The following is a 55,088-nucleotide window of genomic DNA, read 5'->3' as shown; positions in this document are numbered from 1 at the left end:
CTCCGCCAATACCTACGAATAAATCAATACCCGTTCCAGGTAGTGCTGTTGCGATTGACGCACCAACATCACCATCACCAAATAATTTTACGCGTGCACCTTTTGCACGAACACGGTCAATAATATCTTGATGACGTTCACGTTCTTGCACGATAACTGTTAGATCGCGAATCTTTTTATTGTTAGCTTCTGCTACAATTTCAATTGTTTTTTCAATTGGATCATCTAAGCTAATTTTACCAGCTGCTTTTGGACCAACCGCGATTTTTTCCATGTACATATCAGGAGCATGAAGGAGGTTTCCTTTATCTGCGATTGCGATAACTGCCATTGCATTTGCAAGACCTTTTGCAACGATGTTTGTACCTTCTAATGGATCAACGGCAATGTCTACTTCTGGACCGTTACCTGTTCCTAGTTCTTCACCAATATACAACATCGGTGCTTCATCAAGTTCTCCTTCACCAATTACAACTGTACCTGCCATGTTTACTGAATCAAACATATCACGCATTGCTGTAGTTGCTGCATCATCTGCTTCGTTTTTCTTTCCGCGGCCCATCCACTGTGCGGATGCTAATGCTGCTGCTTCTGTTACACGGACAATTTCTAGTGCGAGTTCACGTTCCAAGATTCCATTCCTCCAATTTCAAAAATCATACAAATATAACTATAACAAATAACGGAGAAAAGGTGAATTCGAAAAATTGTCGATTTTTTCAGAAGAAAGCGTTACAATTAAAATGTAAATGCTTTAATTTCCAGGTAGGTGACATTCATGTATTTTGTAGACAGAAAGAAAATAGAACAAATGCTAGTATGTTTAGAACGAGCAACAAGTACATTTCAAGAGAAAAAGATATATGAAACCGAGTTTGAATTTTACGCATTAGAACGTATAGCTCATCTAATTATTGATTGTGTATTAGATGTAGGGAATGCGATGATTGATGGATTTATTATGCGCGATCCAGGAAGTTATGAAGATATTATCGATATTTTGATGGACGAGCGAGTGATAAGTGCAGAAGAAGGACAAGGAATGAAAGAAATTATCCTTCTTCGAAAAATGCTTACGCAAGATTATATTCAAATGAATCATGATGAATTATATAAGACGATTCAAAAACATATTGCAGTGGTAGAGAAATACCCAGCAAATATTCGCAGTTATTTAGAGAAGGAATTAGGACCTGTATCTGCATTTGTACCAGAATAATTATGCTTATAAGATCCCCGGGACTGCCTTTTGGGGATCTTATATTGTATGTGAGAAAGTAAAGGGAAAAGGGAGAAGGGGTAAGCATGGGGGAAGCACGTACGACGAAAGATGAAATTGTACAATTGTTGAAAGTTAAGGGAGAGCATACAGTAGCGGAACTAGCTGACGTTTTAGAGATTACAGAAATGGCGATCCGAAGACATTTAAGTAATCTTGAGAAAGATGGTTTCATTTATTCTAAGATGGTAAGACAACATGTCGGAAGACCAACTTATTTATATGGATTAAGTGAAAAGGGAGAAGATACATTCCCGAAGGAGTATAAGCAATTTGCGATTGATATGCTAGAAGATTTAGCTCGAATGGGTGATGAAAAAATACTTCGTTACGTTTTAACAGAGAGAACGAAGCGAATGGAAGAACAGTTGCAAAAACGAGTGAGTAATCAAAAGAATTTAGCATTTAAAGTGCAAGAGATAGCGGCCATGCAAGAGAAAAATGGTTATATGGTTCAAATAAAGAGAGATGGGGAGAACTCTTTCGTAATTGAAAAACAAAACTGTCCGTTAAAAGAAATTGCAGAGAGATTCCCGCAAGTATGCGAAGATGAAAAAGAGATGTATAATCGTTTATTTGCAGGAGCAGATGTAAAGACGTTAGCAAACATGTGTGAGGGCGATTGTAGTTGTTCTTACCAAGTAAAAGAGAAAAAATGAACGTTATGGGGCGCTTTTAGGTAAAGCGTTTTTTTCTTTGGAAAAAGCGGGTAATATAAGAGTGGTATGATAAGGTGAGAACGTTAGCATAGAAGGAGAGACATAATGATGTATAAAGGTTACTTAATTGACTTAGACGGTACGATGTATCGCGGAGAAGAACAAATTGAAGAAGCGAGCGACTTCGTAAAAGCATTAGGAGAGCGCGGCATTCCTTATTTATTCGTTACGAATAATTCAACGCGTAAACCAGAACAAGTGGCAGAAAAACTTGTTCGTTTCGATATTCCAGCGGAAGCAGAGCAAGTATTCACAACGAGTATGGCGACAGCGAACTTCATTTATGAACGTAAACAAGACGCAACTGTATATATGATTGGTGAAGAAGGCTTACATGATGCACTTGTGGAAAAAGGATTTGAACTTGTGGATGAAAATCCTGATTTCGTTGTTGTTGGTTTAGATCGTGACATCACATATGAAAAATTAGCAAAAGCTTGTCTTGCTGTGCGTAACGGCGCAACGTTTATTTCTACAAATGGAGATATCGCCATTCCGACTGAGCGCGGATTATTACCAGGTAACGGTTCATTAACATCAGTTGTAACAGTATCAACAGGCGTGGATCCAATCTTTATTGGAAAACCAGAATCAATCATTATGGAACAAGCGTTAAAAGTGCTTGGTATAGGAAAAGATGAAGCATTAATGGTTGGGGATAACTACGATACAGACATTTTAGCGGGAGTAAATGCTGGCATGCATACCCTTCTTGTCCACACTGGAGTCACAACTGTGGAGAAGTTAACAGAATATGAAGTACAACCAACGCAAGTTGTGCATAACTTGACGGAGTGGATTGAGAAGATGTAATGAAATGCAGGTAACCGGAATAGGTTACCTGTTTTTTATGCATAATTGCATATTCGCCGTTGTTATATAAAATGTAAAATTTATATGTAATGATACAAGGGGGAATCAGAGTGTACTGGATGTCATGTATTATGTTTGTTTTTACATTATGTGTTTTGTTTTTTGTTCTATGGAAGATATATAAAATAAATGAAATGAAAAAAAGCTCAGGAAAACTCATTGCAATGTATCCTCGGGTGAAAAGACGTTGGATTGCATTACTTGGACCAGCATATTTCATTGGGCAATGTATGTATATATATGCTCAGTACGTAAGTGGCGATATTGATACAGTTGAACAGTTTCTCATTCAGCTAGGTATTCATGCTGTAGCAAGTTGTTTTATGACTTTAATAGCTATCCATCTTATTAAAAGTGTACAAATATATGAAAAAGGTGTAGTAGACGGATTAAACTTTTATTCATACGAAGAATTAAAAGGCTATAAAACATCAACATGGGAAAATCCAAAAGAAAATATATTTTTATATCGCGGGCGAGAAAAAATGAATGACAATGTAAATTTACTTATTAGACAGGAAGATATGAATGAATTAGAAAGCATTCTTCAAAGATATATTCCGAAATTAATGATGAAATAAAAAAACTCCGGTTTTAACAACCGGAGTTTTTTATTAGAATGCACGATTCACAACATCTTTAACTTCTTCAAGATATTGCTTACGCACACTGTTATCCACAGAAGGAACACTCGTATAGAATGTATGCTCAATTGTTTCAATACCTGTAAATTCAAAAATACCAACATCTGCTGTTTTCTTCATTGCTTCAAACATACCGCCTGCTGTGTATGCTTCTTTCGTATTTCCCATTGTAGATAATAGTAAGCCTTTTTTACCGCTTAATAACTTTTCAATACCATTTTCACCGTAAGCATAAGCGAAGCCGTGGCTAAATACACGGTCAACGTATCCTTTTAAAATAGCAGGAAGTCCCGCCCACCAAACTGGATAAATGAATGTAATGCTATCCGCCCAAGAGATATGCTCTTGCTCTTCTTTAATATCTTCTGGTGTGTTTCCTTGAGAAAATGAGATGAAATCGGAAGCGCCTAATACTGGATTGAAGTTTAATTCGTATAGATCGCGAACGCGTACTTCATGACCTTTTTCTTCTAATTCACTTTTTACCGTTTCTAAAATCGCATGGTTGAAGCTTTCTGTATTTGGGTGTGCATAAACGATTACATGTTTCATTGCTCTTCCTCCTATTTGTGGATAGTTTTTTATTTATGTAACTATTATGGTTACTGCTTTTATAGAAGTCAAGTAATACATATGTATGTATAAAAAGACGCTCGAAAATCGCCTTTTTATACCCCGCTCATACAAAGTACAAAGAAGACAAATAAAATAATGACAAGACCAATGCCGAAGTTAAATACGAGAGTGCTATCCATATATGTAGCCTCCTTGTTTGAAAGTAAAAAGCACTCTAGTTAAGAGTGCCTTTTTTATTTTGAATCTACTTTATAACTTTTAGAAAGTGATTCATGCGTGTAATGATTTACATTATTTTATGTATTTATACTTTGAAATGAGTAAGTCCTTGTTGGATATAGAAAAAAAGACACTCGTTCGAGTGTCTTTTAAGATGACAAAATGTGCCAATTGCTTGAGGTTGATAAGACGCTAATTTCCGTGTTAACGCCTTTTCTCTAATCAAGAAGTGTAGCAACAGCGATTCAAATAAATTGTACCATCTGTTTAATCGCGGTGCGTATGCAATTGTGCATATTATGATCATGAGGTAGGTAATGAACTGTGAATAATTTGAAGTGATTTATTTACGATTTCTTCTGCGGCATATATGCCGATTGCGTCTGTTTTTAAAATATGGGGTTGTAAGTTATCATGCATTGCCTCTAACTCACCATGAAGTGGTGCGAAGGCATGGTTCGCCTTTTCAAGCATGCATAAATCAAGTAAAGAATCCCCAGCTGTAATAATCGTATCTATTTGCAAAATTTCTTTTATATATTGCACGGCGTCCCATTTATTAATTGGTTTTGGGACAAAGTATAGCTTTCTACCTTGAAGTGAATGATTCCAGCCTTGTTTGTCTAACCAGGAAGTGAAGGATGATAATTCATCATAAGGAATGTTCTCCCGTTTAATAATGCAATAATGGAATAGATCATCAGCTGTTTTTTGTGATATAACCCAATCTTTATGAGCTATTTGTCCAAATTCCTTTAGTATGTCGTTTCTCTCTATACATTCAACCGATAGTCTTTCTTTTACTGTCCTGTTCCAAGTACCATCTTGTTTACCGTTATGAAGGATATTGCCGCCGTTACTTGTAATGGCGTATTCGGGAATGATTTCGTTTTGGAATAAAGCAATACGCTGAAACTGCTCAATAGTTCTTGTTGTAACTGGGATGAAATGTGAGTGCAGTTGTAATTTTTTTAGTAGTGAAATGGTTTTATGTGATATGAAAGAAATTTCTTTTCCATCTAAAGTTTCAATGAGTTGAATTGATTCATCTTCTATAGGGGCACGAAACGATTTCCGGGAATAAATAAGCGTTTGATCAAGATCACTGGCGAAAATCATATTGTTTCCTTCCTAAGAGGCTTAATGAGCCCGCAACATGAATAAGCCATATTCTCATAGGTTTCAATTGGGACATTCTTTTCTTTAGCGAGAAGTAAAATATGCTTTAAACCGGGATTGTTTTGCTTACGTATTAAAATTTTCCACGGTATTCTCCGGAGTAATACACGAGTTGTTTCACCGACTCCTGGTTTAATTAAGTTAATATCGTCAATTTCAAAGTGATTTTGGATAGACTGTATATCTTTTAATCCTTGCCAAGATGGATCAGTGTAAGTTGAAGCAATATAACGTAATTGATTATCTATATGAGAATGAACAGAAGGGAATAAATCTGTTACCTCATCAATGAAGAAATTTGATAAATCTTCGTGTTCTAGCTCTTTATAATATTTAACACCATGAAAATCATTTGGACCGATATAGGTGTCATTTAGTACAGTGCGGCTAATTAGTCCAGAGACTGTTGCATTTAAGCAAGCGCTAGGAATAAGAAAATCTTCACGTGTACCGTAAATTGAAGTACAGTAACCGGGATCAGCAAGCACAGCCATACAATGAGAAATGTGTGTATTATTTCGTTCGTTAAATGTGTGTACTGCATATTCTAATTCTTTTTTTATTGCACCTTTTCCAGTCCACCCATCAATGAATTGAATTGTTTCTTTAGGGTGATGTTCCAAAATATAATGGAGTGCATTTTCATCAATACCGCGTCCGCGAACAATAGAAATACAATAGTGAGGTACATCAAGGTTGTATTGATAGCGTATGTAGCGTTTGATAAGAATGCCAATAGGTGTACCAGCACGAGCTAATGAAACGAGGACAAGGTTAGTTCCTTTAGTTTGTATAATCTGTTCGGCGACAACTCCAACAGCGATGGCTAGCTTGTGTTTATATTGTTGCAGGGAAGAAAAGAATAAATCCATATACGCTTTAGATGGTTTATATTCCATTGGTAACATTTCAGAATAATGTGTGCCAGCTTGAATTGCTTGTTCTCTAGTTTCTGTGGAACTTTCTTTCATTAAATCACTAATATCTTTTAATAGAAAAATAGCATCATTTGGATTGTAACTACTAATATGAGAATTTACTTTTACCATAATTATCAACCTTCCTTTTCTATGCCATTTGAAAATGAGACGATATGAATAAAAGGAATAACTGTTTGTAACTGCTGTAGAAGAGGAAACAGGGCTTCTTCTCCTAAATCACGCTCAATAAAAACAAATACTTCATCGTAATCATGAGGTGAAATATTATAAAAGTAATTTGTAATAGTAGAATCTTCAGGACTTGGATATGAGAAATGATTATGAATGGCATAGTTCACATCATTTGAAACAGGATGGATAGGGCTTCTTGTTGTAGATTGATATAAAATATTTTCACCCATTTCAGCAGCAATTTTCATTGGGATATACATAAATTCACACGTTCCGAGACAGAGTGTTCGTTTTCCAATTCTTTCTCTTTTTAAAGCTTTTCCTGCTTCTTGAGCGAAAGAATGAATGTGCTTTTGTTCATATGCTAAAGTGCCAAATCGCCCAGTATATTTTATATAATTTGATGTATAGGGTGATTTTGGGCAGGTAAGGGTATGCTTTTTGAAATCAGGTTTTGTTTCTTTAATTTGAATATCTGTTTTTGCAATATTTAATGGTTGACCAGTTGTATGAATACTGCCTTCTAATAAAGAAATAACATGAATCTTAATTTGAAGTTCTTCTTCTAATTGTTTAAATTGTTTTCTATTAGTATGAGAACGCCAGTCTAATAAAGAAGCAATTATATATTCTTCTCGTGGGAATTTATTTTGAATAGATCTAATAATATTTAATGCTGTTTTTCCTGTTGTCATCTCATCATCTACGAGAACAATTGGATTGTTGTTTTGAAAAAAGCTTTCATCTACATAACAACGGTGCGATGTTGCGTGAGAATGTTCTTCCTCAAATGTAATGACAGATTCTAGGTGGGGTATCGATTCCCTAGTTGTATGTACATACTTTGCATTTTGAAAGCATTGAAACATAGAATGACCAAGTGATGTCGCTGTTTCAGCGAATCCGATGAACAAAACTTCTTCTTGCAGAGGATATTGATAACGAAATACTTCCTCTGGGATTTCATCAATTTCTAATGAAATGAGATTTAAAATTTCTTTTTGAAATGGATGAGAAATATTATGTAGTATTTCCATATATCTTGCAGCGAGAGCAACTCCACTTGATAGGGAGACTGCAGGTTTAATAGGAAGATGCTTTCCAAGGATTGTACTCACAAATAAAAAACTACGTTTCTTATTTATTCTCGCAGCCATTTGAAAAAGACTGTCTAGCGCTAAATTATATGGATTATCACGTACTTCTACATGAACTTGTATATTATTTAAAACGTTATACGTGTTGCTTTGCGTTTGTAATAAGGAGATCGGTGAATTGTTTGTTTTCATGTAGCACCCCGTAAATATTAGATTTTAAAATGGTTTTGCGAGCCCAGCCATAATGAGGTTTTACTTCATTCATTTTGTTAGAAAAACTGCTTTTTAGCACTCCATTATACGTATCTGCATTTTGTAAAATTGATCTCGCATCTAAATAATCTTCCATTGTGACAATGTGCATTGCCTGTACAACTTTAATATGAGATGGGTGAATAACTGTCTTTCCGATTAAGCCATTTGCATGGTCAAGTGATACCTCTTGAATAAGCCCTTCTTCATGATCATTAGAAAAATATTCCCATACACATCCTGAAATAATATATTCATTTGTTGCCCTTGAGAAAACGTTAATAATGTCTGAAATACAATCACGGACAACGGTAATATGATAGATAGGTGTGTATTTATTGCGTCGAATACTAAATATACTTGAAAAATCAGTAGCACCAATACGTACATTTAAGATGTAATCGTGATAAGAATCTAGTAAATCCTTTATTTGTAATAATGATTCTGCCCGTGTTTCCTTATACATAATTTCGGGGGATTCTAAAATCGGCATGCCATATAGCGATAATGAGTATACCTCGTTTATATATGCAAGCTGATTGATATAAGTCTTTCCGTTAATCGGTGTGAATTTTGGAAAGACAAAACCACATAAACAATGAACAGCACTACCTAATTCAGTAACAATTGTCTTCAGTTGACTTGGCTGTCGAACTCTAATAAAAAGAAGCGGGATGTCTGCTTGATTTAGTATGTTGGCACTGACTAAGTTAGCGATTTGCTGTATTTGAACGACGATGTTTTGCTCTGCAAGTTTTACTTCCTCATCGCTGATAGCGTCCTCTAGACAAAGAATAATTGAGGTAGCATCCACATGTTTCTTTCTAATTATATCTTCCGCAATCGTTTCTTTCGTGCCAGGAGTATATAGTGTGGCGCCTAGTGCGTAAGCTAGTTGTTCTTTCCCTATATTTTTTGAAAAACTAAGAGGTTCTTTATAGAAAAAATTTTGCCGTTCTTCCGAGGAGAGATAAGAAAAGTAATTCAAATTGTCACCACCTTATTTGTAATGATTCTGTTTAATCGTAACATAATAAGAAAAATCTTCCATAAAAATGAAGCGATAAATTAAAAAAATATATTGAGAAAGATGAATTATAAGATGAATATCGAATATTGTTAATAGAAATATAATAGGGGGAAAGAGAAAGTGGATATACATAAGTTAACGATAGAAGAAGCAAAGGAGATAAATACGTGGACGTACGAGGAACCATATAGTTTATATAGTTTTTCAGGCGAGAAAGAAGTAATAGAAGAACTATTAGATGGAACGTATTATGGCTGTTGTGACGATCAAGGAGAGTTCATCGGCTATTTTTGTTTTGGAGAAAATGCACAAGTACCAGGTGGAAGAGATGCTAATTTATATGGTGGAGAAGATGTGATTGATATCGGACTTGGTATGAAGCCGGCGTTAACTGGGAATGGAATGGGGAAAGAATTTTTCCAAGCTGGAATAGCGTTTGCTACGAAAGAGTTTAATGCAAAAATGTTTCGATTAAGCGTAGCGACATTTAATACAAGAGCAATTACGTTATATAAAAATATCGGATTTAAACAAGGACCTACTTTTTTGAGCCGCGGGAGAGAATTTATGCTCATGGAATACAAAAGACCGTCAGTATGAAACTGACGGTCTTTCATATTTTATTCCGAATGCTCAGCTCTATGCGCTAAACGACTTGAAGCAGCGGCAGCAATTCCGCCAACGATATCATCAAGGAATGTGTGCACCTGTCCAGTTGATTTATCATTTAAGTATTCTAAAATACCAGGTTTTAATTTATCGATATATCCAAAGTTCGTGAAACCGATAGAGCCGTACACATTAACGATAGAAAGTGCGATCACTTCATCAATTCCGTATAAGCCTTCATCACGTTTTACGATATCTTGTAACGGCTCACTTAACATTCCTTTTTCAGCAAGGACATCGAGTTCGATACCAGTAATTAGTGCGTTTTGTACTTCACGTTTTGATAATACACGTTCAACGTTATAACGGCATTCTGACATCTCTAAATTTGGATGATATTTTTTTTGAAGAAAATGAACAAGCTCAGCAATATCGTCAATTGTTACACCACGTTCTTGTAATAGTTGTAATGCTCTTTCTTGTAGTTGATTTGATTCTTTCATGTTTATCACCTTTTTTTCTTTTTAGTATTTGTATACGTTTCGTTGCTTTATCATGTGCATAGGAATGAAAGGCGAGCACAAGCTCATATATATAAAGAAAAACCATAGGTGGCGACTGCGATGATTCATCATATTTATGAGCATTATCATATGCATGTTAAAGAATTAATCCCCCTTGGCCCCTATAAAAGCTTTTGGATTCGCAACAAAATTTATGTACTTGTTCCAATTGGAGAAATGGAGGAAGAAGTACTTGTAGAGATGAAAAAGCTCAGTGATTATATGAACCAGCAAGGGGATATAACTGTAGCGACTTTCGTTCCGACTATACACGGCTACTATGTAAGTGAGATAGAAGAACAAAATTACTGCTTATTAAAAGGTATGCGTGCGTTAGAACGACATGCTACATCATTAGGAAGTGAGCTTTCTATATTCCATAAACGAGGTGCATTCTTTCCAGAAGAAATCGAGCAATTAAGCCGCATAGGCGAATGGAAAGCGTTATGGGAAAAAAGGCTCGATCAATTAGAAAAGTTTTGGCAATCACAAGTGATGAACCACCCTACAGACGTATTCGATCAATTGTTTATTGAATCCTTCCCGTATTACTTAGGAGTTGCAGAAAATGCAATTCAGTATGTTGTCGATACAGAGATGGATGATACGCCGCAAATGACTGATGCAGCAACAATTTGCCAAGAACGATTCACACCTTTATTATGGCATCAAACGAAGCGTCTCAAACTTCCTTTCGATTGGGTGTATGATCACCCAACTCGAGATATGGCAGAATTAATCCGCTATATGATGATAGAAAAAAAGAAAGACTGGGAGCAAACAATCGTTCAATTTGTTACAGATTATGAACGGAATTATTCGCTATCCTCATTTGGTTGGCGCCTATTATTTGCAAGGCTCCTGTTCCCACTTCACTACTTTGAAACAGTCGAACGATATTACCAAACAGGAAATGAAGAACAAAAGAGCATATATAGAGATCGCTTAGAAGCCATTTTACACGATGTGAACCGCTCTGAGCAATTTATGAAGCACTTTTATGGCTCACTTCGTTTACCAGTCGATAAGTTAGGGATTAGGAAATTAGATTGGCTATCTTAAAATATAAAAAAGAGACCGATTGAGGTCTCTTTTTTATATATCACAATTGTATGTAATACATTATGCCCCTATCTGTTGATCTGCACATATATTTAAAATGAATTGATGTCTTTCGATTTTTTCATTTACTTTACTCAATAATTCTTGCTGAATTTCTTTAAATAAAAATTGATAGCTCGCATTCCATGTTGGTATAACGGATGAAAGATCTAATAAATACTCTTTTTTCTTTTCTAGTTCTTGAATTGTTAAGAAAGTGTTCCCCATTTTTGGCATGTGTCGTCCCCCTATGTTTTTTACTTTTATATGTGTGAACGATTCTATAGTATTAATTATCTCACTTTTTGAGAAGGATTTCCAATTTTGTTTTATGATGTTAAAGGAGAAGTGTTTTTTGAATAAAAAAAGAGACCCATATGGGTCTCTTTCTAGGAAGCGATTCTGAACGAGCCGCTTCCGCTTTTAATTAATATCTAGCTCCAGCGGCTAAAATGTTCGGTGGCTTCGCTTCTTCCGCCGAGGCAAAAAGCGCCTCTATGTCAGAAGCTCCATCCTCCTCACATTTTGAACAAGCCGCTTCCGCTTTTAGATTAATATCCAGCTCCAGCGGCTAGAACAGGAGGTCATTTCGCGCCTTCCTGTGAGGCAAAAAGCGCCTCTTCGTCAGGAGCTCCAATGACCTCCTGTTCTGAACGAGCCGCTTCCGCTTTTAGATTAAAATACTTGTTCTACTTCAATAACGCCTGGTACTTCTTCTAGTAATGCGCGTTCGATACCAGCTTTTAGTGTGATTGTAGAACTTGGGCAGCTTCCGCAAGCACCCATAAGACGTAATTTTACGATACCTTCTTCAATGTCTACTAATTCAACGTCTCCGCCATCGCGAAGTAAGAATGGACGTAATTTATCTAATACTTCTAGTACTTGTTCTTCCATATGTGGGTTTTCCATTTTTATCGACTCCTTTCATCAGTTTTATTATAATCAAGATAGAGGGGAAAATCTATTTTTTCTGTTCTTGTTTTAATGTCGAAATTTTTTATCATGTTTACAACGTGTTTTTTCAGTATAGGGGTATGGAATAAGTTTGTAAAATGATGTGCTTATGTACTAAGACATCTGAATATACTGTTGAAACAAGAAGCGGGGGAGAAGAAATGGTTAATGTGCAAGTGTATGGGACGAAAGTAATTTGTGCGAGCTGCGTTGGAATGCCATCTTCAACAGAAACATTTGAGTGGCTACAAGCGGCGATTGGTCGTAAATATGAAGGACAAGAAAATAAATTTAATTTCGAGTATATTGATTTTCAAGAAGAACAAGAAGATGAAGATAAAAAAGCATTCGCAGAGCGCGTAGTGGAAGAAGATCTATTTTATCCGGTCGTTCTTGTAAATGGAGAAATTGTTGGAGAAGGAAATCCTCGTTTGAAGGATGTTTACGAAGAAATCGAGAAATATTTATAAAACAGGAAGCCTTTGCGAATTTGCGAAGGCTTTTTTAATGGAGGGATAGATGTGAAAAATGGAGTGAAGCATGCGTTACCAACAGAAGTACGACAGTTAATGGAGCGGTACACAGTAGAATTAAAAGAAATTTTTTTAGATGAAAAAATAGTCGGGGTATATATTTACGGCTCCATTGCACTCGGTGCATTTCATGCAGAAACGAGCGATGTTGATTTTATTATAGTAATAAGTGATTCCGTGAATGAAGCTGAAAAACAGCAACTTGTCGAACTTCATAAGAAAATTAGTGGTAGTACGTTAGGTAAGAGAATGGATGGTATGTATATTCCGCTTGCTGATTTAGGGAAATACAATGATGAAATGAATGAGTACGTGTATTGTGCAGATGGTAAAGCGAATGTAGGTCATTGGGATATTAATGCGGTCACATGGTGGACATTGAAAAATCAAGGTATTACAGTTACCGGGAAAGAAGCGGAAGATCTTCCGTTTCAAATAAGGTGGGACGATGTAGTCAATACGATGAAATACAACGTAGAACAGTACTGGAGTGAAAAAGCGAAGCAGCCGTATTTATTTTTCATAGAAGAGTGGGTAGAATCAGCTGTCGTTACGATGGGCCGTATTTTATATACACTAGATCATAAAACAATCGTTTCAAAAGATAGTGGATTGCAATACTTGTTAGAACGTTCAGGGGAAGAATGGGAGCTTTTATTAAAAGAAGTAGCGAGAATACGGCAGAATCCAAAAGAAAAGCGAATGCTCTCAAGGTGGAGAAGGGCAGATATGACGAGGAAGTACTTATTGCATTTAATTGAAACATGTAGAGAGAAATGGTAGGGGAAAAACCGACGATACAGTAAATTGTATCGTCGGTTTTTGTGTTGAGAATGGTATATGATGGATTAAAAGGTTTAATTATACTGGAGGGGATAGGATGAATACAGAATTAGCTACTTATGAAGAAAAGAATGTAGCAATAAGTATGCGCGAAGTAATTAGCATTATAATAATTATTTTTGGGGTAATGTATGGAATTGGTTTTTTGAACATTATATATGACTCTTCCTTATATCCATGGTATGTAGATCATCTTATTCCACCTTTAACATTTCTTACTATTATTTTAATATATGCACCAGCAAGAAATTGCTGTGTGCAGTTAGTAAAATCAATGCAGTTTAATAATTTCAAACATTATGTAACAATAGTAATGATGATGATTGTACTACTTATATATCTTGCAGTATTAAATTTAGTTTTACCACATGGGCTTCGTGTGAATGAATCTAATATAGTAATAAAGCCTACTAAAAGTGAAATCATTTTATACGTAGTTGTACTCACCACTTTTGCACCGATTTGGGAAGAACTTTTATTTCGGGGGATGTTTTTCACGAAATTATCTCAGCGCTTTTCTACACTTAGTAGTGCCGTTATAAGTGCTGTTATCTTTACTTTAGGTCATCCCCTTACAGTAGGGAGTGTTTTATATATTTTTGGTGGTGGTATATGTTTAGCTTATACGTATAAGAAAACAAATAACTTACTCGTCCCATGGGGGATTCATTTATTAAATAATGCATTTTTTATATTAGTAAATTTTCAACTGTAAAAAGACGCCTTTTGAAAAGGGCGTCTTTCGTATTTTGTAGAAATGGATTTACATGTACTGTGTAGAGGAAAGGTAATACGAAATATAGATAGTTTCATGTGAAACATTTTTATTATCAAATATACAAAATGATTAACTTAGTGTATTAAACGTATCATTCATAAGTATTCTAATATATTTAAAAGTAAAATGAAATAATAAACGGATAATTGTCGGAATATATTCGATTTCCGTTCATTTTTATGAAATATATGTACTTTTTGTTAGATTCCTTCTTTTTATTTCTATAAAATACACGTATGTAGAAATGAGAAAAGGATGATGTACGTGAGGGACACTGTTTTACAAGAAACAATTTTTCCGCAACAGTTACATACAGTCGTTCAAAAGAATACGGCGTATTATGACTTTAAGTGGGGGAAAGTAGAAAATCCAGCGCAAGGGAATACGTGGAATTGGGTAGCCTTTTTCTTCCCACCTTTTTGGCTAGTTTACCGTAAAATGTATAAGTTGTTTAGTATACTTATGTTATTATCGGTTCCTAGTATACTTATACCCCCTTTTATAGACATTCCAGATGGGATTTTTTTATCAATTGGTCTAGTTTTTCAATTAGGAATGATGATATTTACTGGATGGCAAGGAAACCGTTTATATTATAAGCATGCTGTCCGTATTTTACATAAGGAAGAAAATATGCCAGATCATGAGAAGGCGTATTATTTACAATCAAAGGGTGGCGCTAGTTTTGCTAGTATGGTTGGTTTACACATCATAGTAGGGTTAGTATTTGGCGGAGCCACGTTCGGACTCTCCTTTTTACCAACTGAACCAAATATAAAAAACGTTGTTCGTGCAAGTGATGAAGGATTTACTTTAGAGATTATGACGGATAATCCAACGTGGAAGCTTGTGAAGAAAGAAAAAGATTATGACGTAGTAGAATTTACTGGGTATGATTACGAAGAGAAGAAAAATATAAAAATTAAATTTGCTGTTTATTTCAGTGAAGACTATTTTGAATGGCAAGAAGTATATGAGAATAATAAGAAATTAAGTGAAGAAGAGTTAGAAGAGTATCAATTTTACATTGAAGAAAATAGTTGGAGTTTCTAGTGAGAGCTCGTTCATTTTGAGAAGAAGAATCTTGTGAAGGTTCTTCTTTTTTATTGGAAACACCATACGAATTGAAAATTTGTAAAATACAATAAAAAATGAGAATTTGAGGTAGGCTTGTCAATAACGTAAGACTATGGCACTATAAAGAAATGCTATACAAATTTTATTTATCGAGATGTAAACATCAATTTTGATTTTTACGTATAAATAATGAACGGAGGAAATGAATTTATGGCTACTTTACCTAATTGTCCAAAATGTAATTCAGAATATACGTATGAGGATGGCGTTCTTTTCGTATGTCCAGAATGTGCTCATGAGTGGGGCCAAGAAGCAGAAACTGAAAATAATGATGGTGCAAAAGTTGTAAAAGATGCGAACGGAAACGTTCTTCAAGACGGCGATGCTGTTACTGTTATTAAAGATTTAAAAGTAAAAGGAACTTCTTCAGTTGTGAAGATCGGTACGAAAGTAAAGAGTATTCGTCTAGTTGATGGCGATCACGATATTGATTGCAAAATCGACGGTTTCGGAGCTATGAAATTAAAATCACAGTTCGTTAAGAAGGCGTAAATAAAAAGAGGAGGCGATTAGCCTCCTCTTTTTTATTGTCATTTTTTATCGGTAAGTCGATATAATTTTATTTACCATGAACAGTGCAACATTTACTGTGCACCATAGTCAATCTCTTTCAACTGACACCGCTTATTAAAGAATGTTTTATATCCAAGCTGTAAGAAGATAATAACAGCAAAGGCAGCGCTTCCTGAAATACCAAGTATAATGGCGATTTGATATTGAATGGCTGTAAATGGTGATACACCAGATAAGATTTGACCAGTCATCATGCCTGGTAAGCTTATAATCCCCATTCCGACCATAGAATTGATCGTTGGTAAAATAGCAGAGTCAAAAGCGTCTCGTATGAGCGGCGCAGCGGCTTCTTTCGGTGTTGCGCCGAGCATAAGTGCGCCTTCAATTTGACCTCTTTGCGATTTCATATTATTTAAGAACGTATTTGCACCAAGGGAAACACCTGTCATCGCATTCCCAACTAACATTCCCGTAATCGGAACGATATATTGCGGTGCATACCAAGGGTCGTGCCCGATAATAACAAAGATAAATAGTAGAAGTGGGCCAATTGATCCGGCACCCATGGAAAGCGCGGCTACTCGTTTTAATTCTTTAGACATCGGGATATTGACTCGTTTATAAATATTAAAAATTGCAAAGGTAGTAATAGAAGTAATAAGAGCAATTGTATAAAATGGATTACTATTTTCAAATACGTATGTAAGGACATATGCAACAAGTACGAGCTGAATCGTCATACGGAATGTTGCGAGCGCAATTTGTTTTTCACGCGGAATCCCTTTTAATTTTACAAGTCCAATTAAAATAAGAATAAAAATATATGCAGCGGCAAGTTGCCAAATTTGGAGTTCAATAACGCCCTTCAACTGAGAGCACTTCCTTTCTAGTTGCACCGTTTGTTTTACTAATTTCAATAATATCGTCTGCAATTTCTTCTGGAAGTTGTTGTGAGTGTGTAATGAAGATAACTGTTTTTTTCTTTTCTCTTGCTAGCATAGTAAATTGTTTCATAACGCGGCGTTCTGTATCGCTATCTAGTGCCGAGGTTGGTTCATCTAATAAATAAACAGGTGGATCCATAAGTACGATACGTGCAAAAGCAAGGCGTTGTTTTTCTCCGCCTGATAATGAATCAGCGTTGTCTTCTAAATTTTTTTCTAAGCTAACAGTCGTTAATGCGCTTCGCAAGGCATCATCATTTGGAAATGGTTTTTCAGAAAAACGAAGTCCCATTAATAGATTGTCTTTAATCGTTCCATCAAAAATAGGTGGCGTTTGCCCAAGCATGACTACGTCACGTCGTAATTGAATTGGAGGATAATCGGAAATTTGTTTTCCGTTATATTCAATTGTACCGGATGTTGGAGATTGCAAATCATTTAGCATGCGGAGCAATGTACTTTTTCCGCTCCCACTCTCACCGATAATACATGTGATTTTTTCTTTTTGAATCTGTAAATAAGGAATGTGTAGTATATCTTTATATGTAACGTCTTTTAATATAAACATAGATGGCTCCTTTCTGATTCTAGTTCTATCGTATCAAAAAAGAGAGGATAACGGTTATAAAGAACAACGTTTTTTCTTCGTCTTGAGTTCTATTAATAAGTTAAGTAAACGATCTAATTCTTGGCTGAAAGAAATCACTTTATCATGAGTGAATCCGTACTTTTCAACGAGATAGATCAATTCTATCTTCTTCGCTTCTATTCGATCGTTTAGTTTCGTTAAGTTCATAAGTGAAATGGAATACCTCCTGTAAAAGTATTTACAACATAAAAAATAAGACCGAATGACTTCGGTCTTAAAGGAAATAATAAAACAACTTATAAATAGCATACACTGTTTATCAATAGTTTTTAATATAAAAATGAAAAATAAATCATCATCTATATTGAGAAAGATGTGTCTGATAATTATATTTTAACTCATAAAAGAGACTGCCTATTTAGTAGACAGCCTGTAAAGTATTAACCTTTATGATATTTGTACATCCAAAGAAGACCGGATTTTAATAATCTCGGTACACGTCCCATTAATGGTTGGTTTGCTAGTAAACCGAAGCCGTGCTTCTTACCAAGAGAGCCGAGAACACCTTTTAATTTAATTACAGGTAGTTCGTCAGGAAGTGGTTCATTATTCCAACGTTTTAATAATATTTGGACAATTTGTTCTCCTTGACCTTCAGCAAGTTGTGCAGATGGAGCGTGTGGAAGTGCTGCGCAATCTCCTACAACATACACGTGCTCGTTATTTGGAATATTGTGATATTTTGTTAAAACAACCCGTCCGCTACCATCTTGTTCAACTGGAAGGTTTCGAACAACTTCATTTGCTTGAATACCAGCTGTCCAGACGATTGCATCACATTCAAGTGGTTCATCGTGGTTGTACACAATATTTGGTTCTACTTTTGTAATGTTAGAGTTTCGTATAATAGTAACCTTATGTTTTACGAACCATTCTTCTACGTATCTACTTAATTTCTCTGGATATGGGAATAGAATTCTATCTTTTCGATCAAATAAGTGAATTTTTAAATCAGAACGGCTTTCGCGAAGTTCACTTGCAACTTCAACGCCACTTAATCCAGCACCAACGACAGCTACTGTTGCGTTTGGTTCTAGACTATTTAATTGTTCATATGTCTTACGTGTTTGTTCAATCGATTGTAGGCTATGTGTATATTCTTTCGCCCCAGGAACGTTATGATATTTATCCTCACAGCCAAGACCGATAATTAAATCATCATATGGGATTGCTTCGCCGCCATCGAGATGAACAGCTTTTTCTTCGAGATCAATATTTGTTATTGTGCCGTATTGAATATTGAGGCGTGGGTGCTCGGGAAACGGTATACGAATATGTGTTTCTGAAATAGTACCCGCAACTAATGCATAATATTCAGTTTTGAAGCAATGGTATGGTACTTTGTCGATTAATGTCACTTGTACATCATCTGGAAGTTGGTTGCTTGGAAGTAGCCGCTGCAGAATTCTCATTCCACCGTAGCCGCCACCTAGTATCACGAGGTGTTTCATGATGGATTACCCCTTTTCTGTTGAAATATCCCCTAATCATACAATTTTATATTAATAAAATATTTTGACTTTACTCAATCAAATTATATCGAATTTGTGAACAAATAACAATGCATGAATGAATACTCTGTTGTACAATAAGAAGAAAAGTAAAGTAAACTGTTTTTCCTTTTTAATTACTATTTCATTGCGAGTAGCATGTTATATAAAATAAGTCCATCTACTTTGAAGTGAAATAGTGAAGTAACTAAATAGTTTAGAATGTATAACGAAAACAACAAGAGACAGCTTAGTTTTCTTCTTATAGATAGTCAGAAGGTAATTTGTTTTGTAGTACAGGGGGGAGAATTTTGATTAAACCATTAATTGAATTTTGTGTAGGTAACCTTGCGAGTGGTTCACAAGCAGCTTTAGAGAAATTAGAAAAAGATCCGAATTTAGATGTAATGGAATATGGTTGTTTAGGATATTGTGGTATTTGTTTTGAAGGGCCGTTTGCACTTGTAAATGGTGAAGTCGTACAAGGTGCTACAGTAGAAGAACTTGTCCATAATGTATATGAGTATTTGGATGAAAATCCAATGTTTTAAGGTGTTGCAATCAGCAGCACCTTTTTCTATTAGATAAAATCTTCTTTCGCGGGGGAGGATAATATTGTATATAAATAAAAAAGGCCCTTGTAGAAGGGCTTTTTTTCTTACACAATTTGTGCAAGAATGGCTCATCGCCAAATGTTGTCAAATATGAGAAACGGGGGACATTCATATTGTGTTCTAAAAGCGTGCATTTTATACTTAAAATAACAAACTATTTTTGGAGTGAATACAAATGAGCCAATTTTCTTTTACAAAAATGCATGGTCTTGGCAATAGTTATATATATGTAAATATGTTTGAAGAACAAATTCCTGAAGAAGATTTAGTTCTTGTGGCGGAAAAGGTTTCAAATATTAATACTGGTATTGGAGCAGATGGAATGATTTTAATTTGTCCATCTGACGTAGCTCCGGTGAAAATGCGCATGTTTAATAATGATGGTTCAGAAGGAAAGAGCTGTGGTAACGGTTTACGCTGCGTAGCGAAATATGCGTATGAGCATAAACTAGTAGAAGAAACAGTTTTCAAAATTGAAACGTTAGCTGGTATTGTAACAGCGGAAGTAACGGTAGAAGAAGGGAAAGTTACATTAGCGAAAATCGATATGGGAGCACCGCGTTTAACACGTGCAGAAATACCGATGCTTGGTGAAGGTGAAACACCATTTATTCGTGAAAACTTCTTATACAATAATCATCGTTATGCATTTACAGCTGTTTCAATGGGGAATCCGCATGCGGTTATTTTTGTTGATGATGTAGAGCAAGCACCTCTTACAACACTTGGTCCAGTCCTGGAGACACATGAAATGTTCCCAGAGCGAGTAAATGTTGAATTCGTCGAAATTTTGAATGATGCAGAGATGAACTTCCGTGTTTGGGAACGTGGATCTGGTGTAACACAAGCTTGCGGAACAGGGGCGTGTGCTGCAGTTGTAGCCTCTATTTTAAATGGGAAAATGGAACGTGGTAAGGAAATTATAGTTCATTTAGCTGGTGGCGATTTAATGATTGCATGGACAGAAGAAGGTAATGTGTTAATGAAAGGACCAGCGGAAGTAATTTGCCGCGGAGTGTATGAGTACAAGATAGAAGCGTAAAGATGTATAATAGAATGAGAACAGAAAGGATGGTGTATTTCATGATTGAAGTAACAGAACAAGCAGCTTTTCAAATTAAAGATATGTTAAAAGATGCTGAAGATGGAGAGAAGTACGTGCGCCTTGCTGTACATGGCGGCGGATGTACTGGCCTTTCTTACGGCTTAGGATTTGAAGTAGAACCAAAAGAAGACGACACAGTTCTTGAATTTTTCGGTGTTGAATTTGTTATCGATACAGAAAGTGCTCCAATTGTTAAAGGAGTAAAAATTGATTATAAACAATCTATGCTTGGCGGTGGATTCACAATTGATAATCCAAACGCAATCGCATCATGCGGATGTGGATCATCTTTCCGTACGGCGACGAATGCTGGTAAGCCAGAAGAGTGCTAAGCTTTTAGCAGAAATAGAAAAAGACCTTTTTAGCGATGGAGGAAAATCGTTAAGGAGGTCTTTTCTTTTGTCGCAAAAAATCAAAAACGTCGCCTTCCCAATTTAGAAACCGATCTTAAGATATGTTGCACAACGAATTTTACAATCTAATTTATCTTTGCATAGATGCAAGTATCAATTAGTTGTTTACCGTCAGCTGAAAGATCTTCATTACGTAATATCCCTTCAAGTTCAAAACCTAGTTTTTCAGGGATTGTACGACTTTTCGTGTTATTACGTTCGCATCGTATTTCAATCCTTCTAAATTTGAATAACTGAAATCCAAGGTTTATTAACGCACTTACTACTTCTGTCATATATCCATTGCCACCAAATTGCGTATTAATCCAGTATCCAATTGCACATTTAGAAACCTTCCAATCAATTGCGTGAAGGCTAGCCGTTCCAATAAAATCATTCGTCTCCTTATGGTAGATAAGATAGCGAAAGCTTTCTCTTTTCAAAAAATCTAAATGCGCATTTCTCAGGAGAATTTCCGTTTCTTCAACAGTAGGAATTGACTGGAATAAAAGCAGCCATTGCTTTAATTCACTAATGGAATCTTTAATAGCTTCGTGTACTATATCCCCTTCACCAGCTTGAAGTGGAGCTCGAAGAATGAGTCTGTCTGTTTCTATTTGTAACGGAACATCCAATAAAATAGGATTCATATTATTTCTCCCCTCAAAAGCTAGAAAACAATAAATATATATTCAATTCATCATTTAGAAATCCCTTTTCACATATTGAAAACGAAACTGCTAGTTGGTTGAGTAAGGAATTATTATTTTTCATCTATTTTCTTACGATTGTTGTCTTTTGCATAATTAGAGGTTGGTTTATGTGTATGAAGAATTTTAATGAAGTAATAGCAACTCATCCAAGTTTAGAATCCGTACTCATTCCAATTGGTGATGGGATGACGGTTTCTAAAGTGAAGAAATAATTATTATCTTACAAAAGTGTAATGTTCATGTCATGTTTTTGAATTTCTTCTTTAAAGCTTAGGCTTTAAGATAACAATATAAGAAAAACACATGAGGTGAAGGAAATGAAAAGATATATTGCACTTTTTAGCATTTTAGTTGTATTTGCAAGCCTATTAGTTGGTTGTGATTTAAATCGTATGGGTAAAGATGAGTATTATGTTCAAATTACAGTAGATGGAAAAGAGTATAATGGTAAATCTGATAATGGTGAGCCGTATAAAAATTACGAATATAAGTTAACTGGATTTGATAAAGAAGGTAAAGAGAAAGAATTAGAATTTACTGCACAAAAAAACTTACGTAAAGATGCATTCTTACGTGTATATCACTCAGATAAAAAAGGTGTAACAGCTTGGGAAGAAGTAAAGAAAGATGAGCTTCCTGCGAAAGTGAAAGAAAAACTAGGCGTGAAATAAGACAGAAAAAAGGAATTGACGAATAGGGTCAATTCCTTTTTATATTCTCAAAATCCTCTTCTGAAATGACTTTAAATCCATGTCTTTTGAATAAAGCAGTTGTTACCCCGTAACCAGTTTGTTTATTCCCGTTAAATTCTCCAGTGTAAATCGTAGAACTACCACAAGATGGACTGCGTTCTTTCAAAATAATATATTCTGGGTGTAAACCTTTCATTTGTTCTAGAGCTTTATAAGCACCGCTCACGAAAGCTGCTGTGACATCTTCACCGTCTTTTGTCACCACTTTTGCTTTTCCATCTAAAACGTCATCGCCATTCCCCCCAATAATTTCAGCTGAAGGACGAGGCGTTGGTAATCCTCCTAATACTTCAGGACAAATGAGGACTGTATCTTCTTGTTGCAGTAGCTCCTCTATTTTTGAAACGAGATTGTCATTTCCATCATACCGACAAGCGATACCACCTAAACAAGCGCTAATTACGATCATATTGTCACCTCCAAAAAAATTTAAAATATCCCGCCAATTTTTCTTCCTGACTCTTACCTATAAATGAGGTGATAAAAATGGGAAGCTTATATAATTTAATGAAACCATATAGTGAATTTCGAAGTAAAGAAGAGTTTAATACATATCAAAAACAAGTTTTGAAGTGCTATCGATTTGAATTAAATAAAACGGATACAACCATCATTCATTTTTTAGGGAAGTATGCGGTGAATGAGAAACAAAAAACAGTGGGAGTTGCTTGTCCGTTAATGGAGACGATTGCTACGAAAGTTGGAAAGAGCATTCGTACAGTACGCCGTTCAATTGCAAAGTTAGAGGAACTAGGAATTATAAAGCGTGTTGCGACAAAAGAAAGACATAAGCGCGGCGGATATAGTGCGAACTTATATGTATTTCTTACATCTGCAATTGACCGCATGGATGACCGTATGAAACTGTCCGCATGTGAAAGTGAGGATCGTGTAGATGGCTGTAGTAAAAATGAGCAAAAAAGTGAAGGGGAAACAATTTTTTCTAAAAACATTCCACAAATAAAAGAGAATAGAAAAGAAACGTACGAACTTGATGAGACGTATTGCCGTCATGATATACCGAAGCCTTTTATATACGCACTTGTGCCAATGACGCGTAATCCGAAAAAGATTAATATATTTTGGAGTAAGGTGGAACTTGCATATAAAAAGAGCGGGTTACTAGAGCAAGGTGTTTTACTGGAGCAAATATTAGCTGATGAAGAAGTGTATGGAAATTTCATTTGGCGAGTAAAGAGTGTTGTGAGAGCGTATAAATACGGGGAAATCCGTAAAAATGTGAAGGCTCTTTTATATAGTACAGTGCGGGATTTATTTTTAGAAATTGGATTAGAATGGGGAGCAGCCGTGAGAAGAAGTAAGGGGATACCGTTATTTGATCCGTTTAAAAAAGAGCCATGCGTATAACACATGACTCCAAGTAGTTAATCAAACTTTCTTACAACTGGAACACGAATCGCTACAAATAGTACGAAGACGATAACGGCGATTGCACCGCTTTTCATAACGGTTACGATTGGAATTCCTATTGCAAGTGCGATTGATGTGAATGCATAAGAAAGCGGGATAAAGCCCATTGATGAGAGCATAAGTAAACTCATTACGCGTCCCATCATTTCTTCTTTTACTGTCGATTGAATCATCGCCATAAGCGGAACGATAGCCATTGCAATTGTAATACCGTAAAACATGCCAGCTAATAATGCTTGCCACAGTACGGTGCTAAAGTTGATGGATAAGAAGAATACACCAGATAGTAGCATCATGATAATGCAAAATAGACCGCGTCTACGATTAATATTTTTTAAACCGACAATGACAGCGCCTATCGCCATTCCGCCTCCTACAGATGCTTCTAAGTAACTAAACTGAAGCGAGTCACCGTGCAGAACATTTTTAACGAAAAGCGGGAAACCGACTTGCATTGGACCGATTAAAAATAAGTTTAAAAAGGCACTACAAATAAGGAAGGTTGAAAGGAATGGTGATTCCTTTACATATAAGATTCCTTCTTTAATAGAAGTGAACATGCCTTTGTCTGTATTTTGCTGTTCTGGCATCGTAAATTGTATTTTTTGAACGAGTATGGCTGCAACGATTAGTAATAAAATCGTGATCGAAAAGATCGTTTCATAGTTCGTAAATTTGATAAGAATTCCGCCAAGTACAGGGCCTAAGATGACCGATGCTTGATTTGACATTTGTGTAAGTGAGTTTGCTTGTGTTAAACGGCTTTTTTCTACAAGTTCAGGCAAGATAGATCCATCAGCTGACCAGAAAAAAGCATCAGCAAGCCCAAAGAATAAAGCGAATAAAGCAAATGTATATAGTGTTACATCACCTACGATGAACCATGTAAGGATGGTTGCGACGAGAATAGCACGAATAATATTAGAATAAAACATAATGTTTTTTTTCGGGAATTTATCAGCTACAGCACCGCCGATAATCATAAAAATAAGCCTTGGAACACTAAGAGCTACGAAAACAACACCGAGTGAAGCCTCAAGGTTTAATGTTTTTGCTATGTACCACGTTTGTGAAAAAGTAAAAAAGGCTAAAGCAAAACTTGAAAAAAGAGTAGCTGCCCAAAGAAAAAGGAAATTCGTATTTTTTAATAACGGTTTCGCATTTTCTTTTAAAGCAGATTTATTTTGTTGTAGTTCCTCCATATTGCTTCCTTTCTATGTGACAAATTTAAACTGAAAAACCTATTAACAATCGTTTTATACAGTTTCTAATATTTCTATACTGCACTTTCTCATTGTAGACAATAATGTTGGGTTTGCACAGTGGCTATTTAACGACAAAAAAGAAGATACCAAATGGTATCTTCTTTTTTGTCGTTCAGGCTAATGCAATATAAATATCCAATTGTACGTTGGTTGGATCTGTTGCTTTTTCATCATAAAGCTCAAAGTCTGTTGTAAAAGCACGTTTGTTTTCTTTTGACCATTGCCAAATATATTCCCAAGCCTCACAAACGACTTCAGCAACTGGCCCCTTTCTCGTTGTAAATACCGCATACGTAGCAGCAGGTATTGTTAAAGTTGTCATATTTTCAGGTGCGTCTTCTAATGAAGAAACGGGCATACCGATCGTAAATTGATATGTACCAGTTTCATCTGATTCATAATTTGAGTAGAACGCGAATGTTTCTTTCGTTTGTTGATTTGGGATGTGATGCATCATTTGTTCTTGGAAGTATTGGTTCCAAAGCCCTGGAATTTTTCCTTCAGTAGATGCCTCTATTTCATTTGTCGTCGTAATCGAAATACCGATTGCTTGGAAAGCTTCTTTTTTTACGATAATAGGTTCTTTCATTTTAAAATATCCCCCTTATTGATAAGAACGTTTGTTCTTATTGATTGTAACATATTTTGGAAGGATACGGTAGCACAATAACAAAAGAACTCCTTCGCATAAAAGGAGCTCTTTTCATTTCTATATTAAAACATACTAGAGCTGTGCATCGGTTGAAGTTTTGCGTTTGGATCGAAGTAAGCTTTTGCATTGTTTACTGCTGTTGGTGCTTCACCGAAGCCGCAAGCAATGAGTTTTACTTTTCCTTCATATGTACAAATGTCACCAGCAGCGTAAATGCCAGGAATATTTGTTTCCATTTTCGAATTCACGAGAATGCTGTTTTTTTGTATATCTAAGCCCCAATTTTTAATTGGGCCAAGAGAGGAAACGAAGCCGTAGTTTACGATGACATCATCCACATCGATGATAATTTTTTCTTCCGTTTTTATATGCTGAAGAACGACTTGTTCAATGTTGTCATCACCAATGAGTTCTACTGGTATGTACGGTGTGCTTACTTCTGCACGAGAATTCATTAAGCTTTCTACGCTATGTTCATGTGCACGGAACTTATCACGGCGATGAACGATTGTAACTTTTTCAGCGATCGGCTCTAACATCATTGTCCAATCAACAGCTGAGTCGCCGCCGCCAAATACTACGACGCGCTTACCAGCAAATTTATTCATATCATCAACGAAATAATGTAAGTTTTTCTTTTCATACTTTGCTGTACCTTCTAATTCTAAGCGGCGTGGTTGGAAAGCACCATTGCCAGCAGTAATAATAACTGATTTAGAATAGTGAGTTTGCTTATTCGTAACAAGTTTAAATATACCGTCAGCTTGTTTCTCAAGCGTATCAACAGCTTCTTCTAAACAAACGGTTGGATCAAATTTCTTCATTTGCTCTTTTAAGTTATCAACTAGTTCTTGTGCGCGCACTTTTGGAAATCCAGCTACATCATAAATGTATTTTTCAGGGTAGAGTGCGGATAATTGTCCTCCAAGTTGAGGTAAGCTTTCAATGATTTTTACACTTGCTTGTCTCATACCGCCATAAAATGCTGTGAACAGCCCTGTTGGACCACCACCAATAATCGTTATGTCGTAAACTTTTTGATTTTCTGCCACTTTCATTCCCCCTATAGATGGAATTTTGATATTGATTTCATATATTGTTCATATGTACACGAAAATCCTGCAAATGATGACACTTTCAAATAAATGATAGCATATTTGAGTTCATAATACTTCTGAAAACGACTGAATTGTGTGTAAGTTTTCGCATAGATGCTTTTTTAATTGTATAAAATATGGTGAAAGGAAAATACATGAAAAAAAGGCTGAAAAACCCTTGAAAACGCTATGTTATTTTAAAATATTGATAATTCTCCAGACGCTTGAATTCTGGAATAAAACCGACTAATATAGGGAAGTATTATGTTAAATTTCTATGACAAAATTCGTACGATTTTTTGACTGCGTTTTGTTATGATATAGAATGTGATAAATTCCACATTCTTGACAAATATAGTTTTTAGTACTTGGTATTATTTTTCATTACTATTATATAAAGAAAAGGGTTGTGATTTGGTGAAGACTCCAAAAATCGTAGTTTTAGGTGCAGGTTATGGCGGGATGATTACGACTGTTCGTCTGCAAAAAGCATTATCTGTAAATGAAGCTGAAATTACGTTAGTAAACAACAACAGCTATCACTACCAAGCGACTTGGTTACATGAGAGCGCAGCTGGTACATTACAAGATGAAAAAATCTGTCTAGATATTCAAGACGTTATTGATACAAATAAAGTGAACTTTGTACAAGACACAGTAGTAGAAATTAAAGCTGCTGAAAAACGCATCATCTTAAAAGACGGCGAGCTAGAGTATGACTATTTAGTAATCGGTCTTGGTTTCGAATCAGAAACATTCGGAATTACAGGATTAAAAGAGCATGCATTCTCAATTGCTAACATTAATGCAACTCGTGAAATTCGTGAGCATATGGAAGCTAGTTTCGCTAAATATGCAACTGAAAAGCGCGATGAGTTAGTAACAATCGTTGTTGGTGGTGCTGGATTTACTGGTATCGAGTACGTAGGTGAGCTTGCAAACCGTGTTCCTGAACTTTGCAAAGAGTACAATGTACCACGTGAAAAAGCACGTATTATCTGTGTAGAAGCTGCTCCGACAGCACTTCCAGGTTTCGATCCGGCATTAGTAGAATACGCTGTAAAACAACTTGAGAAAAAAGGTGTAGAATTCCGCATCGGTACAGCAATTAAAGAAGCAACTGAAGAAGGTATTATCGTTGCAAACGGCGATGATACTGAATTAATTAAGTCTGAAACAGTAGTTTGGGCTGCGGGTGTTCGTGGTAACGGTATTGTAGAAGAGTCTGGCTTTGAAGCAATGCGCGGACGTGTAAAAGTTGATGAGTACATGCACGCTCCAGGATACGAAGATGTATTTATGGTTGGTGACGCAGCGTTAATCATTAACGAAGAAATTAATCGTCCATACCCACCAACGGCACAAATCGCAATTCAAGAAGGTTACAACATTGCACACAACTTAACTGTGTTAGTTCGTGGTAAAGGCGAAATGAAAAAATTCGCATTCGACAATAAAGGATCTGTATGTTCTTTAGGTCATGACGATGCAATGGGCGTTGTTATGGGCAAAAAGTTAACAGGTTGGAAAGCTTCCTTCATGAAGAAAGTTATCGATAACCGTTACCTATTCTTATTAGGTGGACCTTTATTAGTTCTTAAAAAAGGTAAATTAAAGTTCTTTTAATATATAGTAGAAAAAGCAGAAACGGCTAAGAGCTGTTTCTGCTTTTTTCATTTAAAAAATATAGTATAATATATAAAAAAAGAAAGAATATTCTGTCCGTTCTGATAGAGGAGGGTATTACATCATGGAGAAGCGAGGGAAAGTATGGCTAGCTGTTGGTGGCTTAGTAGCTACAAAAGATGGCAGGTGGCTGTTCGTTAAGAAAAAATATAGTGGATTAAAGGGGAAATGGTCTTTGCCGGCTGGTTTTGTAAATGAAGGTGAGACGGTTGATGAAGCTGTGAAACGTGAAGTGTTAGAAGAGACAGGTATCGTCGCTCATGTGAAGGGGATCATTGGTGTTCGATCGGGCGTGATTCGCAATGAGATTAGTGATAATATGATTATTTTCCTTTTGGAGCCTGAAGGAGAAAACATTATTGTACAGGAGAAGGAATTGTCTGAAGTAGCATTTTTACATCCAGATACGATTGCGGACGATCCAAATACGTCTCTACTTATCAAATATTTGTTTGAAGGAAGATCAGAACTACATCTTGAGATGAACAAAACATTAGATCCAGGAGAGCAATTTGGTTATACAGCCTATCATGTATTTACGGCGCATGCGAAGGAGAGGGAGAAAGAGTGAGTATACCAGTACTACTTATTTCAATGATGTTATTTTTTATTTTGTTTTTTGGAATTGGATTTTTACTCAACATGATATTGCGAGCGACATGGGTAATGGTTATTGTGTATCCGATTGTTTGTATACTTATTATTAATAAGGCGAGTGTGTGGGATTATTTTTCAAAGCCGAAAGAAACATTCTCTTCATTTGGGACAAGTGTATCGCATTTAGGGCAGGCAGATGTGTTTATTCTATCTACTGGATTAGTAGGTGCTGCTTTAGCCGGAATTGTCATTAAGAAACTTCGGAAAAGCGGATATCAAATGTTTTAATCTCCAATTCATTTGGGGATTATTTTTTTGCATATTCCTTCATCGTATAGGGAATGATTAACGATGAAGGAGTGTGGAATATAAAAATGTTAAAACGATATTGTATTCGCATTATGATGACTTGTTTACTTGTATCCGCATTATGCGTAACATGGAATGCTTTCACAGGAGTTTCTTTATTAGAGATTGTAAAGAAATATGAGGGAACGAGTGCAAAAGAAGTACATGCAGCAGAAGTTAAGAGAAATGTTGCTCCGAGTAAAGAAGTGATAAATGCTTTAGAGCAGGCAAACGACTGGTCTAAATATCGTTCAATTGAAATGACTGCAACAGGTTATACGTCGGGAATTGAGTCAACTGGTAAGAGACCGGGACATCCGGAGTATGGTATTACATATTCAGGAGTTAAGGTGAAAAGGGATTTATATTCCACAATCGCTGCGGACTTACGCGTATTCCCAATTGGAACGATTCTATTCGTACCAGGTTATGGGTACGGTGTAGTAGCTGATAAGGGCGGTGCAATAAAAGGAAACCGTCTTGATCTGTATTATGATACGGTGAAAGATGTTTATAGCCAATGGGGTAAGAAAAAAGTGAATGTGTATGTAGTGAAAGTTGGAAATGGTAAGTTTTCAGAAGAAGAGTTAACGATGTTAAATCAAGACGAAACGATGCAAGTGTTTCGTGGTCAATATTTAAAACAAAGATAGTCTAGTGGTAATTACGCTAGACTTTTTTATTTTATAAATAGAAGAAATATGGATTATATAGGATGTAACAGAAGTTAGAATTGTCGCATTTTATCGAAAATAAAGTTATAATAAAGGCAGAGTAGAGAAATTTAGGGGGTCTGAACATGTTTCAAGTACAAAAAGAATTAGCAAGCCATGAAGCGGTAATCGTTGCCTTATTTGAAGAAGAGAAAACGAGTAGTTTTGTACAAGAACTGGACAAAGCGTTTGAAGGACAACTACAAGTTTTATTAGAAGAGAAAGAACTTTCTACGAAGAAGAAAGCTATTTCAAAAGTACATAGTTTAGGAAAAACAAATGTGAAACGTTATTATTTCGTTGGTTTAGGTAAGAAAGAGTCTTACACGACAGAAACGTTGCGTGCTGCTCTTGGTAAGGCATTTAAAACGTTACAAGCAGCAAAAGTACAAGATGCAGCAATCTTACTTGATTCTTTCGTAACAGAGAAATTAGATGCAATTGATGTAGCTCATATTGCAGCAGAAGTACAAGGTCTTGGTACATATGAGTTACAAACGTATAAATCAGATAAAAAGGATCGTGTGGAACTAGAGAAGTTCACGGCTATTACAGCAGAAGATGCACAAGAAATTGAAGCTGCATTAACAGTTGGCTACGTACATGGACGTGCAACAAATTCAGCTCGTACACTTGTAAATATGCCGCCAAACGTATTAACAGCAACAAAGCTTGCTGAGTATGCTGTTGAGTTAGCGGAAAAGTATGATATGGATTATAAAGTTCTTGAGAAAGAAGAGATGGAAGATCTTGGTATGGGTGCGTTACTTGCAGTAAACCAAGGTAGTACAGAGCCACCAAAAATGATTGCTCTTATTTATAAAGGAAAAGAAGAGTGGACAGATGTCATTGGATTCGTTGGAAAAGGGATTACATACGATACAGGTGGTTATTCTTTAAAACCACGTGAAGGCATGGTCGGTATGAAAGGTGATATGGGCGGTGCTGCGTCTGTATTAGGTGCGATGGAAATTATCGGTGAACTTCGCCCAGAGCAAAATGTGATCGCTGTTATTCCATCAACTGATAACGTTGTAAGTGGTACAGCATTTAAGCCAGACGATGTAATCACATCTATGAGCGGAAAAACAATTGAAGTATTAAATACAGATGCAGAAGGTCGCCTAGCGTTAGCTGACGGTATTACGTATGCGAAAAAACTAGGTGCAAACTATCTTATTGATGTTGCGACATTAACAGGTGGTGTAATTGTTGCACTTGGAAATCAGACGACAGGCGCAATGACAAACAATGAAGAGTTGTTTGAGCAAGTGCTAGAGGCGTCTATGGAAACAGATGAATCAATTTGGCAATTACCGATTTTTGATCGTGATAAAGAACGCGTTCGAAACAGTAAGTTTGCCGATTTAAATAACTCACCAGGCCGCGAAGGACATGCGGTTATGGCAGGTACATTCTTAGGTGAATTTGCTGAAGATACACCTTGGGTACACTTAGACATCGCTGGAACATCTGAAACGTCAGGAGCGCATGATTTAGGGCCAGCTGGAGCAACAGGTGCAATGGTACGTACACTTGCAACACTTGTTGAACGTTTCGGAGAAGAGTAAGATCCATAAGAGAAGGCTGTTCCGATATTTTGGAACAGCCTTTTTTATTGGTATGATTATTGTCATTTTTTGTCGTTAAGTCGATATAATTTCATTTCCTATTGTACTGTTCTATAGGAAAAGATGGATCCTATAAAGAAATCGTATATAACGTTCCATTTAAAGCGAATGAAGTGCGACCTGTTTCTTCAGAGACAACTAAAATAAGTGCGTCGCTTTTTTCTGATAAGCCAATCGCAGCTCTGTGACGTGTTCCTAGTTCAGGATCAACTTCTGTGCTTTTCGTTAACGGAAGAATATTGGCAGCTGAAACAATATGATCATTTTTAACGAGAACGGCTCCGTCATGAAGAGGGTTACCTGGATAGAAAATGGATTCAAGTAACGGTGAGGTTAAATGAGCATGTAATGTTGTTCCAGTTTGAATGAGAGAGTCAAGTGGTTCGTTTCTTTCCACAACAATAAGAGCCCCGTGTTTTCGGGCGCTTAAATGTTGGACAGTTGCTGTAATAGAATGTGAGCTTTCAGTATAAGGTGATAAATACGCTTGAATATAGTATGTAGCTGCCAATGTTTGTACGTTTGCTAACATATGATGAATATCTTCCATTTTGCACAAAATACATTCATCTTCTTTATCAATTGCTTGTCTCATAATTGATAATTCTTTCTCAGCAATTTCAATCATTTGCTTTGTTTGTATTTTGAGCTCTTCTGACAAGCCCCATTCTTGCATAATCCTCATTCCCTTTAGTGGAGTATTTAACCATAGTGTATACAAATATTCCTAGTAAAATCCTGTTAGATTGTAAAAAATATTGAGATACAGGTTGTTTTTTTCATATAATAAAGGTATGACAAGCGAGAGGAGATAGAAATATGAGCTGGAAACAAGAATTTAGTCGCTGGCTTTCCTATGCAGAGTTAGACGCAGAACTAAAAGAACAGTTAGAAAACATGAAGCAAGATGAGAAGAAAATTGAGGACAGCTTTTATAAAAATCTAGAATTCGGCACAGGTGGTATGCGTGGTGAACTTGGTGCTGGTACGAACCGTTTGAACGTATATACAGTTCGTAAAGCAACACAAGGATTAGCGAAGTTTATTGAAAAATTAGGTGAAGAAGCGAAAAAACGCGGTGTTGTTGTAGCGTACGATTCTCGTCATAAATCACCTGAATTTGCAATGGAAGTAGCTGCTACACTTGGTGCACACGGTATCACAACATATGTGTTTGAAAGCTTACGTCCAACGCCAGTGCTTTCTTTCGCAGTTCGTCATTTACATACAGTAAGTGGAATCGTTCTTACGGCAAGCCATAATCCGCCGGAATATAACGGTTATAAAGTATATGGTGAAGATGGTGGGCAGTTGCCTCCAAAAGAAGCTGATGAGTTAATTAGCTATGTAAATGCAGTAGAGGATGAGTTAACAGTTGAGGTTGCTAATGTGGAGCAATTAAAAGCTGACGGTTTATTACATATTGTTGGACAAGAAGTAGATGATGCATATGCAACAGAATTGAACAATGTCATCATTAATAAAGAAATGGTACAAAATGTTGGAAAAGACTTAAAAATCGTCTTTACACCATTACATGGAACATCAAATATTTCTGTGCGCCGTGGTTTAGAAGAAGTTGGATTTACAGATGTAACAGTTGTAAAAGAGCAAGAGTTACCAGATCCGAACTTCTCTACAGTAAAATCACCGAACCCAGAAGAGCATGCAGCGTTTGAGTATGCAATTCGTGACGGTGAGAAGGTAGGAGCAGATGTGTTAATCGCAACGGATCCTGACGCAGACCGTCTAGGCGTTGCAGTTCGTAATCACGATGGTGAGTTCCAAGTATTAACGGGTAACCAAACAGGTGCATTAATGCTTGATTACTTATTATCTCAAAAGAAAGAAAACGGAACGCTTCCAGAGAACGGTGTTGTATTAAAAACAATCGTAACGTCTGAAATTGGCCGTACAATCGCGAAAGCATACGGTTTAGATACAGTTGATACGTTAACTGGATTTAAATTTATCGGTGAGAAAATTAAACAGTATGAAGAAAGCGGACAATACGAATTCCAATTCGGTTATGAGGAAAGCTATGGTTATTTAATCCGTCCATTCTGTCGTGATAAAGATGCAGTACAATCTGTTCTATTTGCATGTGAAGTAGCTGCATACTACAAATCACAAGGTAAAACGTTATACGATGGTTTATTAGAAGTATTTGAGAAGTACGGTTTCTTCCGTGAAGATCTTGTATCGTTAACGTTAAAAGGAAAAGATGGAGCGGAACAAATTCAAGAAATGATGGCAACATTCCGTGAAAATCCTCCGAAAGAAGTAGCGGGCTTAACAGTTGTAGCTGTTGAAGACTATAAAGCGAGCATCGTTACATCTTTACAAGATGGACATAAAGAAGAGATTCACTTACCGAAATCAAATGTGTTAAAATATCAATTAGAAGATGGTTCTTGGTTCTGCCTACGCCCATCTGGAACTGAACCGAAGATTAAGTTCTACTTCGGTGTTCAAGATAATTCTTTACAAAATAGTGAACAAAAGTTACTTACTATTAAAGAAGATATTATGAATCGTTTATAATATAAAGTAATTTTAAGTAGTAAGGAACGAAAGGGAGTGAAACCTCCCTTTTGTTTTATGTAAGGAAATAATCGTTATTGATTCTGACAGAAGAGAGGGTATTTTGTGATGAAAAAAGTAAGAAAAGCCATAATCCCAGCAGCTGGATTAGGAACACGTTTTTTACCAGCTACAAAAGCAATGCCAAAAGAAATGTTACCGATAGTAGATAAACCAACTATCCAATACATTGTAGAAGAAGCAATAAAATCAGGAATCGAAGATATTATTATCGTTACTGGTAAAACGAAGCGCTCTATTGAAGATCATTTTGATAATGCATTTGAGTTAGAGCAAAACTTATTAGAAAAGAAAAAGTATGAGTTACTTGAAAAAGTACAGGCTTCTTCAAAAATGGTAGATATTCACTATATCCGTCAAAAAGAACCAAAAGGATTAGGACACGCTGTTTGGTGTGCACGTAAATTCATTGGTGATGAGCCATTCGCTGTTTTATTAGGTGATGATATCGTTCAAGCTGAAAAACCATGTTTACGTCAATTAATTGAAGAATATGATAAAACGCTTTCTTCTGTTATTGGTGTACAAACGGTTCCAGAAGATGAAACACACCGTTATGGAATTATCGACCCATTAGAGCAGGAAGGACGTCGTTACCAAGTTCGCAATTTCGTTGAGAAACCAGCAGCAGGTACAGCACCTTCAAACTTAGCAATTATGGGACGTTACGTTTTAACACCTGAAATCTTCATGTTCTTAGAACAGCAACATGCTGGTGGTGAAATTCAGTTAACAGATGCAATCCAAAACTTAAACGAAATTCAACGTGTATTTGCTTACGATTTCGAAGGAAAGCGCTACGACGTAGGTGAAAAGTTAGGATTCGTTCAAACGACAATCGAAATGGCTCTGCGACACCCAGAATTACGTGATGACATGGTTCCAATGATGCAGAAAATTTTAGAAGAACACACGAAGCAACAGTCTTAATATAAAAAAAGAGTTATTTCAGTGTACTGAAATAACTCTTTTTTATTATGAAATCGTCGAATGAGAATGCTGATAAGCGGAACGACGTACAGCATAGTATATGCGAGGTGCGATAATAGCACCGATAATGGTAAATGCAATATCTTTTACTGCGAACCACATCATAATCATCCAAGCCGCTTTATAACTCATATTACCACCCATGAAGAAATTGACTGCCCCGTACATATAAGTAGTACCGATAATATACGTTAAAATGATTCCTGTGAAAGAGGCAATTGCAAATGTACTGAATGTTGGTCGTTCTTTTTGTTCTACTAGTTTTCCGGATACGTAAGCAACGATAATAAATGCAATAATAAAACCACCAGTAGGATCTAAAAGCGCTCCGAATCCAGCTTTGAAGTTAGCGAAGATTGGTGCACCAGCTAAGCCAACGAGCATATACACAGTCATTGATAATGCGCCAAGTCTACTTCCAAGAAGAAGCCCTGCTAAAATTGCGAAAAATGGTTGCATAGATAATGGGATACCCGCTACTTGCAGGAATGGTGCCCAAGATACAATATTTGCACCAATGGCCATAAGAGCGACGAACATGGCAGCTAATGCTAAATCTAAAACATGAAATCTCCTCATAATGTTAACCTCCTGTTGTTTTTAGGTTAACATTATCGTAGCGAAAATATTTACTTGTTGTCAATCAAAATATTTTGATAAGAAGGCTTCAAATACTCTCTTAGCAACGTATACGGAATACGAAATTGAGGGATTCCGCTTGAATAAGGAGCAATCTCATATAAAGGGAAATAAATGACGAGATTGTCCGGTTCTAAAAAGAAGTGGAACTTTTTCGTGCTCATGACCTTTTCAGTTGCATCGGGAAAATAAATACTTTCATTTTGTTTAATTTGTCTTACAATCTCAGCACGGATTATTTCTTTATATTTATCTTCTGGTTGAAATAGATCGTCTAAGTGTAGTAACTTTTTTTCTTTTAAATCAAATGTGTTTGCCTTCCACTTATAAAGACCGTGTGCTCCGCCTGTATATTGATAGTAATTCACATATAGGCTGAGCAACGGTGGTTTATTTAGGGAGACTTTATAATCAACATTCGCCACGTACGGATGAAAAGGTGTACTAGATCCTTCTGTTTCTTTATAATATTTTTTTGCGTCTTTTTCTAATTTTGTTTTAAATTTGTCAGTAGATTTTTTGTAATAGAAATTGAGCTTATTTTGAAATTTAGAATCGGGAAAATTGTGAAACGAAGGTCTGTTAATTTGATATTCTATATAAGGTTTCTTACCTTTTTGTGTTACAGTCTGAACATCGATTGTCAGGTTGGATGCTTTGGCTGCTAGTGCACAATTTGGTACAATAGTCAGCAAGGAGAACATAAGCAGTAATATACAAAATTTCTGTTTCATTTAGGTGAAACCTCCTTATATAAGTGTTATAAGTAGTTTGAAAATAAATAGGTAAAATTATACATTCAATTAAAGTAAGAGAAGGAGGAAACGATATGGGAAAAACTTTAATGGATTCACTTGGAATTGAGTTGTTAGAGATGACAGAAGATAAGGTGGTTGCTACGATGCCTGTTGATGAGCGTACGCATCAGCCGTTTGGTTTTTTACACGGCGGTGCATCTCTTGCATTAGCGGAAACAGTAGCAAGTGTTGGTTCATACAATTTAATTGATCAAGAGAAATGTATTTGTTTCGGTCTAGAAATTAATGCAAATCACATTCGCTCAAAGAAAGATGGGATTGTAACAGCGATCGGAACACCGATACATAGAGGACATTCAACGATGGTTTGGGATGTACGTATTATTGATGAGAATGATGATTTACTATGTATATCAAGATGTACAGTAGCAATTAAAGAAAAACGTGAAAAGTAAAAAGAGGCGGCTCAATAGAGCGCCTCTTTTTTATAATTAGAACTGGATTTTCTTCTCTAAGAAGCCTTTTAGCTCGCTAATTGGCATACGAACTTGTTCCATTGTGTCACGGTCACGTACTGTAACAGCTTTGTCTTCAACTGAGTCGAAGTCGTAAGTGATACAGAATGGTGTACCGATTTCGTCTTGACGACGGTAACGTTTACCGATAGAACCAGTTTCGTCAAAGTCTACCATGAAGTCTTTAGCTAGTTCTGCGAATACTTCAGTAGCACCTTCAGATAGCTTTTTAGATAATGGTAAGATAGCTGCTTTGTATGGTGCTAAAGCAGGGTGGAAACGAAGAACTGTACGAGAATCGTTTTCCAATTGCTCTTCTTCATATGCATCACATAAGAATGCTAATGTTACACGGTCAGCACCTAAAGATGGCTCGATGCAGTACGGTACGTAACGCTCATTCGTTTGTGGATCGATATAGTTAAAGTCTTCGTTAGAGTGTTCCATGTGACGTTTTAAATCGAAGTCTGTACGAGATGCTACGCCCCAAAGTTCGCCCCAACCGAATGGGAATCTGAATTCAATATCAGTTGTTGCGTTACTGTAATGAGATAATTCCTCTTCACCGTGGTCACGAAGACGCATGCTTTCTTCAGTCATACCAAGTGAAAGTAACCAGTTCTTACAAGTTTCACGCCAGAATGCAAACCACTCTAAATCTTCACCAGGCTTACAGAAGAATTCAAGTTCCATTTGTTCGAATTCACGTGTACGGAATGTGAAGTTACCAGGCGTGATTTCGTTACGGAAGCTCTTACCGATTTGGCCAATACCAAATGGAAGTTTTTTACGCATAGAGCGTTGTACGTTTTTAAAGTTTACGAAAATACCTTGTGCTGTTTCAGGACGAAGGAAGATTTCGTTCGTGCTAGACTCTGTAACACCTTGGAATGTTTTGAACATTAAGTTGAACTGACGGATTTCAGTGAACTCTTCACTACCGCAATCAGGACATTTTACTTCATGTTCTTTCATTAAGTCAGCCATTTGGTCGAAAGTAAGACCATCAACAACCATTTCGATGCCTTTTGCATCTAATGCATCTTCAATTAATTTGTCAGCACGGTGACGCGCTTTACATTTTTTACAGTCGATCATTGGATCGTTGAAGTTACCAACGTGACCAGAAGCGATCCAAGTTTTTGGGTTCATTAAAATAGCTGCGTCTAAACCAACGTTGTATGGAGATTCTTGAATGAATTTTTTCCACCAAGCTTTTTTAACGTTATTTTTTAATTCGATTCCAAGTGGACCGTAATCCCAAGTGTTTGCAAGACCACCGTAAATTTCAGAACCAGGGAAAACAAAACCGCGATGTTTCGCTAAGTTTACAACTTGTTCCATTGAATACATAATAAAATCCTCCTTTTGAAAGTTAACGTATTGGCGATGACGTGCTCTGGTACTTGTGAAACGAGCGGTATATGCTTTGAAAAACATAAAAAAAACGCTCATCCCAAGGCTTAATTGCCTAGGGACGAGCGTTTGCCCGCGGTTCCACCCTAGTTGATACACAACAGGTGCATCCACTTTATCACGTATTGCTCGGGACTGCCGTTTCCTTGCGGCATCAGGCTTTCACTATCCCTGAATCGCTTTTTGTGCAAGTACTTATAAGTCCGTCATCGCTACTTATATTAATAATAATGAACATATTCTAACACGTTCTTTTTTAAATCTCAATAGAGGAACGCGTCTATCTATGATAGAGTCTCGCCTATTTTTTCGTTATTTATTCCGTAATTTTGTTTAATGTGCTTAATTGCTTCACGTTTACTAAGGGGAGCAAGCTCGTTATTTTGCACGTATTCCCAAACGACATCGGGCTTCGTTTTTGCATACTCGCGAAGGACCCAGCCAATCGCTTTTTGAATGAAAAATTCTTTTGAAGAATGTAGTTGTCCAATAATCCAGAAAAGAAGTTCTTCGTCCATCTTTTGTTTATATTTTAGCTGGAATAAAATAGCGGCGCGTTGTAACCATATGTTGTCTGATGCAATCCATTTTGGAATATAGGCAGAAATTAATTCCGGATGTTTTAAAAAGATATTTCCTAAAAATGTAGGGACGATGCTATCAACAGAATCCCACCAAGATTTTGTTACAATAAGTTCTTCTAAAAACGGGATATGCGTTTCGTTTATATGCTTTTTATATTTTTGCATAATATCGAGTGCGGCCGCTTGAAATTCACGTTCTGGTAAATCCCAAAGCTCACGTACGATAATTTGAAAGTCTTTTTGATCTGGAAGAGTGTGTATTTGGATAACGTCTTTTAATAACTGTCTTCTTTCAGGTGTTTGAATACCGAGAAATGGGAAGTGGTTTTTCATATAACATGCCATCGGTTCTGCTTTTTCAGGATTTTTATGGGCTGTGAAATGCTCTTGTAATGCTTGTACAAATGGATGCATAAGTGCGTTCTCCTCTCTTATTATCTCGCTCCTATTATTATACAGAAAGTTTGGATAAATTTTAAAACATAACTTGTAAAGTAATGAAATATGTTGAGAGTAGAGAGGAGAGGATAAGATGGAAGATCAAGGCGTACTAGCAGGTTTCTTTGCTCTTAGTTTTGCGTTTATTCTTGTTGTATTGATTTGGGCAATTATTGCGTATTTATTAACGGCTTTTGCACTGTATACGATGGCGAAAAATGATGGTGCAACGGATGGTGCTCTTGCGTTTATTCCTTTTTTAAATAGTAAGATATGGGGTGATTTAGCAAAAGACAAATTACCGGATTTCTTAAAAGAAGAAGCAGGATGGAAAGTATTCGGCATATATGTCGCGTGTTTCATTTTTAACTTCGTACCAATTCTATATTTATTAGCAACAGCTGTATCGATTGTGCTGTCTATTTATCTTATCTACGCAATTTTAGATAGATACGGAACGAATTCTATATTGTTTACGATTATTCATACAATCACATTTTCGGTTTTCTTACCGATTCACTTATTCATTATTCGGAATGAGCCGGTAAGGTATAACGAGTAGGGATATTTGAAAAATCATTCATATAATTGTATTGAACAAGAAAAAGGGCTGTCACATGTGACAACCCTTTTTCTACTACATAAGGTAGCGTAAATAAATATAAATATGAGAAATGATTAATGAAACGATCATAATTGGGAAGCCGACTTTAAGGAATTCCATGTAGCTAAATTTATGGCCCTCACGACTTGCGATACCTGCAACAATTACGTTAGCAGAAGCTCCGATTAATGTTCCGTTTCCACCTAGACAAGCACCTAATGCTAATGCCCACCATAATACGTCGATTTGTGCGTCAGAAGGTGATAAACCTAGCCCAACTGCCATATCGTTAATAAGTGGGATCATTGTTGCAACGAATGGAATGTTATCAATTGTTGCAGAGGCGATACCAGATACCCATAAAATAAGGATAGATGCGTAAGAAACATCTCCACCTGTTATTCCAATTACTTTTTGAGCTAACATTTTGATAAGGCCGATATCAATAAGTCCTCCAACAAGTACGAATAGTCCTGCGAAGAAGAAGATTGTTACCCACTCTACACTTGCGAATACCTCTTCAATTTCATGTTCTTTCACACCGATTAGCATAAGTACAGTAGCACCAGTTAAAGCGATGATAGCTGCATCAACATGGAAGATCGAATGAGTCATGAAACCTACGATTGTAAGTCCAAGTACGGTTAAAGATTTTTTCATTAATACTGGATCTTTAATGTATTGTTTTTCATCTAAACTCATTAATTTTTTAATTTGTACAGGATCAGCAATTAATTGTTTACGATACATGAAGTAAAGTATTGTCGCTGTAACAGCAATAATAATGATTACGATAGGTGCTAAGTTGAATAAGAACGCATTGAAATCTAAATGCTTATTTGCAGAACCAATCATAATGTTAGGTGGATCACCAATTAATGTTGCTGTTCCTCCAATGTTTGAAAAAATAATTTCAGAAAGTAAATAAGGAACAGGATTTACTTTCAGTATGCGCGTAATAGATAAAGTAACTGGAACAACAAGAAGTACAGTTGTAACGTTATCTAAAAATGCGGAACCAAGCGCAGTAAGTAAGGAAAGTGAAATTAAAATTTTAATTGGATTTCCTTGCGCCCCTTTTGCTGCTTTAATGGCAACGTATTGGAAGACACCCGATTTACTTGTAATGTTCACCAGAATCATCATACCGATGAGTAGCGTAATCGTCCCCCATTCAATATGTTTCGTAAAGGCGTTGTGTAAATCAACGACCCCCATAATTACCATGAGTGCTGCACCAAGAAGTGCGATGACAGCGCGATTAATTTTTTCTGAAATAATAATGGCATATGTAATTAAAAAGACTGCGATAGCAAAATAATACTGCCAGTTTGCGAGCTCTTGCGTTGTTTCGTGCAAAACTCTCATCTCCTTTCATTCACTTTTCTTAGTGTGTCAAAAAATTAACTAGATGAAACACACATAACGTCATTATAAAGTAGAAAAAAGGGGGATGTAAATGAAAGGGCTTATTTTGTCATATTTTCTGCATCGGTCATTTTTTCTTATTTTTAAAAATATTTGTGGGCATTTGACATATATATAAGATACATCCAATCTGAATATTTAAAATGGAATTAGCATTCGAGCTTGTTCGTGTAGGAGTGTCAAATAGAAAGGAATGACAAAGATGATAAGGAAGGGATCGTATGGATGAACAACGATTTTTATTTTTGGATTTTGAGTTTACGATGCCCCAGCACAGAAAAAAACCAAAAGGATTTTTCCCGGAAATCATTGAAGTAGGACTCGTTTCGGTTGTTGGCTGTAAGGTAGAAGACACGTATTCAGCTCATGTTAGGCCGAAAACTTTTCCTTCTTTAACGGATCGATGTAAGAAATTTTTAGGAATTAAACAAGAAGTCGTAGATAAAGGAATTGCGTTTCCAGAACTCGTTGAAAAACTTGCAGAATATGAAAGGAGATGTAAACCAACCATTGTTACGTGGGGAAATATGGATATGAAAGTGTTGAAGCATAATTGTGAAATGGCAAGAGTAGACTTTCCGTTCTTAGGACAGTGTCGTGATTTATCACTTGAGTATAAGAAGTTTTTTGGGGAGAGAAATCAAACAGGATTGTGGAAAGCAATTGAGGCATATGGAAAAGCAGGGACGGGTAAGCATCATTGTGCGCTAGATGATGCGATGACGACGTATAATATTTTTAAATTAGTAGAAAAAGATAAAGAGTATTTAGTGAAACCAGCACCTCCAACATTGGGAGAACTCGTTGATTTTTCAAAAGTGTTAAAGAAAGTGAGTACACAGTAACGACCAAATTGCATAGTATGTAATTTGGTCGTTTTGTTTTTTTAAAGTTTGTAGTCTTTTTTTAACTGCTCTAATGTTTCTAGACTACGAACCGCAAAAGGTGAATCATCTTCAGAAAATGAATCCATTTGAGTTTCCAATGCTAATTTGAGTGACTCTGTATACTCTGGAATTTCTCCTTCATATTTCTTCACCATTTGCTCTGGAATGTTCGTCTGTTCACGGAAAGCTAAAGCACGTCTTTCATGGAAAAATGGTACGTCAGCTTGTTTTACATTATGTAAGTCACCTTGCACCGGATGTTTTAAAACAGCTAACACTTTTACGACGTAACTGCCAGGACGGCTATTTGTAACTTCGCCGATGTATTTGCCAGTTTTATAAATACCAGTAACGATTTCACCAATTTCAAATGTTTCTCTCATATTTTTCACCTCAAGTTTATAGTAAGGAAAGTGTGCGAAGGAGTCAAAGAAATCATTCGCTTTCGGAATGCCCCCTTGAGAATATGGATAGGTTCCACTATAATTTTATATTATATAACAGAAAATTCTGATGTTTTTTGAATCCTATAATAAGGAGTGTTCCGTATGATGCCTTTATATTTTCCGGAAGATAAAACAGAATATATTATTCCAGGGATTGTTTGCGTTCTATTTATCATTGGTGCCGTTGCTACGTGGCGTATGTTCATTCGTGTATCAAAACGCGAAGCGGAGCGATTACAGAAAGTTGAAGAAAAACTTTTAGCGGAAAAGAAACAGTAACTCATTTTTGTATGTTTCCCTCTATGCTCGGACAATCTAAGGGCAGAATATATTTTGGAGGGAATAGAATGAAAAAACGGCTTTTTTTAAGTTGTTGTTTATTATTTCTGATGGCAGGTTGTGACCAAGGGAAGCCGAAAGAAATTGACGTGAAATTACATAATGCTTCAGGCGATGAAGTGGGGACTGCGAAAGTAGTGCAGCAAACAAGCGGAGTGAAAATTACGATTAAAGGGGAAGGTTTCGCACCAGGCGCGCACGGACTGCATGTACACGAAATTGGTGAGTGTAAAGCACCACGTTTTGAATCATCTGGTAATCATTTTAATCCTGATAATAAAAAGCATGGACTTCTTAATCCGAAGGGTGCAGAAAACGGTGATTTACCGAACGTAATTGCAGACGGTTCTGGAAAGATTAAAGCAGAAATCGATGCGCCGCACATAACGCTTGAAGAAGGGAAAACAACGATTCATAGAAAAGATGGAGCGTCTATTATTATTACAGAAAACGCTGATGATGGTATGACACAACCAACAGGTAAATCCGGTGATCGAATTGCTTGTGGTGTCATTGTAAAAAAAGCGTCGGATATGAAGAAAAAGTAAAAGCTACCGTGCATGGTAGCTTTTTTTGTGAAACGTATTTGAAAAGATATTGATAAAGGAGGTTTTCCCGAATTACCTCCTTTCTTATTCTGAAAACGTATGGCGCAGTCTATTTAAAATTTCTTCTAAAACAGATCTTGGACAGCCGATGTTAATTCGAATATGTTCTTCGCCGCCTAATCCGTATTTCTCACCAGGTTCAACGATGATTTTCCCTTTTTCCTCAAGTAATGCAGTGCGTTCATTTTGAGAAAGCTGTAGGCGGGAGCAATCGATCCATAATAAAAAGCTACCTTCTGGTTTCGTTACAGAAAGAGCGGGTATGTGATTTTTAATATATTTACAAGCGAATTGAGCGTTATCTTCTATATATAATCGAATTTCATGTAGCCAATCATTACATTCTGTATAGGCACTTTGCATCGCTGTATAGGCAAATGTATTTAATCCGTGGAAACCTTGTCTATATTGGATAGATATAAAGGTTTGACGGAGTTTTTCGTTTGGAATGATAATAATCGATGCCTGTAATCCAGCGATATTAAATGTTTTACTCGGAGCCATACAAGTAATCGTGCGCGCTGCTAATTCTTCAGATAAGGAAGCGAACGGTGTATGCGTATGATCTCCGTAAATAATATCGGAATGAATTTCATCCGCGACAACGATTACATTATATTTTGTACATAACGTGCCAAGTTGTGTAAGTTCCTCTTTTGACCAAACACGCCCGATTGGATTGTGAGGACTACAAAGAAGCATGAGTTTGACGCCTTGTTGAAATTGCTTTTCTAAATGATCGAAGTCTATCGAATATGTATCATTTTGTTTCTGTAAAGGACTCACGCATAATCGTCTGTTGTTTGTTGTGACCATTTCGAAAAATGGGGGATAAATAGGTGGTTGTACGAGAACGGATTCGTTTTCCTTTGTGAAGGCCTGTATGCTCGCACTAAGAGCTGGAACGATTCCCGCGCTAAAGACAATCCAATCTTTTTGAATATCCCAGTTGTACTGTTTTTTTGTCCAGTTACAAATAATATCTCCAATATTTTCGGGAGGAAGTGTATAGCCGAAAATAGGATGCTCGATACGTTTCTTTAAAGCAGTCTGAATTGGTTGTGGTACTTCAAAATCCATATCAGCAATCCAAGCATGGAGAAGTTCTTCGTTTTTATACGTATCCCATTTCGTACTATGGGTTCCACGTCGATTGACTGTTTTATGAAATAGTTGCATAAGTTTGCCCCCTTCTTCTGTAAACCGTTAAGTTATGAAAGTTCTCTCTCTTCTTATAGAATAGCTGATGTGATAGGATAAAGAAAAGCATTAAAAAGTGAAAAGGCGGGAAGCGAATGGGTACATATGAAAAGATGATAGAGGTTGTGAAGAATTGGGATCCGTTTCAAATGGGACCGGAGTTTTATGAAACAGAAGCGAGCGATGTTGTGAACGTCGTAAGTGTGTTCGACGATCCAAAATACATCGCAAAAAAGATTCAACATATATACTTTATGTCTTTTGAGGAAGTACCTGCGCTTGGAAAATGTGAGAAGTTAGCTGTGGAATTACTTGTAATAAAAGAAGGCGGAAGTTGTTCATTGTAGGCTGTCGGAATTTCCGACAGCCTTTTGTATTATTGTGCAGAAAAAGCGATAATTTCTTCATAAACAAGTTCAGGCTTTTCTTCAGGTAGTAAATGTCCTGTGTTTTCGTAAGAAATAAATTTAGAATTTGGTAAATCTTTGTGTAGCCGATGACCTACATGTACAGGGACGACACGATCTTTTTCACCCCAAATGAGTAGTGTAGGTGTTTCGATTTTTTGTAATTCATTTGAAGATAAATCACCTTCACGGTCTCTTATCATACGAGTTAAAGCAGGGAATATACGGTTGTCATAAAAAGGAGCGGAGTAACCTTCCTTCATTTCATCGTCAATTAATGAGTGATCATGAACGACATTCATTAAGTTATGAACAATCCCGCGCCGTATAATCCAGTTCTTTACGTATAAATGAAAGAACGGTAAATAAGAAGAGTACAGTAAAGGTAAGGTTGCGCGTGCTAAATAGCTAGAGCTGCATAGTAAAATTGTCTTTGAGATTAATTCAGGGCGTATACGGTTTACATAGAGAGAAATTTGTCCACCCATAGAATGCCCAACTAACACAATATTTGAGAGAGATAAATGTTCAATTAAATCGATAATAACCGTTGCTAAATTATGATAAGAATACTTAAAGAGATGAGACTTATCACTTTTTCCGAACGGTGGCAAATCAAGAGCTAGTACTGTTCCTGCTTTCGATAATAAAGGAATGAGGCGGCGGTAACTGAATGAGGAAGATAAAAAGCCGTGAACGAGTACGAAAGTAGGACGTTCCGTTTTGTTGTCATGTTCATACAATTCGTAATGAATAGTAGTGCCGCGAGTGGAAAAAGTGAAATAAGGACAAGTATATTCGTGATTCATTTTTTGTCACTCCATTGATTTTTGTTCATATCATCTCCAAGGCAGAAAAAAATATGTTAACAAAAAAAGGCAAGATGACGATGTCATCTTGCCTTTTGCTTATTCATCATTATCCACGAACAATATTAGGCGGTGTTTTTCCTTGTAACCCTGCAACTAAATTTTCAGCGGCTGTCATAGCCATTTGCTGCCTAGTTTTTAATGTTGCAGATCCGATGTGTGGTAAAGTCACAACATTTTGTAATGATAAGAGCGGATTATCTTTTTGAATCGGCTCTTGTGTAAAAGTGTCAATGCCTGCTGCAAAGATTTTCTTTTCTGTTAACGCATGTATTAACGCTTCTTCATCTACTGTTTTTCCGCGAGAGGCATTAATGAAGATTGCTGTTTCTTTCATTAATGAAAATTCCTTTTCTCCGATAAGATGATACGTTTCATCTGTTAATGGAGTAAGAAGAACAATAAAATCAGATTGTTTGAGTAACGTCTGTAAATCACAATATGTAGCATCGAATTTTTGTTCAGCTTCTTCTTTACGGCGACGGTTATAATACAGAACATTCATATCAAATCCGAATTTCGCCCGTTTTGCAACGGCTTCTCCAATTCGTCCCATTCCGATAATACCGATTGTACTATGGTGTACATCCAGCCCGAAGTGCTCTTTTCCGATTTCGGCGTTCCATTCACCATTTTTCACGTAGGAGTCGAGTTCGCAGACGCGGCGACCAGCAGATAACATAAGAGCGAAAACAAGGTCCGCTACTGTATCATCTAATACATATGGTGTATTCGTTCCAATGACATTGCGCTTTTCCATCGCTTGTAAATCAAAATTATCGTAACCGACAGAAATGTTGCTCACTACTTTTAAGTTAGGAGCTACATTTAATAATTCTTCATTAATAGCAGATCCGAAATTTAATAAGCCATCTTTATTTTGTATTTTCTCCAATAGGACATCACGAGGTACCTTCTCATTTTGCTCCCATTTTTCATAATCACAGTGTTCTGATAAATAGTTTTCTACAAATGTTGGAACTGGTTCAGCAATATAAACTTTTGGTTTCACGGTTCCATCCCCTTTCGCTTTATCACGCATTTTCCCGCTGATTAAAGTTTCACTTTACCCCGCTTTAACGAGCAGTAAGACTCCCACCTAAAAAGACGGCTGAGGCAAAGAAGTGAGGTGGGAGATCAACTGCTCGTAAAAGCCCGATTGGTGTGGGCTAATAATCAGCGGGGTGAAGCATTCCGATGATTAAAGTTTCACTTTATTTTGACATAATTCACTAAAAAAATCTTCTTTTCAAACTGGAAGGGGTATTTGTATAATTTAGACACAAACGAAAAGGAAGGATGATTTATATGGTGACAGAAAAAGAATTAGAATTATTAGCTTGTCTTGAAAAAAGTAGTCGATTATCTGTAGATACATTAGCGAAGCTGTTAAATATAGAAGTAGAAGAAGTAAAGAAGATGGTTGAAAAATTAGAAGCGGAAAAGATTATTGTTGATTATGTAACACATATCGATTGGACGAAGGTAAAAGAACATACAGGTTTAACGGCGATGATCGATGTGAAAGTTACGCCAAAGCGCGGCGTTGGGTTCGATGCGGTTGCTGAACAAATTTATCGTTATTCAGAAGTGAAATCTGTGTATTTAATGTCAGGGACATACGATCTTTCTATTACATTAGAAGGAAAGACAATGGGAGAAGTCGCGATGTTTGTTTCTGAGAAATTAGCAACAATTGAATCTGTCGTTTCTACAACAACGCATTTCATTTTGAAAAAGTATAAACATGAGGGAATTATTTACGAAAAAAACGATGATGATAAGCGCATTGTGGTGACACCATGAAGCAATTTGAACTATCTAGAACGGCAGAATCTTTACAACCATCTGGTATTCGAAAGTTTTTCGATTTAGCAGCAAATATGAAAGGTGTTATTTCTCTTGGAGTAGGAGAGCCTGACTTTGTTACACCTTGGAATGTAAGGCAAGCATGCATCCGTTCTTTAGAACAAGGATATACGTCATATACAGCAAATGCAGGATTATTGGAACTGCGCCAAGAAATAGCAAAGTATCTAAAAAAACAATTTGCAGTATCTTATGATCCGAACGATGAAATCATTGTTACAGTTGGAGCGAGTCAGGCGTTAGATGTAGCGATGCGCGCCATTATAAATCCTGATGATGAAGTACTCATTATTGAACCAAGCTTCGTTTCTTATGCACCGCTTGTGACATTAGCTGGAGGAGTTCCGGTTCCTGTGGCAACGACTTTAGAAAACGAGTTTAAAGTACAACCAGAACAAATTGAAGCAGCTATTACAGCGAAAACAAAGGCAATTTTGCTTTGTTCACCAAATAACCCAACAGGTGCAATGTTAAATAAATCCGAGCTTGAAGAAATAGCAGTGATTGTTGAGAAGTACAATTTAATCGTATTATCTGATGAAATTTATGCAGAGCTTGTATACGACGAAGTATATACAAGTTTCGCGAGTATTAAAAATATGCGCGAGCATACAATTTTAATTTCGGGATTTTCAAAAGGGTTTGCGATGACAGGATGGCGCCTCGGTATGATTGCAGCTCCTGTTCAATTTTCGGAATTAATGCTTAAAATTCATCAATATTCCATGATGTGTGCACCGACAATGTCTCAGTTCGCAGCACTCGAAGCGTTACGCGCGGGGAATGATGAAGTAATTCGGATGAGAGATAGTTATAAGAAACGCCGTAATTTTATGACGACATCGTTTAATGAAATGGGTTTAACGTGTCATGTGCCGGGCGGAGCATTTTATGTCTTTCCTTCTATTTCTTCAACTGGACTATCTTCGGCAGAATTTGCAGAACAGTTATTATTAGAAGAAAAGGTGGCTGTTGTACCTGGAAGTGTATTTGGCGAAAGTGGTGAAGGATTTATTCGTTGCTCGTATGCAACATCGCTTGAACAACTTATGGAAGCAATGAAGAGAATGGAACGGTTGATAGAAAATAAAAAAAGGACAAAACATAATACGTTTTGTCCATAAAAGGGGGGGAATACTAGAAAGCCATGTGTTAGTATTCTATCCCAATATTAGAAAATTATACGTACTCTAGGAAATTTTTCGTTAATTTTGAATGAGTTCTGTCATAGTGGTATAATTTACTAATATAAGGTATGCATATCCTGAGTAGCTTTACTTAGGGTACGTACTAACTAATCGGATATTTAACAATAAATCATCTGCTTTACTATCTACAATTGTAGAGAAAATGGTAACGTATGGGAGTGTTTCATATGTCAGAACAATATACAACTGGAGTGGTTGTAACAGGGAAAGTGACTGGGATTCAAGATTACGGAGCATTTGTAGCGTTAGATGCAGAAACACAAGGGCTTGTGCATATATCTGAAATTACAAATGGATATGTAAAGGATATTCATGACTTTTTAAAAGTCGGCGATACAGTAGAAGTAAAAGTACTTTCAATTGATGAAGAACACAGAAAAATGAGTTTATCGTTAAAAGCGGCGAGAAGAAAACAAGGGCGGATCCTTATACCGAATCCATCTGAGAACGGATTTAATACGCTGCGAGAAAAGCTAACCGAATGGATTGAAGAGTCCGAGTTAACAAAGTAAAAGAGGAGCGCATATGAGCGTTCCTCTTTTACTTTGTCTTATGATATATATTTGCAAATATGATTGCATGCAATCATATTCGTATGTCGGAGGTGAAATAAAGACATACTGACTAGTGGATTTCGTTCGTTTCTGGGTGAGTGCCAAGATTTTCTGATGGTTTAAAGAGTAAACCAAGATTGATAAGCCCAGAAATACCGACGATGCCGTAAATAATACGGGAAAGAGCTGAATTTTGTCCACCGAAAATGGCTGCCACTAAGTCAAACTGGAAGAACCCGATTAGTCCCCAGTTCACGGCGCCAATTACAGTAAAGACTAATGCGATACGTTGCAGAGTACTCATGAAAAAGCCCCCCTTAATTGTGAAGCGTGAACAAGCGATGAGTTAATTAACTCCTTTATAGAATGGTGTAGTTATGTTGTTTTTATACATAAAAAATATAAGAAAAAGGATGTATATACATCTATACCGAAAAATGCGAATTTTTATGCAAAAAATGAACTTTTTCTAAAAAATATATATTGGTTACGTTTACAATGGTTGAATCGCTTGATTTACAACTTCAGTTTCGCTAAAGTGAATACAGAAATACATATACATTATTGGAGGGAAAAAGATGAGTACACATGTAACGTTCGACTATTCTAAAGCGTTATCCTTCATCGGTGAACATGAAATCACTTATTTACGTGATGCAGTGAAAGTAACACATCATGCAATCCACGAAAAAACTGGAGCTGGGAACGATTTCCTTGGGTGGGTAGACCTTCCGCTTCAATATGACAAAGAAGAATTTGCTCGCATTCAAAAATGCGCAGAAAAAATTAAAAATGACTCTGACATTTTACTTGTTGTAGGTATCGGTGGTTCTTACCTAGGAGCACGTGCAGCAATCGAAATGTTAAACCATTCTTTCTACAACACGCTATCTAAAGAACAACGTAAAACTCCACAAGTGCTATTTGTTGGACAAAACATTAGCTCCACTTACATGAAAGATTTAATGGACGTATTAGAAGGTAAAGACTTCTCTATTAACGTTATTTCCAAATCAGGTACAACAACAGAGCCGGCACTAGCATTCCGTATTTTCCGTAAGTTATTAGAAGAAAAGTATGGAAAAGCAGAAGCTCGCAAACGTATTTATGCAACGACAGATAAAGCACGTGGTGCATTAAAAACATTAGCTGATAACGAAGGTTACGAAACATTCGTTATTCCAGATGATGTTGGAGGACGTTTCTCTGTATTAACGCCAGTTGGTTTATTACCAATCGCAGTAAGTGGCTTAAATATTGAAGAGATGATGAAAGGTGCAGCTGCTGGTCATGATGACTTCGGTGCATCAGAACTAGAAGAAAACCCAGCTTACCAATACGCAGTAGTTCGTAACGCTTTATACAATAAAGGAAAAACAATTGAAATGCTTGTTAACTATGAGCCGGCACTTCAATACTTCTCTGAATGGTGGAAACAGTTATTTGGTGAAAGTGAAGGGAAAGATCAAAAAGGTATTTTCCCATCTTCAGCAAACTTCTCAACTGACTTACACTCATTAGGTCAATACGTTCAAGAAGGTCGTCGTGACTTATTCGAAACAGTTCTGAAAGTAGGTAAATCTACACATGAACTAACAATTGAATCAGAAGAAAACGATTTAGATGGATTAAACTACCTTGCTGGTGAAACTGTAGACTTCGTAAACACGAAAGCATACGAAGGTACATTACTTGCACATAGCGATGGTGGCGTACCAAACTTAATCGTAAATATCCCTGAATTAAATGAGTACACATTCGGTTACCTTGTATACTTCTTCGAAAAAGCATGTGCGATGAGCGGCTACTTATTAGGCGTAAATCCATTCGACCAACCAGGAGTAGAAGCATACAAGAAAAACATGTTTGCTTTACTTGGTAAACCAGGATTTGAAAAGTTAAAAGCAGAATTAGAAGAGCGTTTAAAATAATAAAAAGCGACCGGAATCCGGTCGCTTTTTATTATTTTATCGAAAAGTCCATCGGTATATTCAAACTAGAGTGGGTATGCTAAAGAAAAAGTCTAGGAGGGATGGGCTTGATTCCGATTCAATCAAATTTAGAAGGACGTACATATGCGTTATATAAGTTAGAAGAGATAATGAAGCCACTTGGGTATAACATTGGTGGCAATTGGGATTACGATAAAGGATGCTTTGATTACAAAATCGATGAAGAAGATGGCTATCAATTTTTACGAGTGCCATTTACAGCAGTGAATGGCGAATTAGATGTGCCTGGTGTAATAGTCCGTCTGGAAACGCCGTATATTCTTTCGCACGTATATCAAGACGAACTAGATGATCACGTAAATACTTTAACGGCTGGAACGAGTGGAATGGATCAATTTGCTGAGCCGAAAGATCCAGATGGAGATGTGAAAAGAAAATATATCAATATTGGGAAAGTGCTCATGCAGGAACTAGAAAAACATTTTCTTAATGGTGAATAACAATGAGTATGTCGCTTTCAATGAGAACAAAGGAATGGACTGGATTAATCATATATTGTTCGTCGCGTTTTATACCTAGTAAGAGAATATTTTGCTTTAAAAGAGTATAGCTACAATTTGCAAAAGTTTGTCCAGTGCAGGAAGGATAAAGCTCCATCAGTTGTAATTTGTTATCAGAGATTTCATCGTAAAGTGAGAATAGTACGCCTGAAATGGAAGGGAATAAAAGAGAAGCGGTAAATACGTAGCTCGTTAATTTATTTCCTTCTATAATTTCTGATACACCAGCTCTAGTTGCATTTTGTATTTGTTCAGAAGTAAGAAGTTCGGCGATGCAGTGAATGTTTGGATTGAGACCTTTCGCAGTTAAAATATTTAAAATGGACTGTGTATCTGCTAAGCTTTCATTTTTTTCTTTATCAGCTGTTATTAATATAGTGTGAGCCGTTGTAATGTTAGCTTTTAATAAAGTTTGATCGTGATGCGGGCAACCCTTTATAAATTCTAAATGATGAAATGGTTTTGGAAGTAAAGAAAGTGTTTCATCAATTAAAACGATATCAAGGTTCGGTTGTAAGATGTGCATTTGTTTTACAACATGTTTTGCCCGTTCATTCCAACCCACGATAATCATATGACCGTTAGAGGTAGCGGCTTCTTCTCCTTTAATTTTCATATATTGTTTATTAATCATATCAGTGGCGAACAGAACCATATAATAAGAACAAAAACCGGTTCCAAATAAAATAATACCCATACCGATAAGTTTGCCTATTAGTGTATGCGGGGCAAAGTCACCATAGCCAACGGTGAAAATGGTAACGATTGACCACCAAACTCCATCAAACCATGTGGTGAAGTGCGATGGCTCTAATCTATGTATAAGGAAGCCAGAAAAAGCAGTAAGTAAAACAATAAAGCAAACTAAACGAAAAATAATGGAATCACGAAATGTATCTACTAAATTTGGACGGGATTTCAAACTCTTATTCCTCCTTACTTTGCAGGACTACATTCATTGTTACCATTATAGAAAAAAGAAAAACTCTCTAATTTAAAAGAGAGTTTGTTTTACATTACATACTTTCTAATTCAGTTTGTTGGACACTTTCAAGATGCTGGAGGGCGTAGTAAACATCAGCGGTATGCCTTTTTTGATCGATAGATAATTTCAAATGTAAATAGTGAGAGCCATTCTCCAATGTTTTGAGCTTCATATTCTTAACTTTTATATCCATTTCTTTTATTTCTTCAATTACAATTGGGATATTGTCCATATTTCGCACGACAAGTTTTACTGCGATATCACGTTGACGAAATGATTTCGGTCCTACAAATTTCATTGCTAATGGTATAAGTTCAACGCTAATCATAAGGAAACACATTCCGAAAATTGCTTCGATATAGAATCCAGCCCCAACAGCAATACCAATACCAGAAGCACCCCAAATCATAGCAGCAGTCGTTAGTCCTGCAATGCTATCGTTTCCTCTTCGTAAAATAACACCGGCACCTAAAAAACCGATTCCTGATACAATTTGAGCGGCAAGTCGAAGTGGATCCATATTCATATGATCGGTATGTGGTAAATTGTAAGCCGCTTTAATAGAAACAATCGTCAGGAGGCAACTAATGATAGAAATAACTAAACAAGTTTTTAAACCAAGTGGTTTTCGTTTTAATTCGCGCTCTAAACCGATAGCGAACCCTAAAATAGCCGAGAGACCTAGTTTGATTAATAAATCGGCATAGTCCATATATATTCCTCCTTGTATGATATGGTATATGAATAAAACATTTATTATAGAAAGAAACGCTTTTGATAGAGTGACTTTATATAGAATATATGTAGGAATTATTTATACATGAAAGAGATATTTCGTTTAAGTATATGATATTAACAAAGAAATTAGGGTGATCTAAAAAAAAGTTTATAAAAGGTGTTGCATTTCGATTTTCACCATGATATATTAATAACCGTCGCTGATGGGGAAACGCAGAAAACGACAAAAAAGAAATTGAAAAACTTAGTTGACATCGAAAAACGAAGATGTTAACATAAGGAAGTCGCAAATGAGCGACCAAGTAGTTCTTTGAAAACTGAACGAAACAAACAACGTGAAACGTCAATTTTTATTTTTAGATGCTAGACAAACTAACTTTATTGGAGAGTTTGATCC

The 55,088-nt window shown here is 36.4% G+C and carries 66 protein-coding genes (1 of these 66 running past the window's edge); 35 read left to right on the top strand and 31 right to left on the bottom strand.

The features are described from left to right. On the bottom strand, positions 1-631 hold the 5' portion of the coding sequence (glpX, locus tag RBB48_RS05535; protein WP_000439090.1) for a class II fructose-bisphosphatase. The gene continues 341 nt to the left of window position 1, outside the view; only the first 631 of its 972 coding nucleotides appear in the window; its start codon is at positions 629-631; its stop codon lies off the left edge, out of view. Between the two features lie 147 nt (positions 632-778). On the opposite strand from glpX, the gene RBB48_RS05530 reads away from it, so the two are divergent. From RBB48_RS05530 to RBB48_RS05515, 4 genes are all read left to right on the top strand, one after another. Then, a complete protein-coding gene (locus tag RBB48_RS05530; RefSeq protein WP_000274003.1) occupies positions 779-1,219 on the top strand; it encodes a DUF86 domain-containing protein in 441 nt (146 codons plus the stop codon). A gap of 86 nt (positions 1,220-1,305) precedes the next feature. Next, positions 1,306-1,938 (top strand): helix-turn-helix transcriptional regulator, encoded by a 633-nt coding sequence (locus RBB48_RS05525; protein WP_060488135.1) that lies wholly within the window; start codon positions 1,306-1,308, stop codon positions 1,936-1,938. 108 nt (positions 1,939-2,046) lie between these two features. Next, positions 2,047-2,811, top strand: a complete 765-nt coding sequence (locus RBB48_RS05520; RefSeq protein ID WP_002096233.1) for a TIGR01457 family HAD-type hydrolase — start codon at positions 2,047-2,049, stop codon at positions 2,809-2,811. A 110-nt stretch (positions 2,812-2,921) separates the two neighbouring features. Next, complete coding sequence (locus RBB48_RS05515; protein WP_087986025.1) at positions 2,922-3,452, top strand: iron ABC transporter substrate-binding protein; 531 nt, start codon at positions 2,922-2,924, stop codon at positions 3,450-3,452. A gap of 33 nt (positions 3,453-3,485) precedes the next feature. On the opposite strand, the gene RBB48_RS05510 is transcribed toward RBB48_RS05515, so the two are convergent. From RBB48_RS05510 to RBB48_RS05490, 5 genes are all read right to left on the bottom strand, one after another. Then, the gene (locus RBB48_RS05510) at positions 3,486-4,067 is read right to left on the bottom strand and encodes an NAD(P)H-dependent oxidoreductase (protein WP_088064721.1); all 582 of its coding nucleotides are present in this window, start codon (positions 4,065-4,067) and stop codon (positions 3,486-3,488) included. Between the two features lie 546 nt (positions 4,068-4,613). Continuing rightward, positions 4,614-5,429 (bottom strand): HAD family hydrolase, encoded by an 816-nt coding sequence (locus RBB48_RS05505; RefSeq protein ID WP_142291824.1) that lies wholly within the window; start codon positions 5,427-5,429, stop codon positions 4,614-4,616. Then, positions 5,426-6,538 (bottom strand): cysteine protease StiP family protein, encoded by a 1,113-nt coding sequence (locus RBB48_RS05500; protein ID WP_088064720.1) that lies wholly within the window; start codon positions 6,536-6,538, stop codon positions 5,426-5,428. The genes RBB48_RS05505 and RBB48_RS05500 overlap by 4 nt, the downstream gene beginning before the upstream one ends. 5 nt (positions 6,539-6,543) lie before the next feature. Next, positions 6,544-7,890, bottom strand: coding sequence for a phosphoribosyltransferase family protein (locus RBB48_RS05495; RefSeq protein WP_088064719.1), 1,347 nt, complete (start codon positions 7,888-7,890; stop codon positions 6,544-6,546). Next, entirely contained in the window at positions 7,835-8,938 is a 1,104-nt protein-coding gene (locus RBB48_RS05490) for an HpcH/HpaI aldolase/citrate lyase family protein (RefSeq protein WP_306007447.1), read from the bottom strand. The genes RBB48_RS05495 and RBB48_RS05490 overlap by 56 nt, the downstream gene beginning before the upstream one ends. Before the next feature lie 162 nt (positions 8,939-9,100). Here RBB48_RS05490 and RBB48_RS05485 point away from each other — a divergent pair, with 162 nt between their 5' ends. Then, a complete protein-coding gene (locus RBB48_RS05485; RefSeq protein ID WP_088064717.1) occupies positions 9,101-9,580 on the top strand; it encodes a GNAT family N-acetyltransferase in 480 nt (159 codons plus the stop codon). Positions 9,581-9,600: 20 nt separating this feature from the next. On the opposite strand, the gene RBB48_RS05480 is transcribed toward RBB48_RS05485, so the two are convergent. Then, entirely contained in the window at positions 9,601-10,092 is a 492-nt protein-coding gene (locus tag RBB48_RS05480) for a phosphatidylglycerophosphatase A family protein (protein WP_046953585.1), read from the bottom strand. Between the two features lie 120 nt (positions 10,093-10,212). Between RBB48_RS05480 and yutH the strand changes: the two genes are divergently transcribed. Next, positions 10,213-11,214 (top strand): spore coat putative kinase YutH, encoded by a 1,002-nt coding sequence (gene yutH / locus RBB48_RS05475; protein ID WP_000581274.1) that lies wholly within the window; start codon positions 10,213-10,215, stop codon positions 11,212-11,214. 60 nt (positions 11,215-11,274) lie between these two features. On the opposite strand, the gene RBB48_RS05470 is transcribed toward yutH, so the two are convergent. Together RBB48_RS05470 and RBB48_RS05465 are read right to left on the bottom strand one after the other, a co-directional pair. Further along, positions 11,275-11,490 carry a carbonic anhydrase gene (locus RBB48_RS05470; protein ID WP_088064716.1) on the bottom strand — a complete coding sequence of 72 codons (216 nt, stop codon included), beginning with the start codon at positions 11,488-11,490 and terminating at the stop codon, positions 11,275-11,277. A gap of 438 nt (positions 11,491-11,928) precedes the next feature. Further along, positions 11,929-12,165 (bottom strand): NifU family protein, encoded by a 237-nt coding sequence (locus tag RBB48_RS05465; RefSeq protein ID WP_000431158.1) that lies wholly within the window; start codon positions 12,163-12,165, stop codon positions 11,929-11,931. A 206-nt stretch (positions 12,166-12,371) separates the two neighbouring features. Here RBB48_RS05465 and RBB48_RS05460 point away from each other — a divergent pair, with 206 nt between their 5' ends. From RBB48_RS05460 to phnA, 5 genes are all read left to right on the top strand, one after another. Beyond that, positions 12,372-12,680, top strand: coding sequence for a YuzD family protein (locus RBB48_RS05460; RefSeq protein ID WP_000248590.1), 309 nt, complete (start codon positions 12,372-12,374; stop codon positions 12,678-12,680). A gap of 51 nt (positions 12,681-12,731) precedes the next feature. Further along, entirely contained in the window at positions 12,732-13,526 is a 795-nt protein-coding gene (locus RBB48_RS05455; RefSeq protein WP_088064715.1) for a nucleotidyltransferase domain-containing protein, read from the top strand. Between the two features lie 97 nt (positions 13,527-13,623). Continuing rightward, a complete protein-coding gene (locus RBB48_RS05450) occupies positions 13,624-14,301 on the top strand; it encodes a CPBP family intramembrane glutamic endopeptidase (protein ID WP_088064714.1) in 678 nt (225 codons plus the stop codon). A 318-nt stretch (positions 14,302-14,619) separates the two neighbouring features. Continuing rightward, positions 14,620-15,417, top strand: coding sequence for a DUF2628 domain-containing protein (locus RBB48_RS05445; RefSeq protein WP_142291823.1), 798 nt, complete (start codon positions 14,620-14,622; stop codon positions 15,415-15,417). 234 nt (positions 15,418-15,651) lie between these two features. Then, the gene (gene phnA / locus RBB48_RS05440) at positions 15,652-15,993 is read left to right on the top strand and encodes an alkylphosphonate utilization operon protein PhnA (RefSeq protein ID WP_048528370.1); all 342 of its coding nucleotides are present in this window, start codon (positions 15,652-15,654) and stop codon (positions 15,991-15,993) included. A gap of 92 nt (positions 15,994-16,085) precedes the next feature. Here the strand turns inward: phnA and RBB48_RS05435 are convergent, their stop codons facing one another. From RBB48_RS05435 to RBB48_RS05420, 4 genes are all read right to left on the bottom strand, one after another. Beyond that, entirely contained in the window at positions 16,086-16,883 is a 798-nt protein-coding gene (locus RBB48_RS05435; protein WP_306007446.1) for an ABC transporter permease, read from the bottom strand. Then, positions 16,867-17,526: an ABC transporter ATP-binding protein gene (locus RBB48_RS05430; protein WP_088064711.1), complete on the bottom strand. Its 660-nt coding sequence runs from the start codon at positions 17,524-17,526 to the stop codon at positions 16,867-16,869. The genes RBB48_RS05435 and RBB48_RS05430 overlap by 17 nt, the downstream gene beginning before the upstream one ends. Positions 17,527-17,580: 54 nt before the next feature. Next, positions 17,581-17,754: an aspartyl-phosphate phosphatase Spo0E family protein gene (locus RBB48_RS05425; RefSeq protein WP_060488142.1), complete on the bottom strand. Its 174-nt coding sequence runs from the start codon at positions 17,752-17,754 to the stop codon at positions 17,581-17,583. A 233-nt stretch (positions 17,755-17,987) separates the two neighbouring features. Beyond that, positions 17,988-19,058, bottom strand: a complete 1,071-nt coding sequence (locus RBB48_RS05420) for an NAD(P)/FAD-dependent oxidoreductase (RefSeq protein ID WP_000682062.1) — start codon at positions 19,056-19,058, stop codon at positions 17,988-17,990. A 350-nt stretch (positions 19,059-19,408) separates the two neighbouring features. Here RBB48_RS05420 and RBB48_RS05415 point away from each other — a divergent pair, with 350 nt between their 5' ends. From RBB48_RS05415 to RBB48_RS05405, 3 genes are all read left to right on the top strand, one after another. Further along, positions 19,409-19,648 carry a YuzB family protein gene (locus RBB48_RS05415; protein ID WP_000595024.1) on the top strand — a complete coding sequence of 80 codons (240 nt, stop codon included), beginning with the start codon at positions 19,409-19,411 and terminating at the stop codon, positions 19,646-19,648. 238 nt (positions 19,649-19,886) lie between these two features. Continuing rightward, positions 19,887-20,753, top strand: coding sequence for a diaminopimelate epimerase (dapF, locus tag RBB48_RS05410; RefSeq protein ID WP_000077407.1), 867 nt, complete (start codon positions 19,887-19,889; stop codon positions 20,751-20,753). 41 nt (positions 20,754-20,794) lie between these two features. Then, the gene (locus RBB48_RS05405; protein WP_000573830.1) at positions 20,795-21,148 is read left to right on the top strand and encodes a HesB/IscA family protein; all 354 of its coding nucleotides are present in this window, start codon (positions 20,795-20,797) and stop codon (positions 21,146-21,148) included. A 146-nt stretch (positions 21,149-21,294) separates the two neighbouring features. Here the strand turns inward: RBB48_RS05405 and RBB48_RS05400 are convergent, their stop codons facing one another. Continuing rightward, positions 21,295-21,858 (bottom strand): GNAT family N-acetyltransferase, encoded by a 564-nt coding sequence (locus tag RBB48_RS05400; protein ID WP_088064710.1) that lies wholly within the window; start codon positions 21,856-21,858, stop codon positions 21,295-21,297. A gap of 170 nt (positions 21,859-22,028) precedes the next feature. Between RBB48_RS05400 and RBB48_RS05395 the strand changes: the two genes are divergently transcribed. Beyond that, positions 22,029-22,133 carry a methyltransferase gene (locus tag RBB48_RS05395; RefSeq protein WP_088064709.1) on the top strand — a complete coding sequence of 35 codons (105 nt, stop codon included), beginning with the start codon at positions 22,029-22,031 and terminating at the stop codon, positions 22,131-22,133. Between the two features lie 105 nt (positions 22,134-22,238). Further along, positions 22,239-22,592 carry a YxeA family protein gene (locus tag RBB48_RS05390; protein ID WP_088064708.1) on the top strand — a complete coding sequence of 118 codons (354 nt, stop codon included), beginning with the start codon at positions 22,239-22,241 and terminating at the stop codon, positions 22,590-22,592. 28 nt (positions 22,593-22,620) lie between these two features. Here the strand turns inward: RBB48_RS05390 and RBB48_RS05385 are convergent, their stop codons facing one another. Continuing rightward, entirely contained in the window at positions 22,621-23,082 is a 462-nt protein-coding gene (locus RBB48_RS05385; protein WP_088064707.1) for a 2-thiouracil desulfurase family protein, read from the bottom strand. A gap of 77 nt (positions 23,083-23,159) precedes the next feature. Here RBB48_RS05385 and RBB48_RS05380 point away from each other — a divergent pair, with 77 nt between their 5' ends. Next, a complete protein-coding gene (locus RBB48_RS05380; RefSeq protein WP_088064706.1) occupies positions 23,160-24,041 on the top strand; it encodes a helix-turn-helix domain-containing protein in 882 nt (293 codons plus the stop codon). A gap of 17 nt (positions 24,042-24,058) precedes the next feature. On the opposite strand, the gene RBB48_RS05375 is transcribed toward RBB48_RS05380, so the two are convergent. The 3 genes from RBB48_RS05375 to RBB48_RS05365 all read right to left on the bottom strand — a co-directional run bounded on the left by RBB48_RS05375 (position 24,059) and on the right by RBB48_RS05365 (position 27,073). Next, positions 24,059-25,306, bottom strand: coding sequence for an MFS transporter (locus RBB48_RS05375; protein ID WP_046959971.1), 1,248 nt, complete (start codon positions 25,304-25,306; stop codon positions 24,059-24,061). A gap of 175 nt (positions 25,307-25,481) precedes the next feature. Further along, complete coding sequence (locus RBB48_RS05370; RefSeq protein ID WP_088064705.1) at positions 25,482-25,958, bottom strand: GyrI-like domain-containing protein; 477 nt, start codon at positions 25,956-25,958, stop codon at positions 25,482-25,484. 125 nt (positions 25,959-26,083) lie between these two features. Then, positions 26,084-27,073 carry an NAD(P)/FAD-dependent oxidoreductase gene (locus RBB48_RS05365; RefSeq protein ID WP_048542263.1) on the bottom strand — a complete coding sequence of 330 codons (990 nt, stop codon included), beginning with the start codon at positions 27,071-27,073 and terminating at the stop codon, positions 26,084-26,086. Between the two features lie 462 nt (positions 27,074-27,535). On the opposite strand from RBB48_RS05365, the gene RBB48_RS05360 reads away from it, so the two are divergent. The 5 genes from RBB48_RS05360 (at position 27,536) to pepA (ending at position 32,033) form a co-directional block, all read left to right on the top strand. Beyond that, a complete protein-coding gene (locus RBB48_RS05360) occupies positions 27,536-28,744 on the top strand; it encodes an NAD(P)/FAD-dependent oxidoreductase (RefSeq protein ID WP_000856605.1) in 1,209 nt (402 codons plus the stop codon). Between the two features lie 124 nt (positions 28,745-28,868). Further along, positions 28,869-29,375, top strand: a complete 507-nt coding sequence (locus RBB48_RS05355; protein ID WP_000415296.1) for an NUDIX hydrolase — start codon at positions 28,869-28,871, stop codon at positions 29,373-29,375. Further along, the gene (locus tag RBB48_RS05350) at positions 29,372-29,689 is read left to right on the top strand and encodes a YuiB family protein (protein ID WP_000027007.1); all 318 of its coding nucleotides are present in this window, start codon (positions 29,372-29,374) and stop codon (positions 29,687-29,689) included. The genes RBB48_RS05355 and RBB48_RS05350 overlap by 4 nt, the downstream gene beginning before the upstream one ends. 86 nt (positions 29,690-29,775) lie before the next feature. After that, on the top strand, positions 29,776-30,402 hold the full coding sequence (locus RBB48_RS05345) for a 3D domain-containing protein (protein ID WP_000920109.1): 627 nt from the start codon (positions 29,776-29,778) through the stop codon (positions 30,400-30,402). 146 nt (positions 30,403-30,548) lie between these two features. Further along, positions 30,549-32,033, top strand: a complete 1,485-nt coding sequence (gene pepA / locus RBB48_RS05340; RefSeq protein ID WP_088064704.1) for a cytosol aminopeptidase — start codon at positions 30,549-30,551, stop codon at positions 32,031-32,033. A gap of 130 nt (positions 32,034-32,163) precedes the next feature. Here the strand turns inward: pepA and cdaS are convergent, their stop codons facing one another. Next, positions 32,164-32,769, bottom strand: coding sequence for a sporulation-specific diadenylate cyclase CdaS (gene cdaS, locus RBB48_RS05335; RefSeq protein ID WP_070169194.1), 606 nt, complete (start codon positions 32,767-32,769; stop codon positions 32,164-32,166). Between the two features lie 143 nt (positions 32,770-32,912). Between cdaS and RBB48_RS05330 the strand changes: the two genes are divergently transcribed. Both RBB48_RS05330 and galU read left to right on the top strand, forming a co-directional pair. Beyond that, on the top strand, positions 32,913-34,637 hold the full coding sequence (locus RBB48_RS05330) for a phospho-sugar mutase (RefSeq protein WP_088064703.1): 1,725 nt from the start codon (positions 32,913-32,915) through the stop codon (positions 34,635-34,637). Between the two features lie 108 nt (positions 34,638-34,745). Continuing rightward, the gene (gene galU / locus RBB48_RS05325; RefSeq protein WP_306007505.1) at positions 34,746-35,627 is read left to right on the top strand and encodes a UTP--glucose-1-phosphate uridylyltransferase GalU; all 882 of its coding nucleotides are present in this window, start codon (positions 34,746-34,748) and stop codon (positions 35,625-35,627) included. A 45-nt stretch (positions 35,628-35,672) separates the two neighbouring features. Here the strand turns inward: galU and RBB48_RS05320 are convergent, their stop codons facing one another. Together RBB48_RS05320 and RBB48_RS05315 are read right to left on the bottom strand one after the other, a co-directional pair. Next, positions 35,673-36,266: a biotin transporter BioY gene (locus RBB48_RS05320; protein ID WP_001252151.1), complete on the bottom strand. Its 594-nt coding sequence runs from the start codon at positions 36,264-36,266 to the stop codon at positions 35,673-35,675. A gap of 50 nt (positions 36,267-36,316) precedes the next feature. After that, positions 36,317-37,060 (bottom strand): DUF3298 and DUF4163 domain-containing protein, encoded by a 744-nt coding sequence (locus tag RBB48_RS05315; RefSeq protein ID WP_088064702.1) that lies wholly within the window; start codon positions 37,058-37,060, stop codon positions 36,317-36,319. Positions 37,061-37,155: 95 nt separating this feature from the next. On the opposite strand from RBB48_RS05315, the gene RBB48_RS05310 reads away from it, so the two are divergent. After that, complete coding sequence (locus RBB48_RS05310) at positions 37,156-37,539, top strand: hotdog fold thioesterase (RefSeq protein WP_000520763.1); 384 nt, start codon at positions 37,156-37,158, stop codon at positions 37,537-37,539. 36 nt (positions 37,540-37,575) lie between these two features. Here RBB48_RS05310 and RBB48_RS05305 read toward each other — a convergent pair whose 3' ends face one another. Beyond that, entirely contained in the window at positions 37,576-38,952 is a 1,377-nt protein-coding gene (locus RBB48_RS05305; RefSeq protein WP_000287155.1) for a glycine--tRNA ligase, read from the bottom strand. 347 nt (positions 38,953-39,299) lie between these two features. Then, positions 39,300-40,013, bottom strand: a complete 714-nt coding sequence (locus RBB48_RS05300; RefSeq protein ID WP_088064701.1) for a DNA alkylation repair protein — start codon at positions 40,011-40,013, stop codon at positions 39,300-39,302. Positions 40,014-40,131: 118 nt separating this feature from the next. Here RBB48_RS05300 and RBB48_RS05295 point away from each other — a divergent pair, with 118 nt between their 5' ends. Then, positions 40,132-40,599 (top strand): hypothetical protein, encoded by a 468-nt coding sequence (locus RBB48_RS05295; RefSeq protein ID WP_000390066.1) that lies wholly within the window; start codon positions 40,132-40,134, stop codon positions 40,597-40,599. A gap of 75 nt (positions 40,600-40,674) precedes the next feature. Here the strand turns inward: RBB48_RS05295 and RBB48_RS05290 are convergent, their stop codons facing one another. After that, positions 40,675-42,000, bottom strand: coding sequence for an ArsB/NhaD family transporter (locus RBB48_RS05290; protein ID WP_137011545.1), 1,326 nt, complete (start codon positions 41,998-42,000; stop codon positions 40,675-40,677). A gap of 290 nt (positions 42,001-42,290) precedes the next feature. Between RBB48_RS05290 and kapD the strand changes: the two genes are divergently transcribed. Continuing rightward, positions 42,291-42,914: a 3'-5' exonuclease KapD gene (kapD, locus tag RBB48_RS05285; RefSeq protein ID WP_088064700.1), complete on the top strand. Its 624-nt coding sequence runs from the start codon at positions 42,291-42,293 to the stop codon at positions 42,912-42,914. Positions 42,915-42,955: 41 nt separating this feature from the next. Here kapD and kapB read toward each other — a convergent pair whose 3' ends face one another. Beyond that, complete coding sequence (gene kapB, locus RBB48_RS05280; protein ID WP_088064699.1) at positions 42,956-43,339, bottom strand: kinase-associated lipoprotein KapB; 384 nt, start codon at positions 43,337-43,339, stop codon at positions 42,956-42,958. 165 nt (positions 43,340-43,504) lie between these two features. Between kapB and RBB48_RS05275 the strand changes: the two genes are divergently transcribed. After that, positions 43,505-43,681, top strand: coding sequence for a hypothetical protein (locus tag RBB48_RS05275; RefSeq protein WP_000982763.1), 177 nt, complete (start codon positions 43,505-43,507; stop codon positions 43,679-43,681). Positions 43,682-43,749: 68 nt separating this feature from the next. Continuing rightward, positions 43,750-44,289: a superoxide dismutase [Cu-Zn] gene (gene sodC / locus RBB48_RS05270; RefSeq protein WP_000746533.1), complete on the top strand. Its 540-nt coding sequence runs from the start codon at positions 43,750-43,752 to the stop codon at positions 44,287-44,289. 84 nt (positions 44,290-44,373) lie between these two features. Here the strand turns inward: sodC and RBB48_RS05265 are convergent, their stop codons facing one another. Continuing rightward, on the bottom strand, positions 44,374-45,528 hold the full coding sequence (locus RBB48_RS05265) for a MalY/PatB family protein (protein WP_088064698.1): 1,155 nt from the start codon (positions 45,526-45,528) through the stop codon (positions 44,374-44,376). A 116-nt stretch (positions 45,529-45,644) separates the two neighbouring features. On the opposite strand from RBB48_RS05265, the gene RBB48_RS05260 reads away from it, so the two are divergent. Further along, a complete protein-coding gene (locus tag RBB48_RS05260; RefSeq protein ID WP_000537643.1) occupies positions 45,645-45,896 on the top strand; it encodes a YugE family protein in 252 nt (83 codons plus the stop codon). 29 nt (positions 45,897-45,925) lie between these two features. On the opposite strand, the gene RBB48_RS05255 is transcribed toward RBB48_RS05260, so the two are convergent. Both RBB48_RS05255 and RBB48_RS05250 read right to left on the bottom strand, forming a co-directional pair. Further along, positions 45,926-46,765: an alpha/beta fold hydrolase gene (locus RBB48_RS05255; RefSeq protein WP_088064697.1), complete on the bottom strand. Its 840-nt coding sequence runs from the start codon at positions 46,763-46,765 to the stop codon at positions 45,926-45,928. A 109-nt stretch (positions 46,766-46,874) separates the two neighbouring features. After that, positions 46,875-47,867: a 2-hydroxyacid dehydrogenase gene (locus RBB48_RS05250; protein ID WP_087986052.1), complete on the bottom strand. Its 993-nt coding sequence runs from the start codon at positions 47,865-47,867 to the stop codon at positions 46,875-46,877. A gap of 266 nt (positions 47,868-48,133) precedes the next feature. Here RBB48_RS05250 and RBB48_RS05245 point away from each other — a divergent pair, with 266 nt between their 5' ends. The 3 genes from RBB48_RS05245 to yugI all read left to right on the top strand — a co-directional run bounded on the left by RBB48_RS05245 (position 48,134) and on the right by yugI (position 50,414). Continuing rightward, positions 48,134-48,631 (top strand): Lrp/AsnC family transcriptional regulator, encoded by a 498-nt coding sequence (locus tag RBB48_RS05245; protein ID WP_000255701.1) that lies wholly within the window; start codon positions 48,134-48,136, stop codon positions 48,629-48,631. After that, positions 48,628-49,818 carry an aminotransferase gene (locus RBB48_RS05240; RefSeq protein ID WP_088064696.1) on the top strand — a complete coding sequence of 397 codons (1,191 nt, stop codon included), beginning with the start codon at positions 48,628-48,630 and terminating at the stop codon, positions 49,816-49,818. The genes RBB48_RS05245 and RBB48_RS05240 overlap by 4 nt, the downstream gene beginning before the upstream one ends. Positions 49,819-50,069: 251 nt before the next feature. Next, a complete protein-coding gene (yugI, locus tag RBB48_RS05235) occupies positions 50,070-50,414 on the top strand; it encodes a S1 domain-containing post-transcriptional regulator GSP13 (protein ID WP_000003769.1) in 345 nt (114 codons plus the stop codon). A gap of 112 nt (positions 50,415-50,526) precedes the next feature. Here the strand turns inward: yugI and RBB48_RS05230 are convergent, their stop codons facing one another. Further along, positions 50,527-50,760, bottom strand: a complete 234-nt coding sequence (locus RBB48_RS05230) for a DUF378 domain-containing protein (protein WP_048542215.1) — start codon at positions 50,758-50,760, stop codon at positions 50,527-50,529. A gap of 274 nt (positions 50,761-51,034) precedes the next feature. On the opposite strand from RBB48_RS05230, the gene RBB48_RS05225 reads away from it, so the two are divergent. Both RBB48_RS05225 and RBB48_RS05220 read left to right on the top strand, forming a co-directional pair. Continuing rightward, entirely contained in the window at positions 51,035-52,387 is a 1,353-nt protein-coding gene (locus RBB48_RS05225) for a glucose-6-phosphate isomerase (protein WP_048542213.1), read from the top strand. Positions 52,388-52,494: 107 nt separating this feature from the next. Next, positions 52,495-52,908, top strand: a complete 414-nt coding sequence (locus RBB48_RS05220) for a YugN-like family protein (RefSeq protein ID WP_137014476.1) — start codon at positions 52,495-52,497, stop codon at positions 52,906-52,908. Here RBB48_RS05220 and RBB48_RS05215 read toward each other — a convergent pair. Continuing rightward, positions 52,895-53,890, bottom strand: coding sequence for a potassium channel family protein (locus RBB48_RS05215; RefSeq protein WP_087986054.1), 996 nt, complete (start codon positions 53,888-53,890; stop codon positions 52,895-52,897). The genes RBB48_RS05220 and RBB48_RS05215 overlap by 14 nt on opposite strands. Before the next feature lie 94 nt (positions 53,891-53,984). After that, positions 53,985-54,665 carry an MgtC/SapB family protein gene (locus RBB48_RS05210; RefSeq protein ID WP_088064695.1) on the bottom strand — a complete coding sequence of 227 codons (681 nt, stop codon included), beginning with the start codon at positions 54,663-54,665 and terminating at the stop codon, positions 53,985-53,987. Between the last annotated feature and the right edge of the window lie 423 nt (positions 54,666-55,088).

This window comes from Bacillus sp. MMSF_3353 (genome assembly GCF_030733445.1).
In the GTDB taxonomy this organism is placed as follows: domain Bacteria; phylum Bacillota; class Bacilli; order Bacillales; family Bacillaceae_G; genus Bacillus_A; species Bacillus_A wiedmannii.
The sequence above is the reverse complement of the archived record's forward strand: the minus strand, read 5'-3'. Positions and strand labels throughout refer to the sequence as shown.

Excerpts from the sequence above, each read along its gene's own strand:
- RBB48_RS05530 (WP_000274003.1), top strand. The coding sequence starts at position 779 with ATGTATTTTGTAGACAGAAAGAAAATAGAACAAATGCTAGTATGTTTA.
- RBB48_RS05525 (WP_060488135.1), top strand. The coding sequence starts at position 1,306 with ATGGGGGAAGCACGTACGACGAAAGATGAAATTGTACAATTGTTGAAA.
- RBB48_RS05520 (WP_002096233.1), top strand. The coding sequence starts at position 2,047 with ATGTATAAAGGTTACTTAATTGACTTAGACGGTACGATGTATCGCGGA.
- RBB48_RS05510 (WP_088064721.1), bottom strand. The coding sequence starts at position 4,067 with ATGAAACATGTAATCGTTTATGCACACCCAAATACAGAAAGCTTCAAC.
- RBB48_RS05505 (WP_142291824.1), bottom strand. The coding sequence starts at position 5,429 with ATGATTTTCGCCAGTGATCTTGATCAAACGCTTATTTATTCCCGGAAA.
- RBB48_RS05500 (WP_088064720.1), bottom strand. The coding sequence starts at position 6,538 with ATGGTAAAAGTAAATTCTCATATTAGTAGTTACAATCCAAATGATGCT.
- RBB48_RS05495 (WP_088064719.1), bottom strand. The coding sequence starts at position 7,890 with ATGAAAACAAACAATTCACCGATCTCCTTATTACAAACGCAAAGCAAC.
- RBB48_RS05480 (WP_046953585.1), bottom strand. The coding sequence starts at position 10,092 with ATGAAAGAATCAAATCAACTACAAGAAAGAGCATTACAACTATTACAA.
- yutH (WP_000581274.1), top strand. The coding sequence starts at position 10,213 with ATGATTCATCATATTTATGAGCATTATCATATGCATGTTAAAGAATTA.
- RBB48_RS05470 (WP_088064716.1), bottom strand. The coding sequence starts at position 11,490 with ATGCCAAAAATGGGGAACACTTTCTTAACAATTCAAGAACTAGAAAAG.
- RBB48_RS05465 (WP_000431158.1), bottom strand. The coding sequence starts at position 12,165 with ATGGAAAACCCACATATGGAAGAACAAGTACTAGAAGTATTAGATAAA.
- RBB48_RS05460 (WP_000248590.1), top strand. The coding sequence starts at position 12,372 with ATGGTTAATGTGCAAGTGTATGGGACGAAAGTAATTTGTGCGAGCTGC.
- RBB48_RS05450 (WP_088064714.1), top strand. The coding sequence starts at position 13,624 with ATGAATACAGAATTAGCTACTTATGAAGAAAAGAATGTAGCAATAAGT.
- RBB48_RS05445 (WP_142291823.1), top strand. The coding sequence starts at position 14,620 with ATGATGTACGTGAGGGACACTGTTTTACAAGAAACAATTTTTCCGCAA.
- phnA (WP_048528370.1), top strand. The coding sequence starts at position 15,652 with ATGGCTACTTTACCTAATTGTCCAAAATGTAATTCAGAATATACGTAT.
- RBB48_RS05430 (WP_088064711.1), bottom strand. The coding sequence starts at position 17,526 with ATGTTTATATTAAAAGACGTTACATATAAAGATATACTACACATTCCT.
- RBB48_RS05425 (WP_060488142.1), bottom strand. The coding sequence starts at position 17,754 with ATGAACTTAACGAAACTAAACGATCGAATAGAAGCGAAGAAGATAGAA.
- RBB48_RS05420 (WP_000682062.1), bottom strand. The coding sequence starts at position 19,058 with ATGAAACACCTCGTGATACTAGGTGGCGGCTACGGTGGAATGAGAATT.
- dapF (WP_000077407.1), top strand. The coding sequence starts at position 19,887 with ATGAGCCAATTTTCTTTTACAAAAATGCATGGTCTTGGCAATAGTTAT.
- RBB48_RS05405 (WP_000573830.1), top strand. The coding sequence starts at position 20,795 with ATGATTGAAGTAACAGAACAAGCAGCTTTTCAAATTAAAGATATGTTA.
- RBB48_RS05400 (WP_088064710.1), bottom strand. The coding sequence starts at position 21,858 with ATGAATCCTATTTTATTGGATGTTCCGTTACAAATAGAAACAGACAGA.
- RBB48_RS05395 (WP_088064709.1), top strand. The coding sequence starts at position 22,029 with ATGTGTATGAAGAATTTTAATGAAGTAATAGCAACTCATCCAAGTTTA.
- RBB48_RS05390 (WP_088064708.1), top strand. The coding sequence starts at position 22,239 with ATGAAAAGATATATTGCACTTTTTAGCATTTTAGTTGTATTTGCAAGC.
- RBB48_RS05385 (WP_088064707.1), bottom strand. The coding sequence starts at position 23,082 with ATGATCGTAATTAGCGCTTGTTTAGGTGGTATCGCTTGTCGGTATGAT.
- RBB48_RS05380 (WP_088064706.1), top strand. The coding sequence starts at position 23,160 with ATGGGAAGCTTATATAATTTAATGAAACCATATAGTGAATTTCGAAGT.
- RBB48_RS05375 (WP_046959971.1), bottom strand. The coding sequence starts at position 25,306 with ATGGAGGAACTACAACAAAATAAATCTGCTTTAAAAGAAAATGCGAAA.
- RBB48_RS05370 (WP_088064705.1), bottom strand. The coding sequence starts at position 25,958 with ATGAAAGAACCTATTATCGTAAAAAAAGAAGCTTTCCAAGCAATCGGT.
- RBB48_RS05355 (WP_000415296.1), top strand. The coding sequence starts at position 28,869 with ATGGAGAAGCGAGGGAAAGTATGGCTAGCTGTTGGTGGCTTAGTAGCT.
- RBB48_RS05345 (WP_000920109.1), top strand. The coding sequence starts at position 29,776 with ATGTTAAAACGATATTGTATTCGCATTATGATGACTTGTTTACTTGTA.
- pepA (WP_088064704.1), top strand. The coding sequence starts at position 30,549 with ATGTTTCAAGTACAAAAAGAATTAGCAAGCCATGAAGCGGTAATCGTT.
- cdaS (WP_070169194.1), bottom strand. The coding sequence starts at position 32,769 with ATGCAAGAATGGGGCTTGTCAGAAGAGCTCAAAATACAAACAAAGCAA.
- RBB48_RS05330 (WP_088064703.1), top strand. The coding sequence starts at position 32,913 with ATGAGCTGGAAACAAGAATTTAGTCGCTGGCTTTCCTATGCAGAGTTA.
- galU (WP_306007505.1), top strand. The coding sequence starts at position 34,746 with ATGAAAAAAGTAAGAAAAGCCATAATCCCAGCAGCTGGATTAGGAACA.
- RBB48_RS05320 (WP_001252151.1), bottom strand. The coding sequence starts at position 36,266 with ATGAGGAGATTTCATGTTTTAGATTTAGCATTAGCTGCCATGTTCGTC.
- RBB48_RS05315 (WP_088064702.1), bottom strand. The coding sequence starts at position 37,060 with ATGAAACAGAAATTTTGTATATTACTGCTTATGTTCTCCTTGCTGACT.
- RBB48_RS05310 (WP_000520763.1), top strand. The coding sequence starts at position 37,156 with ATGGGAAAAACTTTAATGGATTCACTTGGAATTGAGTTGTTAGAGATG.
- RBB48_RS05305 (WP_000287155.1), bottom strand. The coding sequence starts at position 38,952 with ATGTATTCAATGGAACAAGTTGTAAACTTAGCGAAACATCGCGGTTTT.
- RBB48_RS05300 (WP_088064701.1), bottom strand. The coding sequence starts at position 40,013 with ATGCATCCATTTGTACAAGCATTACAAGAGCATTTCACAGCCCATAAA.
- RBB48_RS05295 (WP_000390066.1), top strand. The coding sequence starts at position 40,132 with ATGGAAGATCAAGGCGTACTAGCAGGTTTCTTTGCTCTTAGTTTTGCG.
- kapD (WP_088064700.1), top strand. The coding sequence starts at position 42,291 with ATGGATGAACAACGATTTTTATTTTTGGATTTTGAGTTTACGATGCCC.
- kapB (WP_088064699.1), bottom strand. The coding sequence starts at position 43,339 with ATGAGAGAAACATTTGAAATTGGTGAAATCGTTACTGGTATTTATAAA.
- RBB48_RS05275 (WP_000982763.1), top strand. The coding sequence starts at position 43,505 with ATGATGCCTTTATATTTTCCGGAAGATAAAACAGAATATATTATTCCA.
- sodC (WP_000746533.1), top strand. The coding sequence starts at position 43,750 with ATGAAAAAACGGCTTTTTTTAAGTTGTTGTTTATTATTTCTGATGGCA.
- RBB48_RS05265 (WP_088064698.1), bottom strand. The coding sequence starts at position 45,528 with ATGCAACTATTTCATAAAACAGTCAATCGACGTGGAACCCATAGTACG.
- RBB48_RS05260 (WP_000537643.1), top strand. The coding sequence starts at position 45,645 with ATGGGTACATATGAAAAGATGATAGAGGTTGTGAAGAATTGGGATCCG.
- RBB48_RS05255 (WP_088064697.1), bottom strand. The coding sequence starts at position 46,765 with ATGAATCACGAATATACTTGTCCTTATTTCACTTTTTCCACTCGCGGC.
- RBB48_RS05250 (WP_087986052.1), bottom strand. The coding sequence starts at position 47,867 with ATGCGTGATAAAGCGAAAGGGGATGGAACCGTGAAACCAAAAGTTTAT.
- RBB48_RS05245 (WP_000255701.1), top strand. The coding sequence starts at position 48,134 with ATGGTGACAGAAAAAGAATTAGAATTATTAGCTTGTCTTGAAAAAAGT.
- RBB48_RS05240 (WP_088064696.1), top strand. The coding sequence starts at position 48,628 with ATGAAGCAATTTGAACTATCTAGAACGGCAGAATCTTTACAACCATCT.
- yugI (WP_000003769.1), top strand. The coding sequence starts at position 50,070 with ATGTCAGAACAATATACAACTGGAGTGGTTGTAACAGGGAAAGTGACT.
- RBB48_RS05230 (WP_048542215.1), bottom strand. The coding sequence starts at position 50,760 with ATGAGTACTCTGCAACGTATCGCATTAGTCTTTACTGTAATTGGCGCC.
- RBB48_RS05225 (WP_048542213.1), top strand. The coding sequence starts at position 51,035 with ATGAGTACACATGTAACGTTCGACTATTCTAAAGCGTTATCCTTCATC.
- RBB48_RS05210 (WP_088064695.1), bottom strand. The coding sequence starts at position 54,665 with ATGGACTATGCCGATTTATTAATCAAACTAGGTCTCTCGGCTATTTTA.